Source organism: Candidatus Persebacteraceae bacterium Df01 (assembly GCA_030386295.1).
GTDB lineage: Bacteria > Pseudomonadota > Gammaproteobacteria > Tethybacterales > Persebacteraceae > Doriopsillibacter > Doriopsillibacter californiensis.
Genome location: JANQAO010000005.1, coordinates 1 through 52627 on the forward strand (window position 1 = coordinate 1; position 52627 = coordinate 52627).

Consider the following 52627-nt stretch of genomic DNA (forward strand, 5'->3'; position numbering starts at 1 on the left):
TCACATCGTCAAACGGGATCGGTAGGCTTTGCGTCAATCAGCGGTGGAGAATTAGGATCAAACCAACTGACAGTAGATAGTCCTCTGTTTACGGTAGCTGCAGATGGAGAGATATTGCTGACGATTGCGGTAGCAGGACCAGCGACACTAACGGGAACGATAGAAGTATTCTTACCTTCAGATGTTTTGGGAGATGACAGTGCGTCTTATGAATTTTTGGTAACGGTATTGGATAACGTTGACATTGGTGGAAATTCAGCTGAGTTGACGGTTGGTAACAGTTATGAAGGAGAGTTGACGGTATTGACTGCATCAGGTGGTGCAGGAAATTATTCGGTGTTGCTATCTGATGAAACGAATTTTGCCGGAACGGTAGTCGGTGAAGATGTATTACTAACGATATTGAGTGTAGGAACATCATCGCCGAGTACGTTAGCGTTGACGATTGAGGTTTTAGACGGAGCGATACCGCCAGTGACGGCGACATCAGAGATAACCATTTATGTATTGCCAACAGTAAGTTTTTCTCAACCAATTAATTTAGTGCAATTGCGACACCAATACACGGGTGCAGTACTGACGTTGACAGCGACGGGAGGAAACGAAATATATCAACACACTGTGTTGAATTCATTATTTACTGCCGGGACTGTGCAGATGAGTTTAGTGACTATATCCTTAACGGGAACTGTATCTGGACCAACGACGCTGATAGTGACGGTACAAACGGAAGATACATTTTCGTTTCCGGTAACTGCGGTAGCGGCGGTGACGATAGAAATATTCTCGCAATTGACGCACACAGTGGCTACGGTACCGGTGGTGGAGAACGAGGTCTCAGTGGTAGTGACACTTTCGGCCATTGGTGGCAGTGGTAATTATGAACACGAGGTAGTGTCAACAACGCTCTTTACGGTGATAGATGCTCAAAGTCAATTGGCGAAGGTATCATTAACAGTAGGACAATCGCCACAGACACTGACGGTGACAGTGCAAACTAAAGATACGCAGACTGATGTGACGGTAACAAGTGAAGTATTTATTACCGTGTTGGGACGACCAGACCTGCCAGCACACACTCTGACGGCGACAATATTGGGTGATGTGAATGTGATAGCAGCGTCATTGTCACCGATTGGCGGTAGCGGTAACTACAGCGTGTCGGGTGTACATTCACAATTCACAATAAACGCAACTACCGGCGTGGTAGAAGTAACGGTCGCACAATCGTTGGTGCTTACGCACGATATTGTGCTTACGTTGGCGGATCTGGCTTATTCGAGTGATGCTTTAAAAAGGACAATCACTTTGAAATTGGAGGTGCCGGACAGAGATCGGATGTTAATCATTGGCGGCGATATAGACGGCATAAGAGATAACGTGCGTTGGTCAACGAATGGCAGCGTGTGGTTGTCGTCTAATGTGCTGACTGATAATAAAGCGCGCCCGGCGGCACTTAGCAGTGGCGGGACAGTATTCGTTATTGGCGGCTGGACAAACACTAGGAACTCGGGGTGGCTAGATTATTTTTCAGGCGACAACGACTGGATCCAGCAGGCGACACAATACGATGAAACTGACCCGGTAACGCGGCACGGTCACGAGGGGTGGGTGTTAAATGGGACGATGTACATTGCGGGTGGAGAGGACTCGTCGGATGCAAACGTGGCCTTTTCCACAGACGGTCTGACGTGGACAATACTGACGGCTGCGGCAGATGGAGTGTCGGGTTCATCGTCGGCAGTGTCATTAAGTTTCTTGGAGCGTGAGAACTATGGCGCGGCGACGCACAATGGAACGATGTTCCTTTTTGGTGGCAATGCTAGTACTGGCTCAGCGGCGGTGTATGAGGATATGTGGGCATCAACAAACGGTGCGGTGTGGAGGCAGATAGCAACAAGCATCCCCGCTGGGACAGGGGCGAATTCTCAATTGGTATCTCACAATGGTTTGTTATATCTGATTGGCGGCAGTAGCAGTGATATCGACGAGGCTAACGACATGGTGTGGAGTTCATCTGACGGAGTGAGCTGGACAGAGAGTCCGGCAATGGTTGATAGCTTGTATGCTCACAGTGCGCTGTCATTCAATGGAACACTGTATGCGATGGGGCGTGACAGCAATACAGTGGCAAGAGTGAACGCCATGGCAGCAGATGGCAGTTGGATTAGGGTAACGGCAGTGGCGGGATACGAATTGTCGGATGTTGCTTTTGGCAATGAAGCGGTGTATTTACTAAATGAGCAAGAAGCAACACTGACTTCTCCGTCAGCGGTTACGGTGGCGAATAGCCTGTTTATCGTGCCGCTAAGTGGTGAGGTAGTGTTGACGCTATCAGTGAGTGGTGGCCGTGGTGGCCCGTATGTGCAGACGGGTGCAACTGTGCAGAGTTTGATTGGTAGCGAGGGAGTACTGACAATAGCAGTGACACCGTCTGCGCTTACGCAAACACTAATGCTGACGATAGCGGATGCAAACCATGCAAATACAGAGACGACAGTGGAGGTTAACTTATTGCCTCTAGTGTCACTGATAAGCGATAACGGCATTATGATTTCACTTGAAGGACTAAATAATGTTGCCATATTGACGCTAACGCTCGGCGGCGGCGGCGGCGGTCCTTATAGTGTGTCGGGCGAACATCCGCAATTCGACATTGGCAGCGACGGAGTTATTTCTGTAGTAATGATGCAAACAGGGAGTGAGACTCACAGTATTGTGTTGACACTTGTGGATAATAATTTTGTCACGTCGCCGGCTACGGTGACTTTGATTTTGAATCCGCAACAACTGGCAGTTCTCAATGCAAATGATTTGTTAGTAGCAGTGGAGGCAAATATATTAGGTGAGACGGAAGGTCTTTTTGTAACGGTGTCAGTAATTGGCGGCAGTGGTGATTATGCAATCTCCGAAGATAGTTCGCTTTTTGGTGTTGACAATAACGGTGTGATGTCATTGACGGCGTTGGTAACAATAACGGGAACGCATACGGCAGTGCTAACTGTACAAGATACGAAAATTCCTGGCGATATTATCGTTTCGGTATTTTTTGAGATACCGGATGAGGTGCGGATGATTTTGGTGGGATCTGATATATCTGAAAGCCAAAGAGATGTACGCTGGTCTACCAATGGTAGCATTTGGATAAAGCAGGATGAAGCGTTAGATACCGGTGAGTCAGCTGCCCGAGACGGCGCTGGTTTTGTTCTTAACGACACGTTGTTTATTGCGTCGTATTTGGATGATGTGGGTAAATACCAATATTCTTCTGACAGCGGTGTTTCATGGACGAGCGGCTCACTTCCTGGTGCTCTGGATACAAGCTCTGGATTTGAGGCCGAGGTTATTAATAATGTGGCATACCTGTTTGGTTCTACTTCTAATGACAGTGGAGTATATCGTTCTACCAACGGCACCGATTGGACAAAATTGACTGTAAGTGGCATTACCGATGCAGCATTTGATCGCCAATATCATGCGGTCGCCGTACACAACGGCAGTATTTATATGATTGGGGGAGTAGACAGTGGCAATCGTAATGTATGGCGTTCTAGTGATGGGATCAACTGGGTTCAAGTAGCGACTTCGTTGCCATCTGGTACGGGGATAAACATGGATGTGGTGTCATACGCCGATAGTTTGTATTTGATAGGGGGTGATGACAGTGACCATGAAAATGAAACGTCACAGGTGTGGGTTTCAAATGATGGAGCGTCTTGGTCTTCATATTCGGCACTACCCTCTGATATAACATCGCCGCATGGTTATGTACGCGGCGGTAGTTTGTATGTAGTGGGTACTGATGGGAGTACAAACAGCGGCCATGTATTTGTACTAGAGGCTAATGATGAGTGGAGAGAATTAACAATATCTTCGGTACCATCAGGCACAGATGATTTGGGCGATTTGGGTGATTTGGGTATACCAATAATATACGATCCTTACGTTACCAAATCGGGACCGTTGTTTTCGTCAACGCCGCCAGTGAATTTGGAAAGCTCCAATATTGTTACTGCACACATTTTGGGTGAAGAAGATGGTGCTGCGTTTACACTGGAGTTGAGCGGCGGCAGCACCCGTGGAAATTATCGAGTTTTGGGTTCACACTCGCAATTTGCTATGAGTGGCGTTGTGATTTCGGTTACGGCGTTACAAACCATTACGACAACGCACACGTTAGTGCTGACGTTGCAAGATGCGGGGCATCCGGATACTGTTTTGGATAGTATTGTCACGGTGACAGTAGATGTGCCCGACAGGGCGCGAATGTTATTGCATGGCGGCGCGAAGAGCTCAGGTCGTAATCGTTGGTCAGCCAATGGCAAGGTTTGGGTGGAACGACATCTTGCTTTTTCGGGTATGCGGGCAGGAGTTGGCTTTCATCATGAGGGAAGCGTGATTCTTGTGGGCGGTTTGGTCGAAGGTTCAAGTGATGCTTATATCAACAGCATTGCTCGTTCTCCAGATTCCTTCGGCACGAACTGGATACAAACTCCCGATACTGCTGTGGCATCTCGCGCAGGTATGAAAGGCGCGATACTTAACGGAACACTATATTTTTCTGGTGGTGAATTGAACAGTGATAACAATAATATAAAATCTTCGACTGACGGAGTTAATTGGACGACTCTGACAGTAGAGGCTTATGAGCAAGGTGCAACAACCCCCACAACGGGAATAAATCAAGACTTCCTTGAACGGGGCTACCATGCCATGGTGGAACACAACAACACTTTATTCATTATTGGCGGGGATCAGAACCAAGATGTGTGGTCATCCACTAACGGCACTGTGTGGAATCAAGTTACGACAGCGCTACCGGCAGAAACGGGTTACTACCCGGCTGTGGCATCGCACAACGGCTTTTTGTATATGATGGCAGGGGATCCAAGTAGTAATAGCGGTGCTAGTAATAAGGCATGGCGCTCAGATGACGGAGCGGAATGGGAAGAGCTGGGTGATTTAGGTACTGATGGGGTGAGATGGGCGTCGGCATTTTCACTTGCTGGCTCATTGTACGTGGTTGCGGCGATTAGTGAGAGCAGCCGCGGGATTGTTTTTGTTTTGAATGAAGATGGCACTACGTGGAGAGAACTAACTTCAACAGCGTTTAATTTAGAAACTGGCGTTGCTACTTTTAACAAAATAGGACTTGATATGATACCGGTGTTGTATGATCCCTACTAGCCGGGAGCTCCTTTGGCTGTGGGTACACTATCAATGGTGAAGCTGGATAATATGCTTCTTCAACGATAAGGGAATCTATTTTGGGCAACAGAGACGGTGCCGTGCTGACACTGACTCTGAAAGGTGGTAGCAACGATTCATATTTAGTGCGTGGCTCACACCCGCAATTTGCTGTTGGTAGTGGCGGTGTGATTTCGGTTACGGCGTTACAAACCATTCCGACAACACACACATTGGTGCTGACTTTGGATGATGGGCGTTATCCGAATTCCGGTTCGTACAATGTTGTTACGGTGATGATAGATGTGCCCGACAGGGCGCGAATGTTATTGCTTGGCGGCGCGAGTAGCCCAGGACGTAATCGTTGGTCAACCAATGGCACGATTTGGGTGGAACAAGATAATGCTTTTTCGAGTTTTCGGGCAGGAGCTAGCTTTTATCATGAGGGAAGCGTGGTTGTTGTGGGCGGTTTGTCCGGCAATTCAGGTAATGATTATATCGACAGAATTACTCGTTCTTCAGATGCCTTAGGCACGAACTGGATACAAACTTCCGATACTGCTGTGGCATCTCGCGCAGGTATGGAAGGCGCGGTACTTAACGGAACACTATAATTATGCGTCCAGCGGACGGAATTAATCGGCAAGCGCAGGGCCACTGGCGTGACGGAAACAGCAATGAGTCATGAGTTTTTGCGCCGAGGGAATTTTGGTGCGGTATTTCTTAACGGCACGATGTACATTATGGGCGGGATAAAGTACGCAAGCAATGGAGCTTTCTCCGGTGCTGCGGATAATGATTTTGATATGGTAATCGGTGCTTTGGTAGATGACTTGTGGTGGTCAACTGATGGTAGAACTTGGACACAGGTAGACCAAAGTGAATTGATTGCTGAGCAACCTGACGATTTCGGTCGTGAAAATGGCTTTCGTTTGGGTCCCCCAAGACTTGTAGCAGCCCATGGGGCGGATTGTATTTTATTCAAGGTGTGCAAGGTGGAACGGATATCGTATGGCGTTCAGCGGGCGGGGGAGCAAGCTGGGTAAGTGTGGCCGCTCACATGCCATACATTATTAACCCGCCGATGAATGTCCTATCATTTGGCGGCAATCTGTATATTATGGGAGGAGATGGTTTCGGTTCGACAGATTTTATAGATATTACACAAACAGGTGACAGTTGGAGTAGTTAAATTTATGTAAATACGCAATCGCTTTCTGATTTGCTGGACAGGCAGCGCAGCAGCGAAATTGTGTTTGATATAGACCCTTAAAAAAAGTTGGCCGTGATGTTTCTGTAAAATTTGATTTGAATAGATTATGAGCAATTGGCATTGTGCTTGCTAAACCTTACTAAGACAAAATTTGCTAACTCAGCATTGAAGTATTTTTTCGTCACCAGATGGCAAGGCTATTTTTTATTGACTTCGTTGTGATAGAGGAAAGGTAACGGCGAACATTAGCGCCGCAGCACTCACAATAGAAGGACCCGCGGGAGTGTCAATGTGCAGCGACATGGTTAAACCGCCAATAACTGCTAGCACTCCTACCGCCGCTGCTATCGCAGCCATGCTTGTTGGCGATTTTGCGAATTGTCGTGCCGTTGCCGCTGGAATGATTAACAACGAAGTAATAAGTAAAGCGCCGACAATGCGAATGGAAATTGCCACTACTATCGTCATCAGCAGCATTAATAATAAATTAGCGTGTAGCGGGTTTATTCCTTCGGATGCAGCTAAATCTTCGTGAATAGCGGTCAGAGTAAGCATTTGCCAGTTGGCAATGAGCAATGTAAGAACGGCGATGCCGCCTGCATACACCCACAACAGTTGGTTGTTGCTGACAACAAGAATGTCACCAAAAAGATAGCCGTATAAGCGTACAGGTGGACCGTCAAAAAAACTGAATGCCATGATTCCTGCAGCCAGTGCTGAATGCGCTAGGACGCCAAGTAGCGTGTCGGCGGCTAGTGTGCGCTGTTGGCGCAACCACACCAGTAGCCCAGAAAAAATTGCGCATACTGCTACCACACCGATTGTGCTGCCCACACCGGTTATCAATCCCAGAGCTACACCGAGTAAGGCGCTGTGTGAGAGAGAGTCGCCAAAATATGCCATGCGACGCCAGACCACAAAGCAGCCGAGTACCCCAGCGATTACTGCTACTCCGATACCTGCGGCTAGTGCACGAAGAATGAAAGCTTCTGTCATGTGGACGGATGATTATCGTGGCGATGGTTGTGTGTGTGATGATAAACGGCCATCATGTGTGCCATGTCAGCGCCAAAGAGTGAGACAAATTCTGGGTCTTGAGTTATGGTTTGCGGCTCGCCGCTGCAGCAGACGTGATGATACAAACACAGTACTCGCCGAGTACAAGACATTACCAAATGTAAATCATGCGATACCATGAGAATAGCAATATGCCAGTCGTGATAGATTTTTTCTAACAGTTTGTAAAAAGCCAACTGGCCGGCGACATCCAAGTTTTGTGCTGGTTCATCCAATATTAACAAGTCAGGTGTGTTGAGTAGAGCTCGCGTCATCAGTGCTCGCTGCAGTTCGCCGCTGGACAAAGATTGTAGCGGCTGATTCAAAATATGTTGAATGCCGGTTTCCATCGTTGTGCGCTCAATATCATCTGCTGTTGCGCGTTTGTGTAGAGTGATGAAATGCCGCGTGGTAATCGGCATAGCTCTGTCTACCATCAGCCGTTGTGGTACATAGCCGATTTTGAGCGGTTTTATTCGGTTAACGGTTCCTGAGTTAGGATTAGTGAGACCGGCCAAACATTTTAATAATGTGGATTTTCCGGCGCCGTTGGGTCCTATTATGGTGATGAAATCATGTCGATTAACGGTGACTGATACATGATTGAGAATATTAACGCCGCCGCGACTAAATGAAATATTATCAGCGCAAATAAGTGTATCGGGTGGTGGCAACATCAAAATTATCAGGTACAACGGGCGCAAACGCCTTCAATTTCTATGGTGGTTTGGATTTGTGAAAAATTGTTTTTGTCGGTGACGCGCCTGATTGCACGTGTGAGTGCGGAATCGCAGCATTCGGCATACTGTCCGCATTTAGTGCAGATAAGAAAGTGACAGCAGTGTGGTTTGGTTAATGGGTGTGAGCAACCGACATAGGTTTTTTGGCTGTTGAGTTTGTGAGCGAGTCCAGCAGTTTGCAAAAAATTCAGCGCCCTATAGACGGTTGGCGGTTTGGCATTGCCGCTGATTTTTTTTAGAATGTCATAAGCTTTTTGTGGGCGGTGGCTTTCCCACACAATTTTGAGCACTTGTCGCCGTAGAGCGGTGAATTGTAGCGCTTGACGATGGCATAGCGTTTCCGCTTCTTGTAACGCTCGATTGATGCATTGTTTGTGATTATGACGAGGATTCATTAAGGACGTAATTAAATTCACAATAGTTACATTATAACATATTAATAATAACCAGTTATAGATGATGGCGCTTTTGTTTTTGAGTATAATTGATACTTTATAACATAACATAAACAATAAATATGATGAATAGTTTTTTATATTTCTTTACTAACAGCAGGCGAATATTGGCGTTGTTTGCTTTTCGAATTGTGTTTGTCTGCGCGGTATTATTTTTTGTCGGTAAGACTTGGGCATCACCGCCAATCAAAGCCGTAGCTTCCATTGCGCCGTTGCATTCGTTGTTGCAGGGAGTCATGGGTGATGTGGGTAAGGCGAGCCTTCTGCTACCGGCATCGGCATCACCACATCATGCATCATTACGGCCGTCGGATTTGTCCATTATGCGTGAGGCGACAGTTGTATTTTATATAGATGCGGAAAACTTTGAAACTTTTCTGCCAGCGATACTCAACGTAATGCCGAAGTCTATGCGCACGGTTGCAGTGGTTCAAGAGGCCGAAATTTCTTTATTGTCTATGCGTAAAACGAGTAATAACGAGCATGAACACAATACCCATGATAAACATGATCACGAGGTAGATGAACATGATGCCCATGATGAACATAGTGAAAATATGCATGATGATCATGGTAAATATGATTGGCACATTTGGTTAGATACAGAAAACGCGAAGCAGATTGTTCGCTTGATGGCACGAGAGCTGTCAATTATTGACTCACCTAACGCTACCGTTTATGCAGCTAATGCACGCCGTTTGGAAGCGCGATTGACGTCGTTAGACTCACTGTTGGCGGATATGCTTGTGGGGGCGCAAGGACGGCCTTTTGTGGTGTTTCACGATGCTTATCAATACTTTGAGCGGCGCTATGGATTGCACAATATCGGTGCTATTACCGCTGAAGGACAGACGCCTTCAGTTAAACAGATGAGTAAATTGCGACACAGTATTCAAAAAAATGAGGTAGTGTGTGTGTTTGGTGAGGCTCAATTTTCCAATGCTTTGATAAGTGTAGCTGGCGAGGGGGAGAGGATGAAATTTGGCGTATTAGATCCGTTGGGAGCGCAATTGGAAATTGGTAAGGCACTATATTTTGAATTGTTATTACAAATGGGAAAAACGTTTGTTGATTGTCTACATCACGCTAAAAACTAGCTGTCTTATTCATGCTATGTCGTAGGTCGTAGTTGTCCGATGATAAGTAACTTAGAAACAGTTCTAAAAATTGCAATTTTGGATTATGCTCATAGCAAGTATGGCAAGGACAATATTAGATAATTTTATAAATGATGAGTTGACACACAAATATTTTCTTCTTACAATTCGAACATTGTGGTTGAGCAAAAAGTTGTCGTTTCAAATATTTGGCGTTATCCAATCAAAGGATTAGCTGGAGAATCACTGACAACAACGATACTATCGTCGGGGCGAGGTATCGTATATGATCGTCGCTGGCTGTTAGCAACTGCGGATACGGCGCCGTTGTTGAATGGCAACGACAAGTGGCGACCTTGGAATTATGGGTTGACGCTCAAAAAAGCTGAACGCATGGCGTTACTACGCTGCAGTGTGGTTGATGATAATGGTGCGCCGCTGCTGTCCATTTATGAAAAGAATGAAATGCGAGTGTGCGGGCATCCGCAAGTGCCAGATGAACGCGCCAATATTGATGGTTTTTTGCAGGACTTCTTATTTGAGCCTGCATTGCAATTAACGGATTACCAAAATTGGTCGATATGGGATAAAAAAGATGTTGTCTTAACCCTGCTCAACGAATCCAGCGTTGCAGATTTTTCTACTAAACAGGGTGTGCCAGTGTCATGTCAGCGTTTTCGTGCCAATATTGAAGTGCGTGGCATGACGGCATGGAAAGAAATGGGAGGTGGTGTCATGCATGTTGGTGATGTGCAGCTACAGTTAGGAGACGGTGTGGAGCGGTGTGCGGCAACACGGGTTAACCCGCAAACGGCGGAACGTGACATGAATGTTCCGGCACAATTATTACAAGAATACGGACGCAATGAAATGGGAGTGGAGGCGGCGGTGCTCACCGGCGGCGAAATCGCTACTAGTATGGAAGTGGTACGATCGCAAACCAGCTAGCCAGCGCCCTCAGTCCATATTTGCGGCAGCATGCGGATAATCCGGTGCATTGGCAGCCTTGGAATAATGAGGCACTGGTATTGGCGCGGAATGAGGATAAGCCAATTTTGTTGTCGGTAGGTTATGCAGCCTGCCACTGGTGTCACGTGATGGCGCACGAGTCTTTTGAAGATGAGGAAACGGCGGCATTGATGAACAGGTATTTCATCAATATTAAAGTGGACCGAGAGGAGCGTCCCGATATTGATCGCATTTATCAAGCAGCGCATTATGTGTTTACCCGTCGTGCCGGTGGCTGGCCGCTTACGATATTTTTGGCGCCTACTGGCGAGCCATTTTTTGGTGGTACTTATTTTCCGAAAAACAGTGGGCGTGGTCTACCATCATTTACCGAGGTTATGCAAAAAGTGAGCGTGGCTTGGCGTGATAGGCGTGATGATATTAATAAACAAAATGCACAAGTTCTGCCTTTATTGCGAAATATAGACTCGCATCCACCGGTGGATGGTGAAATGAGTGCGCGACCGTTGGCTGCGGCTGCCGCGGCATTTTCCGATATGTTTGACCGTGACAATGGTGGGTTTAAAGGTGCACCAAAGTTTCCGCATCCAGTTGAGTTGGCATTTTGTTTAGAGGAGGGTATCAGAACCGGAGACGAGTTTGTGCTGTCCGGTGTTCGATTGTCATTGGAGAAAATTGCAGCAGGCGGTATGTGCGATCATCTTGGCGGTGGTTTTTTTCGGTATAGTGTAGACGATTGCTGGGCGATACCGCATTTTGAAAAAATGCTATACGACAACGGATTGCTGTTGGCATTGTTTGCTGATGGCGCCCGTGCTTTTTCTTTACCCGCATTGGCCACAGCGGCGACGGGAGTGGCGCAGTGGGTGTTACGTGAAATGCAACACCGTGGTGGCGGGTTTTATTCATCACTGGATGCGGACTCGGAAGGTGGTGAGGGAACGTTTTATGCTTGGGAACTAACGGATATTGAAAAGCGTTTGACCGCGGCGGAATATGCTGCTTTTTCATCACACTTTGGTTTGGCAGCAGGAGCGAATTTTGAAGGACTGTGGCACTTGGCGCGGCGGCAGACGGTGGCGCAAACGGCAGCGGCGTTGAAAATAGCATCCATTGCCTGTGACATGCAAATTGAATCGGCGATGCGTAAATTATTTGAAGCGCGCACTTTGCGAGTGCGCCCAGCGACGGATGACAAAATTCTGGCAGCATGGAATGGGTTGCTTATTCGCGGGCTGGCACGTGCCGGACGGTTAATGCAGCGACCAGATTGGATTTTGGCGGCAAGTGAGGCGTTGGCGTTTATCCACCGAGAAATGATGGTAAATGGACGGCTGCGAGCAGTCTGGCGGGAAGGGCAGTGTGGCGACTCTGTATTTTTGGACGACTGTGTGTTTTTGTTGGATGCGGCATTGGAGTTGTTGCGGGCGGAATTTTCTCCGGCGGTGTTGACGTTTGCCTGCGATATGGCGGCAGAATTGCAAACGCATTTTGAAGATGTGGATGTGGGCGGTTTTTTCTTTACGCCGGTAGATGGTGAAATACTAATTCGTCGCCTCAAGCCAGTGGATGACAACGCCATTCCCTGCGGCAATGGCGTGGCAGTACGTGCACTGTCAATATTGTCATGGTTGACTGGCGAGCCGCAATGGGCAACAATGGGAGAGCGCGCACTGTTGGCATTTTATGGTGCTATGGAACGACAACCTGCGGGATGTGCTTCTTTGTTAACGGCTTTGCGAATGTATTTAACGCCACCTACAGTGGTGTTTTTAACTGGCGAAGCCGCCGTTTGTGCGCGTTGGCGTAACGAATTAGAAAATGAATACAATCCCGACTTGATTATTTTTATTTTGCCGCTATCAACAGACGGCTTGCCGAAATGCTTGCATAAGCCAGTACCGGAAATCGGCGTGCGTGCTTATGTGTGCGAACAATTTGCCTGTCGTCTGCCAGTTGATGATTGGGATGAATTAAAGACTCTGTTGAACGAGTGAATTAAATTTAATAAAGAGCGTAATAAAACCCAATAAAATCGTATTTAATTGACGCGCGATAGTTGGAAATTAACAATGCCGACCCCCAAATGAGCAAAACCGTCGCCGGCATTGTATTTAGATGGATTGAACGGTGTTTGTACCCCGATGGAAAAAGAATTAAGTGTATTGGCGTTGAGCAATCGGCCGGGAATGCGAACACCAATGTCGTTATATTTTTTTTCGTTATATGTCTGTTGTCCTAGCCGCTTTTGATTGACAAAAAATGTTAGTGTTTGAGAATCTAAAATAGGCGGGTTGACATATGGCGAAAATTTGATACGCATCTCGTATTCGGCATCGGTATCCACGTCGCCAAGTTTGACAACTAATGCCGGCTTTTCGCCATTTGACCAAATGCCCCACGGCTCCGGATACAGCCAATCGGTGGCGAGGGCGAGTCGGTGATGCCAAGGACCATTGTTGGAAAAGTCCAGCTGCTCACCAAAATAATATTTTGGCGCGATAAAGGAGTCACCCTTGGTGCTGCTTTGATGTGTGGCAATAAGATACGGATTAGTGGAGTTGGCGTTGCTGGAAACAGTGTTTTTGGAAAAAATATCTCGTCCTTTGTCATCCTCTTGTTTCTTATGAGACCACAAAGAAAAGTGCGATACGTCAAACGATTCATTATTTGATGGTAACGATTGCACTTTAATTTGGCGCAGATTAGCTTGAGTTTTCTTTTTGTGAGGCAGTCCGATTAATCCCAATAATATATTACGCGCGTTGGCGTTATAAAAACTGTAATTAAGTGAAATGCCGGATGCGGCGGGTACAGGTGGTAATCGTACGTCCGGCATTTTTATCGGGATGTTGCCGTTTTCTAGCCAGAACGTATAAAAATGCGCGGGTGCACTACCGGTATTTTCAACTTCCAACGCAACATTCACTCGCGTTTTGGCAGGTAACTGTAATTGCCATGTTTGATTTTGTTGCTTGACGAGAGGTAAATTAATATTTTCCTCAAACACTAAGACAGAATTTTCTCCACGTCCGTAAAATAATCCTGCCCTCGCAAACAGAGCTCGCTTTTTGGCTACAAACGGATCAGCGGCGGTACTTGACAGTGCGGATAATTGATAACTACTTGCAAAGAGGTTATCGCCGGATGATTGATAGCGGTCACAATAATCGGCGGCACAGAAATATATTCGTCGTGACGAATCGGAAAAAAACTTGCCAAACAACATTGGGCGTGGTGTTGGGTTTTCTCTGAACACGCTACGTCCTAAAAAAACGAATTCGGTTTTTGTCAATTGTAAATAATCCAGAACCGACAACGCAATATCAACCTGGCCAAAAACGCCGCTTTGCGTATGACCAGAAATTCCAGCGCCTAATGCTGCAAAAAGCCCCCAATTACCACCAAAGGGATGGCCTGGAACGCCGTGCGATTCGTCTGAAGTAAAAATGACCAAGGTGTCATCTAATACGCCACGGGTTTGCAATTCAGCGACAAACGACGCGATAATATCATCAAGATATTGGATGGAGGCAGCTTTGCGGTCGCCATTAGCAGCAGTTATATAAGAATCTGGCGCAATATAGGGATGGTGTGTGCCAACAGTGAGCATAGACATAAACCACGGTCGTTTGCCAGCGTGCAACCGGTTAATTTCATCCAGTGCGGCGGCAAACAGGCCGCCATCATCGGATCCCCAAAAATTGCCATCACCATCGGGAAAATCGCCCTTGCCGGCAACGTGCTCAAAACCGGTCAGAGGCAAGAAAGTGTTTTTTTTCATGTAAAGCAAATCGGCAGCTTGCAAATATGATGTTGCGTAACCTGCTTGCTTCAAAATTTCTGGTAGACAAACAGGGCGTGCCTCCTGTGTCATTTCTTGAAAGAGAAACGGCTTGATGCTTTCTGTATTGCCGGGTGTTTGGCTGTAGTCGCCGCAATAAATAGCATACAGTCCGCCAATAGTGCCGGCGCCGTGTGTAACAAAATTAGGTACGGTAATGGCATCATCGGCAATATTGCTAAATTGAGACATTAAATGTGGTGAGGTGAACTCCGTGCTTTTGCGGCTTTGTGCTAGATAAGCGCCAGTCAAGCCTTCCATAATTATTAGTAAGACGTTGCGCGGTTTGCTGGCAGTAGTGACCAGTGATTTGCCGGATAAATCACGACGAAAAAAATCTTCTATATTGGTGTCAGTGTTGGGCGCTGTAGCTGTGGGCTGCTGCCAGCCGGCGGCAGTATTGGCAAGCATAAACGCCATTGGACTACTGTGTCGCCACTCGGTGGCGCGTAGTGCCAATGGTGTGCTTATTGCCGCTGAAGAGAAAGCTACCAGTACACACAATACTAATGTTAATGGTCGAAATGACGCTTGCCGTAAACTCCACCACAGCCACCAGCCACCGCATCCGGAAATAATAATGAATGGCCACGTTTGCGGTGCCAGCAGTGAACCGCGGACAAAATTGGCATCTAGCGCCAAACGGAAGTTTCCCAGCCTTAGGGCATCATTTAATGCATAAATATGTTCCACATTGGCCACGGACAAAAGTAGCCACAGCAATAACCAGGTAGCTGCTATCGGAGGCGATACGGCGCGCAATAGGCATAACACGGCAGCTGCAAACGCCGCTGCTAATAAATCGGCAGTAACACCCGATACCGACAGCATCCAGTCTGGAAACAACATTTTGATTACCAACAACCGTCCGGCCAGTGCCACCAGAAAAAAAATTATTGTTAAATTCGCTAATGGTGCCAATGCTCGCAATTGACGGGCGCCACCCGCAATTATTGAAGAAAGAAACGACATAAAAGTGTATTATAAGCACCCACTGAAATGATGTTGATATGTCCCATGAGGTGTTTATTTCTTGGTGGAGCATGGTGTAGCGGTTACGAGAAGAAACGTCAGTTAGGTTTTTCCGACATCGTGCGATACAGAAATGATGTTTCGTAGTTATGCAATAAAAATGACGGTAGCAGTAATGCCGTCAGGATAGTTTCTCCCCCAGCGGTACCTTGCATTCCGGTATGGCAAGCACAATATTGCCGTCGGCATCATAAAAGCCGGTGAGCAAAAATTCCGACATGAAATCAGCAATTTGTTTGGGCGGGAAATTCACCACGCCAATTATTTGTTTGCCGATTAACGATTCTTTGTTGTAAATGCCGGTAATCTGGGCGCTGGATTTTTTAATGCCGATAGTGTCACCAAAATCAGCCCATACTTTGCACGCTGGTTTTTGTGCCTTTGGAAAATCTTCTGCTCGCACGATGCACTCGACGCGTAATTCTATTGCAGTAAACTCATTCCATGAGATTTGCTACATTACCGCGTGTCCGGTGGCGAGCTTTGTGGATATTTAGGCAGGTCGTCCTCAATATTATAATAAGCTCCTTTGTCCGCCGTGAAAATATGTTGTCGCGCAGTCAGTGTGCCGGTGTCATCCATTGTTCCCGCCATGACTGATGGAGAGCCGCCGCCATCCCAAAATAAGGAAGAGCCACATTGCCCGCAAAATCCACGTTTTGCTGTTGGAGACGATTGATACCATTTCAACATGCCCTGCGGATCATTAATGTCAATTCCTTCGGCGGGGCGGGTGGCGGAGACATAGTGTCCGCTCCATTGCCGGCATTGCTTGCAATGGCAGTTACTGATAGGGCGTAGCGCGCCATTGAGTGTATAACGGACTGCACCGCAGAGACAACCTCCATAATGAATATTATTATTTGAGTCGGACATAGTATTCTCCAATTGATAATGTTAGTTATTGTATGTTGTGTGCTTATTGTTGCCAAATTTTTTGTCGCAATCGTAAAGTACTTGGAGTAACGGTTGCTACATTGATGATGTTAGTGTGCGAGTTTTCGCCAAATTGCTGCGGCAAGCCATCCTAATATTAATAATAGTACCGGCCAATCGCCAAATTGTACATAAGGTGTGGTGCCAGTTCTTTGCATTATTGTCGCATTGAGCGTTCCTTGTTTTTGTAGTGGTAGTGTGGCGGCAATATGTCCGTTGTGGTCAATAACGGCGGTAGAGCCGGTGTTAGTTGCGCGTGCCAACCAGCGACCAAATTCCACCGCACGCGCCTGCGACAACTGTCGGTGTTGAGCGAGCATTGCCGAACCATCAAACCAGCCGTCGTTTGTAATATTAATTAAAAATCGCGCCTCCGGCAGTTGGTGGCGCCATTCATCACCAAAGGCGTCTTCGTAACAAATGGAAATGCCAGCGTGAGTATTAAGAAAAGATAAGGAGGATTTTTGGTTGCCTGCCTGTAAAGACATGTAAGGAATATCGGCGGCTAGTAATATGGGTGCTAACAAAGAAGCAAACGGTAAATATTCACCGTATGGTGTGAGGTGGCGTTTACGATAGTCATTGCCGATTCCGGTAGGTTCAATCGCTACGGCGGCGTTGTGCAGCCCACCGTCGTCTACAAACATGCCGGACAGCACCACGCCGTTTCGCGTTGCCGCGATTTGCCGTAACGCTTCCAAATAATCTACTGGAATATCGCGTTGCCGCATCGGAATGGCGGTTTCTGGAAGTATAACGAGTTGTCCATCCGATTCCTTAGCCAAACGCAAATAATCCATCATGGCACGCTTTATTTCACCGTCCCGCCATTTCAATGTTTGCGCTACATTACCCTGCAATAAAGAAATGCGTATTTCGCCTGCCGGTTGTGTCCATTTTATGGATCTGGAAAATTGCCCGCCACCAAAGATGACGATAATAATAAATATTGTTGCTATTTGATGGCGGCGTAATAGCGTCGGTAGTGTTGCTAGCAATGCGGCGGTGAGCGTTAGTAGTACGTTGACGCCATTTATGCCTATGACAGGCAACCAGCCGGTTAGCGGGCTAATCGGAACTTGGGAATAACCGATTGCCAGCCACGGGAAACCGGTGAATAGCTGTCCGCGTAGCCACTCACCTAGTCCCCAGCAGGTAGACAATGTAAGCGCGCCTATCATGCCACCTGTACCGATGCGTCGCGCCGCATAAACCGCCGTTGCCGGATACAGCGCGAGTGCCAGACAGAGCAATATCATTATTGCCGTCGCTGCTGGTAGTGGCAGCTGGATATAGCCGTTGAGCGCTTCAAAAATCCACGATAAGCCGGTGGCAAAAAAAGCAAAACCAAATGCTAATCCACTAACAGCGGCGGCATATGCAGAGTTACTTTTTTTTACTAGATAAAACAATGTACCCAGCGCTGGCGGCATTAGCCACCAATGCATGTTTGGTGCAAAAGAAAACGCACCAGCAATGCCGGCGGTAGCGGCTGTTGCTATTTTGACCAGCAAGGCTTATTCGTTGCGCACGTCGGCGGAGATGACTTTGAGTGTATAAATACGGCGGTCGTCAGCTTCTATTACTTCAAACAGCCAGCCGTGTGTGGTATGGCGATATCCTGCTGCTGGTAAGTGTCCTAACTCGGCGGCTAGCCAGCCGGCGATTGTGTCGGCACCGTCTTCGGGAAAATCTGCATTTAGTTGCGCATTAAATTCTTCTACTGACATGGCGCCTTTAATAATTATGGCGCCGTCGGGAGTGGAAGTTGCCGGCTCGTCATCTTCATCATCAAATTCGTCTTGAATTTCACCGACAATTTTTTCTAATACATCTTCAATGGTGACAATACCCGCCGGCAATTCATGTTCGTCAATGGCTACCACCATGTGTAATTGTCGTTTCAAAAATACTTCTAAGAGTGTGTCTAGACGTCGGCTGACAGACTCAAATACCGGTTTGCGCATGGTACGACGCAAAGAAAAATTTTCAGGTGCGCCGATATAACGAATTAAATCTTTGGCTAGAAAAATGCCGCATACATGATCGCCGTCATTTTCAAATACTGGGTAGCGTGAGTGTGCGTTTTTGCGCACTACATCTACCGCCCGTTCGTAAGTGTCATTAACCGACAGACCAACGATATCGTTTTTGGCAATCATTACGTCGCGAATTTCCCATTTGTCCATGGAGAGTACGCCCTCTATCATTTCCATTTCGCGTTCGTCAAAAAAATTGTTGGTGTGTTGCAAATTACGCAGATGTTCCAATAGTGCCTGCTTACTTTCGAGATTGGTACCAAACAGCCGTAGTAGCTGCTTTCGCCAAACTGGGGCGTTTTCGTTCATGGCAATAGATAGGGGTCGGCGATGTTAAAGCGTTGTAAAATCGTTCGTTCAGCCGCTTCCATTTTTGCCGCTGTTGTCGCCGTGTCATGGCGGTAACCGGCTAAATGTAAAACACCGTGTACGATAAGGTGGGCTAAATGATGCGCCGGCGGTTTTTGATATTGAACAGCATCACGCGTGGCGATTTGCGGACAAATCACAATGTCACCACGCACAATGTTGTCGGCAACGCTTGGATAGGCAAAAGATAGAATATTGGTAGCTCCCGTTTTGCCGCGTGTTTGATGATTGAGGGTAGCCATTTCTGTTTGTCTGACAAAGCGCACCACCACTTCGCCACCGTCGGGTAATGCGGCGCGTACGAGTGAACGCACGCGCGAGCGAGGTTGAGGCTCGCTGTCGTCGGCATACTGTACCGACACTGACAGGCTAGTTCCTTTCTTCATAAGCGCGTAGAATTTTTCGCACTAACGGATGTCGCACTACATCTGATTCTTCAAAACGGTGCATGGCGATACCCGAAATATTATTTAATCGCTTCATGGCATCGGCTAACCCGCTACCGCAGCCCGTTGGCAAATCACTTTGGGAAATGTCGCCGGTAATCACCATGCGACCGTTATTTCCTAAACGGGTGAGTGCCATTTTGAGCTGGGCTGCAGTGGTATTTTGTGCTTCGTCTAAAATAATGATAGCGTTGTCAATAGTGAGACCGCGCATAAATGCCAGCGGGATAATTTCAATGCGCCCACGCGCTATGTGTCGTTCGGTTTCCTGATAGCCTAGTAAGCAGTGCAAAATATCAATGAGCGGGCGCAGATAAGGATTAACTTTTTGTTCCATGTCACCGGGTAAAAAGCCGATGCGCTCGCCCCCGGCTTCAACCGCTGGGCGGGTGAGCACCAGTTTGGTGTCTGGGGTGTCAGATAGCCGCTGCAATGCCGCTGCAACGGCGACATGCGTTTTTCCTGTACCGGCAGGACCAGCGCATAGTGTCACGTTGTGATTCAATATTTTGTCCATAAATACGGCTTGGCTCGCCGTTTTTGGTGCTAGTCGCCGAGTACTTTTTTTGAAAGTAGGAGTAGTGGGCACAAGTCCGTTTTCTTGCGCCATATGAATCTGTACGTCAACTAAGTCAAGATGGCGTTCGGCTTGTGTGTACAACTGTTGCAGGGTATCGGCAGCTTGCTGCGCTGATTTTCCACGAACGTTAAATTGTTCACCACGTCGCCGAATTGCCACTTCAAAGGCGCGCGCGATGTGTTCTATGTTGCCGTCCATGACGCCGCATAAGTTGGTTAGCCGTCTATTATCGGCGGGCGAAAAAGAAATATTAACTGTTTCGCTCATTAATTAGTTGTGGCAAGTTCTCCGCGCAGGGCGTGTGGCGTAGCTGCGGTAATGCGTACTGGTACAAACTGACCAACGCAGTCGGCGTCGGAAGTGAAATTAACCGTGCGATTATTGGCAGTGCGGCCTTGCATATCACCGTGGTGTTTTTTAGCAGAGCCTTCCACTAGTACAGTTTCTACGTTACCGACCATGGCGTCACTGATGCGCCGTCCGCTGGCTTCTAAAATCTCTTGCAGACGATGCAAGCGCGCTTTCTTTTCACTCATAGGAGTGTCATCGGTCATATTTGCCGCCAGCGTTCCTGGACGTGAGCTAAATATAAAACTGAAACTAAAATCAAAACCGATGTCTTCAACCAGCGCTATCGTTTTTTCAAAATCGGCGGCGGTTTCACCCGGGAAACCGACAATAAAATCGCTAGAGATGGCGATGTTGGGTCGTACCTGACGTACCTTGCGGATGATGCTTTTATATTCTAGAGCCGTGTAGCCGCGTTTCATCGCTGCCAGTATGCGATCAGAACCGGATTGCACGGGTAAATGTAAATAATTGGGAAGCTTGTCTAAGTGAGCAAAGGCGTCAATCAGGCGGTCGGAAAATTCTACTGGGTGCGAGGTGGTAAAGCGCACCCGTTCAATGCCATCAATTGCAGCAACGCACTCCAGCAAAGCAGCAAAATCCACTATGCTGCCATCTTCGTCTGCTGCTCGGTAGGCGTTAACATTTTGCCCTAGTAGGGTAACTTCTCGGACACCGGCAAGAGCCAACAGAGATACTTCTTCTAATACCGAATCCAGCGGGCGGGAGACTTCTTCGCCGCGAGTGTATGGCACCACACAAAAAGTGCAATATTTACTACAACCTTCCATGACAGAAACAAAGGCGGTTGGGCCATGGGCTTCCGGTGCTGGCAGGTTGTCAAATTTTTCAATTTCAGGGAAAGACACATCCACCTGCGCTTTACCACTACGGCGACGTTCAGCGATGAGATGCGGTAGCCGATGAATGGTCTGTGGGCCAAATACCATGTCCACAAACGGTGCGCGCCGTACGATATTGTCACCTTCTTGGCTGGCGACACAACCGCCAACGCCGATGAGTAAATTCGGGTTTTTCTTTTTAAGTGCGGACACGCGTCCCAAGTCGGAAAACACCTTTTCTTGTGCTTTATCACGTACCGAGCAAGTATTAAACAAAATAATATCGGCTTCTTCTGCCGTTGCTACCGTTGCCTCTTTACCGCCTAGGGCGTCGGTCATGCGACTGGAATCGTATGCGTTCATCTGGCAGCCAAAAGTTCGGACAAAGATTTTTCCTGTTGACATAGTTATAAATATACCAAATTCCGGCGACAATTGTGGTGTCGGTGTTTAGTCATTGTGTGTGGCGGAAGAAATTAAGCAAAAAATTCTGGTACGACAATCGTGGCAGAACCATAATGAGCATGGTCAAAATAATCACTGCCGGCAGAGCGCTCCAAGTTTAGCTCTACGCATTCCGCGCCCGCCCGCCGTGCTAATTGCACAAATCCTGCCGCCGGATACACGTTTCCAGAGGTGCCGATGGAAACAAACAGTGCGCATTCCGCGAGTGCTGATTCTATGCGCGCCATATGATAAGGCATTTCACCAAACCATACGATGTCGGGGCGCAATCCGGAGCTGCGTTGACAGTTGAGACAAATGCTCGTTACATTTAAATCATCGGTAATTTCAAAGTGACTATCACAATGAAGGCAAAACATTTTGAGCAGTTCTCCGTGCATGTGTACCAGTTGACGACTTCCGGCACGTTCATGCAGGTCGTCTATATTTTGTGTGACCAACAGAAAATTGCCTTTGCAACGAGCTTCAAATTCAGCCAAAGCCGTATGGGCGGCGTTGGGTTTTACTTCAGTTAGTTTGCGTCGTCTATCGTTGTAAAACTGGTGCACTAAATTTGGCCCGCGTACAAAACCTTCGGGTGTGGCGATGTCCTCAATGTGGCACTCCTCCCACAAGCCGTCGCTGGCGCTAAAAGTACGCAAGCCAGACTCCGCCGAAATGCCAGCACCAGTGAGGACTACAGTGTTACGATTCATTGTATGCCGAATATTAATATCATTTTATTATGAAAAAAAGTAATAGTTAAAAATAATTAATTTGAACAAAAAATTAAAGGAATAAATAAGAAATCGCTAACATAAAAAACAAGAAAAAACAAAGGAAAACTTAACAAAAATAATTGAGTATTTGTGAAAGGTAAAAAAACGGTTGTTTATTAATTTGTGAAGGTTGCTACAATAAAAAAATCGGAACGATTGATAGTGCTAATAATAGGCCCATCACGCCATTGAAAATAGCAAGTGCTTTTGCTGTTTTGAGTAAGCGGCCAATGCCAGCACCGAATAACGTCCACGTTAGGGTGGCACTTATGCTAACGAGAGTGGTGATAAACATTAAATAGGTAATGTCCGCAAACAATGCCGGTGCAGGGCGGGTGTAAGTGGCAATAAGGCTGAAGGCAATGGCTATCGCTTTGGGATTAATCCATTGAAAAAAGAAGGCCTGCCAAAAGCCCAGTAGTTGAGGTGCTGTTTTTTTAATTGGAGCACGGGCACGGGCGATTTTCCACGCTAGATGTAACAAAAATAATGCTCCGATGATTTTAATAACCAAATGCAAGGAAGGATGTGCAATTAGCACTCCGCCGAGACCAAATCCTACTGCCGCTAGCATGAATGGGAACCCGACAGTTACTCCCCAAGCAAACGGTAAGGTGCGAAAGACGCCCACCGAGGCACTAGAAACCATGCAGATTGTATTGTTTGGACCAGGAGTGAAGCCGGCGACAGATGCAGCAATGAAAGCAAAAGTGAGTAAATTCCAATCTGGCGGCACCAATATCGGCACTTTAATATCCCGCTATACCGTTTTTGCGGCAGTCGGAAGCAACGACCAGCAAGCTGCCGGCTTGACGTACCTGTTGTAATGATAATCGGTGCGGTGTCCAGTTGCTGCCGTTTAGTGCTACGGAGGTGGGTTTTGGTGTTTTGGCCAAGGAAAAGCAATCGCCGTTAATGCCGGTCATGTATGGCTCAACTACGCATTGCACAGCACCGACTGTAATAGCGGCATCAGCTGCGCTCCTGCCGCTTTGTAAAATATTGATGGCTTCCATTGTTGCCAGCGGATGGGATGTTGCACAGGCATCGTTACGGGCGTGCACGGGTGAGAAAAATGGTCGTTCCCCACCGATGTTAATAGCGGTGCTCATTTCGCTTTGTCAGTTGCTTTGAGTGTGGCGATAAAGTGCGCAAGTAGTACAGCGATAATAAAGACTCCGGCTGTTGTAGTAGTTGCTGGTGGTTTTTCTCCGAGAGCCAGCCATACCCATAACGGAGCCAGCGCGGTTTCTAATAAAAATAATAAATTGATTTCCGGTGGTGATAAGCGGCGTGATGCAGCAATGATGAGCATAAAAGATACGGGTATAGTAAAACCTCCGTCCACTGCCAAAATAATAAAATCACGGGAAGATAGCTCCCAGTTAGCAAAAGGAGCGGTAATAATAGCCGAAAGGATGGCGCCGAAAAACAGTCCGGGAAACATCATGGTGTGTGGATGGCGGCGGATGACAATGGCACAACCAGCCAATGACAATGCAACTCCCAGTGCTAGGATATCGCCGAGTAATCCGCCGCTTTTTGTTTGTGGAATAAAAATAACGGCGATGCCAACAGTGGTGGCAATGCACGCCAACCAAGTACGCCGTGCTACTGGCTCATGTAAAAAAATGCGGGCGCCGATAGCTGCAAAAAGTGGTGCGATTGTCATAATAACGAGTGTATTGGCCACGTGTGTATGGCGGATGGACATCGGAAAAGCAAACATGCCGATAGCATAAATGACGCTGTACAGTAGCACGGGGCTCCACTGAAATCCTGCACGCAAAGAGGGAAAAAAAAGCAGTAACGCACCGATACTGATTGCCATAAAAGCAGAACGACCGGTAGTGAGAGTTAAATCTTCACCATCAAATAGCCGTAGCAAAAGTGCATCTGGTGACAATATTAATATGCCAGCAACGCCTATAAATAACCCGATGCGAGTATCGGATGTTTGTTTTTTCATGGTGATACTTTAATGGAAATGGTGCAGCGGGTTAAGTTGCCGCTTATTAGCTTTAACTAGAAAAATCGTACATTCGTCCGCGATTTAAAATATCATGTGGGTCAAATGCCTTTTTGAGATTGCGGTGAATTTTGGCAATAGGTGGAGCTAACGGTGGAAAACGTTCGGTTGTCTCTGATTGGGTGGTGCGAAATAATGTTGCCGAACCGCCGGCCTTTGCTGCCGCTTCCTGCGCTGATTTTGCGCTTCCTCGTTGCCAACGCACTGCACCGTGCCACTCAATTAATTCATCGCCTGCTGCAACCGGCATCGTTGCGGGCACCATGGTTCGCCACAAATTGTTATTGCCAACAAAAAATGGATGTGTCTGTTCGCGTACTGATTGCCAAAATGCGGTTGCTTTATCTTCTATATCACCGCCAACCTCGGACACTGCACGCTGTACCGCCTCAGTGCCGCCGGCAAAGCGGCGCCACAACAAGTTATCGTGCCAGACACTGGCGGTAATAGGTGAACCCTGCGCAAGTAGACGGTTGGTACTGTCAATGGCTATCATTTCATCGCATTCCATCACCGTGGTTAATTCTGCTTCCGGTTTCGGCGTTACTCTAAAAGTCACATCGGTGATGATGCCGAGCGTCCCTAAGGAGCCTGCCATCAATCGTGAAACGTCAAATCCGGCGACATTTTTTAGAACGGTACCACCAAATCGCAAAACTTCTCCCGCACCATTAATCATACCGACACCCAGTACATGGTCGCGTAATGCTCCGGCAGCTGGGCGTCGAGGGCCAGAAAAACCGCACGCCAACGTGCCTCCTATTGTTGCCGTTTCACCAAAATGCGGTGGTTCAAAAGCCAGCATCTGCTGATTTTCGGCGAGTAACGTTTCTATTTCTGCCAGCGGCGTTGCAGCACCAGCGGTGATATATAGCTCGCTAGCTTCGTAGGAACTTACGCCCGATAGCGACGATATGTCCAGCGTTTCACCCATTGCGGGGTTGCCATAAAAATCTTTGCTACCGCCGCAGCGCAAAGACAATGGTTGCTTTGTAGAGGCAGCGGCGGTAACGCGTTCGGCAATGTGTGAAATGGTTTCTTTCATGGGTAAATTAAAATCTTGGCAAAGTAGAAAACTTTTCCTCACCGCTTTTAACATGCATGTGACCGAATTCAGCGCATCGGTTGAGTGTGGGAACCGTTTTGCCCGGATTGAGAAAAGCAAGTGGGTCAAAAGCGTGCTTGATGTCGTGAAAGGTTTGCAATTCTGGTGGCGTAAACTGTGTACACATGCCGTCTATTTTTTCCACACCCACGCCGTGTTCGCCGGTGATTGTGCCGCCGACATCTAAACACAAATTCATAATGTCGGTGCCAAATTGGCAAGCTTTTTCGGCCTCGCCGCTGACATCGTCATCATACATAATAAGCGGATGCAGATTGCCGTCGCCGGCGTGAAAAACATTAGCGCACGGTAATCCATACTGTGTCGACAAGGCAGCAATATTATTTAACACATCTCCGAGTCGCTTACGCGGAATAGTGCCGTCCATGCAATAGTAGTTGGGGCGAATGCTTCCCATTGCAGGAAATGCCGATTTTCTACCTTTCCAAAATAATTGGCGTTCGGTTTCGTCGCGTGCTGCTCGAATGGGAGTGGCACCATGCGTAGTTAACACCTTGCGCAAATTTTCCATGTCACGCTCGGCATCTTCTCGCCGACCGTCGGTTTCTGCGATGAGTAAAGCGGCGCAGTCGGTGGGATATCCAGCTGCGGCAAAATCTTCCGCCGCACGGGTGGCCAGTTGGTCCATCATTTCCAGACCAGATGGCGTGATGCCGGAGGAGATAATGCCAGCAACGGCATCTCCTGCCGCCTTGACCGACGGGAAACCCGCTAACACGGTACAAGTCGTTTCCGGCAATGGTGATAGTCGCAGCCACACTTCGGTGACAACTGCGAGCAAGCCTTCACTACCGTGTAGTAACGCCAACAAATCAAATCCTTGTTCGGTGTTGTCAATTTCCACCGCTTCTCCGTCAGCGGTAACCACTCGAACTTTGATTACACAATGAACGGTGAGTCCATATTTGAGACAACGCACGCCACCGGAGTTTTCGCTGACGTTGCCGCCGATTGAACACGCCAACTGTGATGAGGGGTCGGGGGCATAAAACAATCCGAATGGGTAAGTAGCCTCGCTGACGGCCAAATTGCGTACTCCAGGTTGCACCCGCGCCACTCGTGCCAATGGGTCTATTGACAAAATACGGTTAAGTCGCGAAAGCACTAATAACACGCCATCGGCATGCGGTAGCGCACCGCCTGATAGCCCCGTTCCAGCACCGCGCGTCACCAGTGGGACACCGGCTTCACGGCAGCAATTCACAACGCGGATAACCTCTGCTTCATTACTAGGCAATGCCACTGCCGCCGGTAGACAGCGAAACATTAATAATCCATCGGCTTCAAAAGGCTTACAATCTTCGGGGTTTAGCAATACTTGTCCGGCTGGCAGACAGTGTTGCAATTTTTTAGAAAATCCGGCGGGTAGCGCCATAGGGACTAGGTGAGAATATGAGTAGGAAATTCTGGTGATTGAATCATCGCGTACGCGGAATGATTGTGAATGGATTCAAAATTTTCTGCTGCCACACGATAATTGCTTACTTCTGGCAGCCGTGCTACCGCTACCGCTAAGTCGCGCACCATGTCTTCTACGAATTTAGGATTATCATAAGCGCGTTCGGTCACGTGCCGTTCATCTGGGCGCTTTAATATTGAATACAACTCGCATGATGCGGCTTCTTCGATTAGTGATACCACATCCGACAAACGAGTCGTATCAGGTGCTTCCAATACACATTCTACCCGTGAGCGCTGATTGTGGGCTCCATATTGCGAAATGGCCTTGGAGCAGGGGCACAAGCTGGTAACCGGCACAGCGGCTGATAATAGCCGCCGCAAGCGACCATTGCGTTGCCATACATAAAATGCGGCTTCAAAATCTAAATAACCATGTTCTTTAGAGATTGGTGCCGCTTTGTTGATGAAGCCTTGAAATTTTAATGACAAAAAACAATCATCAGCATCTGGTAAAGCTTCCAGTATGGCTTCTGGAATCGCACAAAAACGGGAAAAATTCATCGTTGCGCCGGCATCGTGAATGACGCGTACCAACCTCGACATGTGGGTGCCACGTACTGCCGCCGGCAAATTGGTATAGCATGCCCAGCGACCGACAGTAGGCGTTTGAGAGCCGCCGTCCGCTAGCACCATTGGCAGGCGAATGTCGCAAATGCCTACATGGTTAATGGAAATAGCGCGCGAGTCGTCGCTACCTTGAATGTCTTTAATGACAGGTTTAGTATTAGCTGTTTTTGTATTCATCGGAAAAAAATCACTTAATCGTAAAGCAATGTACGCAAGCTACAACTATATCAGGTTCGCAAGTTTTTTACATGAGAACGACTGAAAAACGCCGCTAACCAGTTGGCAAAGAGCGCATTATCATTAGCTACTATTTTGCTTTCTGCGATCTGTTGCCACAAGTGAGGCGGTAATAAGTCGGGTTCATGAGCGCGTTTTATGTCCCATAGCGCACACAAAAAGTCTGCTGAAAATTCAGGATGTCCCTGTGTGCAAAAAATATGTTCATCAATGCAAAACAATGCTTCAGGGCAAAAATCACTGCCGGCCAGCCGCCGCGCTATGGGCGGTAAAGTGACAATTTGGTCTTGATGGCTACATAATAGGTTAATGGTTGGCGGTAGAGGGCGCATCCATGGTGCATCGGCGTGGATTTGCCAAGTATGTAAGCCTACTCCCCAGCCCTTGTTCGATGGCGATACTTTGCCGCCTAGCGCTTGTGCCACTGCCTGATGACCAAAACATATTCCTACTAACGGTTGGCGTGCGTTGTGCAAGCGGCGGATAAATTCTAATAACGGCGCCACCCACGGTAAATTATCACCAACCCCGTGACGACTGCCGGTAATAAAATAACCATCACATTGACCCACTGTTGCCGGATATTCTCCGGCGCGCACATCAAATACTTGCCAATCGTAATCGTTACCGTGCAGCATTTCTTGAAACATAGGAGAATAGCCGCCAAAACGGGGAACCAGTGTGTCACGTAAATCATCCGCTAGCAAAATGCCGATTTTCATTGTTGTGCAGGTATTGTCATTAAATATCTCATATTTCTATTTTATAGCAAAGCCAAACCGTGCTGCCTAGTATAATTTAATTTTATGCTAGCCGAACAACACAAAGCTCTTTTGCAAGACGCACTTAATGGTGCTTGTGCTATCGTTGCTGGTAAACCGGTTACTGTTGCTTGGCAAAAGCCTCGTGACACCGCCCACGGTGATTATGCTACTCCTATAGCCATGCAATTGGCGCGCCAACTCAAGCGCCCACCACGCGATATTGCTGACGAGATTTTGCGTGAACTATCCTTGCCTGACTGTATTGAATCTGCCAATGTTGCTGGGAGCGGTTATATCAACATATGCCTGAAAAAAAGCGCTAAAACTGCCGTTATTGGTGAGATCTTTCGGTTAGGCGCGGCATATGGGCGTAGTTCCGCCCAAAATGAAACAATCATTTTAGAATTTGTTTCGGCCAATCCTACTGGACCCTTGCATGTTGGTCATGGTCGTGCCGCTGCTTTTGGCGATTCGCTGGCAAATATTTTAACCTTTGCAGGTTATGAAGTGCGGCGGGAATATTATTTAAATGACACAGGACGGCAAGCCGCTATTTTAGCTGCTTCTGTGTGGTTGCGTTTTTGGCTACAACACGAAAAAAACGATTCGGAAATGCCTCAAGGGAGCTATCGGGGAGATTATTTGCAAATTATTGTTACCGATGTAGCAGAACACTTGACAGCGCAAACGCCACCAGAATTGTCCAAATTATTAAAATCACTAGCGGATGCTGCCGATGCCGATGCCGCGGCGGATAAGTTGGTTGCCGCGATGCACGACTCGGTTTCTTGTGCAGAAGTGGATACATTTACCAGTGCTGTGGTGCAAGCCGTCACCACAAAAAATATTCGTAAAGATTTGGAAGCACTCGGAGTAAAACCGTTTGACCGCTGGTTTAGCGAAAAATCTTTGCACACAGATGACAAACTGCGTGTTGGCATTGAGGCACTGCGCAATGCTAGTGCCGACAATTTATACGAACAAGACGGCGCGTTGTGGTTTCGTGCTACGGCTTTTGGCGATGACAAAGATCGCGTGCTGCGTCGTGCCAACGGTCAATTCACCTATTTTGCCGCGGATATTGCTTATCATCACGACAAACTTACGCGTTCAGTTACTGCTGGCCATCGGTTACAGCTTATTAATGTGTTGGGTGCTGATCACCATGGTTATGTGCCGCGTTTGTGTGCTGCTGTTACCGCTTTGGGGCACGCAGCCAATGCGATAGAAACTCGTCTGATTCAATTTGTTGCGTTGATGGAAGAAGGTAAGCGTCTTAAAATGTCCACTCGTGCTGGTGAATTTATTCCGCTAACGACATTGGTAGATAAAGTCGGTTGTGACGCAGCACGTTATTTTTATGTCAGTCGCAAAAACGATCAGCATTTAGATTTTGATTTGCAGTTGGCAGTAGAAAAAAGCGGTAGCAATCCAGTGTATTATGCCCAGTATGCCCATGCTCGTGCCGATAGTATTTTGCGTAAATGGGGTGGGACACCAACGGTGCTGACAAGTGCCGATGCTTCTTTGTTGGCAGACGATGCGGCAGCGGTAATGTTGTGTGAACAGTTAGCGGCTTTTCCCGGTGTGGTGGCACACGCTGCCCGCGAACGTGTAACGCATTTGTTGACGGTATTTATTCAAGATCTCGCTACTGCTATGCACAATTATTATGAAAAAACGCGTATTTTATCCGGTACTGAAGATGACCTCATGCGGTCGCGATTGGCACTGGTTGATGCCGCGCGGCAAGTGTTGGCAAGTGCGCTTGGTCTACTCGGCGTTTCGGCGCCGACACGCATGTAATGGCACCGCGTACTGCCGGCGCGCGACGCGCGCGCAATAATGCCCCTAAAGGTTATTTTTGGCGCGGGTTGTTTTTGCTAATTTTTGGGTTTACCTGTGGCGTTGGCTCGGCGGCGTACTTAGCTGCTTATGTTAATAAGTTACCGTTGCCGTTTATCACTCCGCCGACGCGTGATACCTTGCCAGAAAACGGGCAGAGCGGTACTAAACGGGAGACGCTAGAATTTCATGATGTTTTGCGGCAGCAACAACAAGTTGCGCCAATCGTTGAAGAAGAAACACCTACTACCGTCCCGCGAAAATTTGTATACTATTTACAAATGGGCGCTTTTGATAATAAAAATACAGCAGAACAGTTGCGCGGTGAAATTGCATTATTGGGGCGGCAAACTTCTATTAATCCTGGCCGAACCGCCGCTGGCGGCACGATTTTTCGCGTTTGGATAGGCCCTTATGATTCTGAAAACACAGCCGAAGAAACACGTGCGCAGCTTGTCTTGCAAGGTTATAATTCGGTGCAATTACTAAAACTGGTGAACAATGAAAACTAATTTTCTCAAATCTTTTTTTATTCTGCCGGCACTTTTTTTGTTGGTGTCATTCTCAATCGCCCATGCTGAAGAAGATGACGGGCTTGTCGCTGGACGAGACTATATTGTCATTGATCCACCATTGCCTACGCGCAGTGGTGATGATATTGAAGTGTTGGAATTTTTTAATTTTTCTTGCCCGCACTGTTTTCGCTTTCAAGGTGTACTCAATCAGTGGCAAGATCAAAATGACTTATCAGATGTCCAGCTGATTCACCAGCCGGTTGTTTTTCAGCGTTATAACGGTCATTTTGCACGCGTTTTTCACACGATTGAAGCGATGCAATTGGTAGACGAATATTACGGCAAAGTGTTTGAGGCTATCCATAGTGATAAAAAGTTAATCAATAGTAAGGGGCGTTTTTTCGACTGGCTTGAAGACAACGGTATTGACGAAGAAAAAGCTGCTGCCATTTACGATTCATTTTCCGTCAATGCAAAAATTAAGCGTGATGCTATTATCGCTCAAGAGTACGGTATTAGTAGCACACCACAAATTGCCGTCGCTGGTAAATATGTTTTAACCCCGGGGCAGAGTGCCTCTCAGAGCGATATGATGCGCGTTGTCTCTTTGCTCATTGAGCGTGAACGGAGTGCCATTAAAAAAGAAGAATAAATGTCGCAGAAAAAAATTCAATTTTCCGGCTCCCAAGGACAGCTCGCCGCTGTTTTAGAATTTCCCAGCGATGCAGCACCACGTGGTTACGCGCTTTTTGCTCATTGCTTCACATGTACTAAAGATATTTTTTCTGCTCGCTATTTGACAACTGGTTTGGTAGCGCGCGGCTTTGCTGTATTGCGGTTTGATTTTACTGGGTTGGGTGCTTCTGAAGGCGACTTTGCTAACACCAATTTTTCTTCTAATGTGCAAGACCTCATTTGTGCCGCCGATTATCTACGCAATGAACATCAGGCGCCAACGTTGATTGTTGGTCATAGCTTGGGCGGAGCTGCGGTATTGGCCGCTGCTGGTGATATTCCTGAAACGCGCGCTGTAGCGACTGTTGGCGCACCGGCAGAACCAGCACATGTACAACATTTGTTTTCTGATGTTAGAGAGTCTATTGAACGCGACGGTGAAGCTCAGGTGCAATTGGGTGGGTATCCGTTTCGCATCAAAAAACAGTTTTTGGAAGATATAGAAGGTGTTCGCTTGGCTGAACGCATTAGTACGCTCAACAAAGCGCTATTAATTTTGCATTCAGTGGTAGATACAACGGTAGATATTGATAATGCACGAAAAATATACGCTGCGGCCAAACATCCTAAAAGTTTTGTTAGTTTAGACACGGCCGATCATTTGTTGTCAGATAAGCGGGATGCCACATACGCTGCTGATGTTCTTGCCACTTGGGCAGAACGTTATCTGCCGGCGCCAATAACGGCAGCGACGGACGAAGTAACCGAGGATGCGCAAACGGTTATTGTCACCGAATCCGGTGCTGGATTAGCGCAGCGCATATACAACGGTAAGCACGAGTTGGTTGCTGATGAGCCGTCTTCACTGGGTGGAGCTAACACCGGTCCAACGCCGTATGGTTATTTGTTGGGTGCTTTGGGTGCTTGTTCCACGATAACGTTGCGTATGTATGCACAACGCAAAAATATACCGCTGGCAAAAGTAACGGTTACATTACAGCACCAAAAAATTCACGCGAGCGATTGTGAGCATTGCGATAGCAAGGAAAAAATTGATTCTATCGAACGGGTGTTTACTTTAGAGGGGCAATTAACTGACGAACAGCGTGCGACGTTGTTGGCTATCGCCGATAAATGCCCGGTACACAAAACATTGCAAGGCACAATCAACATCAACACCACTTTGAAAAAATGAAATATTTTGGTGTAGATGGAGTTTTGTCTGCTATCAGCATTGTTTTGATGGATGTTTTTGGGGTTAGAACAAACCAAATAAATAATGGAAGGGTTTCAGTTTCCTGCTGAGGTCGTGCGGTCTAATCGTAAAAAGTCAGTATCCCTTCATATTCAAGCCAATCGCGTAAAAAACTCAGAAATTACGTTATAGATTTGACATCAAACTTTGACCTTTTAACCACTCCCTGCAATCTCTCCAATCTGGAACATGATATTCAACATGTCTCCAATATCGAGGTGAGTGATTATGTTCTAATAAATGACAGAGTTCATGCACCACCACATAATCTACGATGCGATGTGGTGCGAGGACAATGCGCCAGTTATATGTCAGTGCGCCAGTGCTTGAACATGATCCCCAACGAGACTTATAACTTTTTACGGAAACAGATGTTGGACTGATGCCAACTATTTTAGAGAGACGCTCTGTCTTCTCCTTTAACCGCCGTTTTGCCTGTCTTTGATACCAGTCCTCTAACAGATACCTTACTGCATCTTGTCTATTCTTTTCACAATTAAGAACAGTCGCAACCAGATACCCACTAACCATTTTAATGGATGGGATTTCTCCTTCGATAACCTTCAAACGATAGTTTTTACCCAAATAAGGTACAGTCTCACCGCTAACAAATTCCTTTGGTTTAGATGACGGTCTTAAGGATTGTTCCTTTAGTTTGGTTTTAATCCATGGAGATCGCTTGTTGATTAAATCCCTAATACGATTATTTGAGAGAGACCTTGGGACAGTGACTTTCACAAGATCCCCATCAAGAGAGAGCGATGCAGACTTCTTACGATCTGTTCTTTTCACCTCAACCTGAAACTCAAAACCTTCCATCAACCAAACTTCACCTTTGCCAGTTCCATGAAACGCTCACTCACAGGTTTCACCATAGACTCATCGAAGTTCGCAATGATAATCCGTTTAATGTCTCGCCTCACTCGTTTTTGTTCATCCCACTTATTGAAGAAATCAACTATCTGTGTTGCCTCATCCAACATATGAACGAGGGACTGAACGACATCTTTTACTTTCGCCTCATCGATGGTTTTCTCACCTTCTAATTCCGCTAAAAGAATATTAAAGAATGCATATTCTGTCTCAGTCAGACCTGCTTCTTTTGCACCCTGCTTACGTTCTTTTTCTATATCGTTTCTGAAATCCAAAAGAAGTTGAACTAACTCATCCCACTTCTCTCCATGTTTTCGGATGATATCCTTCAAACGCTCTGATAGTTTTTTGTAATATTCAGGGTCTTCATCGATATTGATCTTAATATGTTGCTTAATTGCATTTTCAATTTCAGATGCTTTTGACCGAGAGGACTTATGCTGATTTAGAACTTCTTCATAGTTACCTGCTAACAGGTCAGCTGGAGGGATCTTAGGATCTACACCCGTTGAGTAGACATGCTCTTCAATCAGTTCCCTGACCTTTTCGCCTGCGCCTGCGATATCCAGTTGTTCGTCCCTGAATAGGTTCCTTGCGCCCACTGAAATCCTACCTAGTCTTCTGAGGTCTTTGATGAAAGGAGTTGCCGCTGGGTCTGGAAGAATAATATCCATCTGCTTTGAGAAGATTTGAAAGTCAGTTTGGAATGTCTGTCGTTTAACCTCTTCCTCAAGGGATAAAATACACGCATCTAAATCATTCAAATCCAAACCATCAAAGTGTTTAAGAACACGGGTATGTGCGTTCTTTAGTTTAGGTAACTCATCGATCAACTTAACCAATGCACCTTTGATATCATCAGAAGAGAACATCTCTAACGCTTCGGTTAGGTAATCTGACAATCCAAAGTAATCGACAATATATCCTCTGAACTTGTTCTTATTGGTTCGGTTAACTCTCGCAATTGCCTGAAGAAGGGTGTGGTCGGTGAGTTTTCTGTCTAGATACATCACCTGTGCAACAGGTGCATCAAACCCTGTTAATAGCATGTCTTTAACCACAAGAATAGATAACTCAGACTGTCCTTCACCAACGCCTAGAGGTTTCTTGAAATCCTCAATTTGTTTTTTATGTTTGGTGCCGTCCGTATAGTCCCAAAACCGCTTCTCATCATTGTGGTCGCTAGAAATGATTGCCGCTGATTGAGGTGCGCCTAATTTATCCAGTTGTTCTTTATAGATAATCGCTGCATTTCTTGATGAGGTAACAATCATCGCCTTGAATCCATTGGGTTGGATGTGTTCTCGATAATGTTTAATGATATCAATACACACTCTACGGATACGTTGCGGCGCTTCTAGAACTGCCTTTTGTGTTCCATATTTCTTCTTGATTGCCGCCTTCTCGTCCTCGCTGCGGTCTGCAAAGTATTCGTCAAACAGACCGTCTAAAGAGTCACCCGTAACCCTAAGCATTGCCTCTCGACCTTCATAGAGTATTTGCACCGTTGCGCCGTCTTTAACCGCCTGTTCAATGGTATAGGTATCGATATAGGTACCAAAGGTGTTGGTCGTCTTCTGTGACTTGATTAAGGGAGTTCCTGTAAACGCAATACGAGGTGCATTGGGAAGTGCGGTGTTTATCGCCGCCCCAAGGGTTCCGTATTGGGTGCGATGCGCCTCATCTGCCAGAACAATGATTTTGTCTGATTCGTTCAAAACAGGAAATTCCAAATCATCTGCGTTTTCCTGAAACTTCTGCACCATTGCGGTAACGATGTCAGACGAGTCTTTTGCAAGGAATTCTTTTAAGTCTTTAACAGAGTTTGCATGATGAATTGTCTCACCCTGCGTATTGGTGAATGTGCTGGTTAATTGGTTATCCAACTGTGTGCGGTCAGTCAGGAATACCAGTTTATAATCTCTTAGATTTGCATCCCTGCGCATCTTGATACTCAGAAACACCATCGTCAGGGACTTACCCGAACCTTGTGTGTGCCAGATGACACCTGACTTATCTTTTGCAGTAGTTCCTGTCCTCAGACGTTCAATCGTTTTATGCACTGCACGGAACTGTTGGTAACGCGGTATCTTTTTAATCACACGCCCATCAACAGGTTCAAACACAGTAAAGTTTTGCAAGATGTCGAGGAAGTTTGCCTTGGTGAATAATCCCGCAATCAAAACATCCTGACTTCCCTCTGCTGAACCCACCTGTTCAACCGTCAGAGGATAAGGGTCTTTCCATTCCAGATAATGTTCCATGCGGGAAGTGATGGTGCCAACACGTGCCTTATCACGGTGGGTTGATACCATCATCAAGTTGTAGTGAAAGAGTTTTTCAGCGCCCTCATCATTTTCAGGTGCTCTACGGTTTGCATATCGCAGCAGTTGATTAATCCCCGCTTCCATTGGATTGGTAATGTAAGGGGATTTACACTCAAGCACCGCAAGGGGAAGTCCATTCACAAACAGGATGATGTCGGGAATGATATTTTGGTTAACCCCTGACACTTTGAACTGATTGGTACAAAGAAACTCATTGTTCTCAGGATGCTCGAAATCAATGATATGAACAGTCTGACCTTTGTTACCTTTGCCCAAGTCCTGCATCACTGAGATGCACTGATTGATGTGAGTCCATATTCCTTGGTTTGCTTCAACGAGGTTTGAGTAAAGGGTCTTGGTTAATTCACGAATGACTTTACGAAGGTTCTCATCGTTAATCCAAGGATTGATGCGTTTGAGACTTGTCGTTAGTCGCTTCTCAAGAACCACATCCTTTAGAGAACTGCGTTCATCTGATTCATCAGGTGAGAGTTTTGAACCCTCAATATAAGTCCACCTCAACGACTGGAGTTGTTCCAGTGCGGGGAGTTCTACCTTATCGAGTTCGTCAGATGCCATCAGTTCACCGTCACTCGGACTTTGCCTGTTAGGAGGTCTTGCATGAGGGATTTCTTGAGGGATTTAAGTTTATTATTATTTTTTTGTTTTTTATCAATCGCTTCATCGAAAGAAATAAAAATAGATGCAATTTTCTTTTGTTCAATTAGTGAGGAGGTAGAAATCTTAAGTCTTCGTAACTCAACTAGACCTATTCGTTTTCTTGTTGAACCAGTGCTGCTTATTTCTGCCTGATTTCTGAAAGTATGATGGTTTATAGAGTCTAATATGAATTTTGAGTCATATTTTTCATCATCTACGGATAATCGAATACCATCAGATGCCATTAAATATCGAGCGTTAAAATCTGGTATCAACGTTGCTCTTGCTACAGGGTCACCCATTTTAGATAGAATGATATCGCCCGGGTAAATATTGCATGAAAGCAACTCATCTGCTTTCTCCCCTGAAGTATAAATCTTGTACTTATTAAAAAATTGTCCATCGCCAATATTTTGCAACTGAATTATGCGAATCCCTTTTTCAGTATAATTTTCTCTCTTCAGATTGGAACCGAATGGGCCCCCAGTAAAACTATATTTATCTGTAATATCCCTAATATCTGATAATTTTATTATATTCCAACTCTTCGGAATCCGCCCCAACTCACTGTCCTTGAACTCTGTGTGACCGATGCCGTTGGTCAACAACTCGTTCATGGTTGCCTTCTTGAGGTCTTGGAGTTTGTTGATTTGTTTCTGGGTGTTCTCAATCACCTCATCCACAGAAGTGAGGATGGATGCGATTTTCTTTTGTTCGGGGAGGGAGGGAAGTGAGAATGTAAATCTTTGAATGAACCCCTTATCGAGATGCTTAATCCCGGAACCCTGGAATCCAGCATAGTTTATTTGTTTCAGGTTTTTTTCAAGGACACGAAAAGCATATTCATTACAAATTTCACCTGTAAATTCAGTTGCCCAAACATCAGTAGAATAAGAGTAATTTCCAGCAGCAAAATGGACTGATGCCTCACCACCAGTAGAAAAAAGCACTGCTGGTGAAGACATTTCTCTATGAAAATACTTTAGGACTTTTTTACTACAGACATAAAAGTCATAATAACCTAACTTATCGGCAACACCTGATGGAAGTGTCGATTTTGGAAGTGAGATTAGAAAGTCTCCGAAACTTTTTATTTTCCACCCTTCAGGAACTCTCTCATTCATAACCAAGTTCCTTCAGATATCCCCACATCACCTCTTCAGACTCTTTTACCTGTGCATCTATATCATGCAGTGACACTTGATACTTATCCCACCATCGTTCGAACTGGGTAATCACTGCTTGTTCTGCATTACCAAGGTGTTCTCGTATCTGTTCCTTCGTCTCTATCTCAGGTTTGAAGTCGTAGTACTCATTGTCTCTGCGTACAAACACACAGGACACATCCATGCCATCCAAAGTCTCTTGAATATATTCGTCTTCCACCTCGGAAACTGGAACGCCACCTCTTAGGATTGCCTTTACATCAAACGGTTCAGGTGGTGGTGAAGTGTCTGCGTATCTGCGGATATTGAGGTTGTAGTCGTTCTCACGAATCTCATCCATCTCAACAACTTTGGAGTACCGTCTTTCATCCTCATAGGCATCGTAGACATCAATAATGTGCTGAATGTCGGTGTCTCTAAGTTTGTTTTGGTTCTTACCCTCCTGATACTCCAGCTCACTATTGATGAAGAGAACCTTACCCTTACGCGGGGCAGGTTTGTTCTTATTGATAATCAACAGTGCCGCAGGAATACCTGTGCCATAGAATAATGCGGATGGAAGACCAATCACTGCTTCTAATAGGTCATCCTCAAGGATGCCTTTACGAATATCTTTCTCGCTTGAACCTCTAAACAACACACCATGTGGGACAACGACACCCATCTTGCCCTCTGCATTAAGAGACGCAATCATGTGCTGAATAAACGCAAGGTCTCCTGCATCCTTGGGAGGTGTGCCATAGGGATAACGGCCATAGGGGTCACTATCTGCAACATCCTTACCCCACTTCTTTAGTGAGAACGGAGGATTGGCAATCACTCGGTCAAAGGACATCAACTCACCGCCACGGGTATGCTGAGGGTCTCCTAACGTGTCGCCTTTGCGGATGTCTGCGTTAAACACACCGTGCAAGAACATACTCATCTTGCAGATTGCCCATGTGTTCAGATTCATCTCCTGACCATACAAAGACAGGTTTTGTGCATTGTCGCCTTTTTCAATGAGATAGTTGCGGGTTTGTATCAACATACCGCCTGACCCTGCGGTGGGGTCATATATCTTCATACCTGCTGTGGGTTTCAACAGAGACACCAGTAACCAAACCACTTCGCTAGGCGTATAGAACTCTCCGCCTTTCTTACCTGCAGAGTCCGCAAACTGCTTGATTAGGTACTCGTAGGCATCACCCAGTAAGTCAGGAGACTCAAAGTCTTCAGTGCGAAGACGATGCTTTGAGAAGTGAGATAGGAGGTCTTGGAGTTTCTTATCCGAGAGTTTATTCTTGATATTGAAGTCGATGGAGACCAATACACCTTCAAGAGAAGAGTTGTGCTCCTCTATTGATTCGGTTGCCTTGTTGAGTTCAGAACCGATGTCATGTTTCAAATCTTTAAGGTTTGACCATCTGGAACGCTCAGGAACAAAGAAGGTTTTGTCATACTCATCCTCATCAGATGCCAGCCTCTCCGCATCAGCCTGAGACTTTCCTGATGATAGATAATGCTGAACAACTTGTTCCTGCGCTTCCTCAAATGCATCAGACAGACGCTTAAGGAACAACATGCCAAAGATGTAGTCTTTGAATTCTGATGCATCCATATTTCCTCTGAGGATGTCTGCGGTATCCCAGAGGAAAGATTCTAACTGTTGTAAGGTTATTTTTTTTGGCATTCTGAATTCCAAGAAAAAAAACAATATAATCATTACCTTAATGAGAAATCATTTTCTTTCAACTAAAAGTCGTCTGATTAAGTTTCTTAATGATTATTCGCCTGCATCGTATCCAACTAAGCCTCTCCGTCTCTCAATCAAACCAATTCCATTTTACTATACTCAATTTCTGATCCTTGCTTTTCAACATCCAATCTGTTCAACCATTCCTTATTTCTTTTCAGAACAGAATAAACATTGTTACTATCCCATTCGTTTCCACGAATGGTTCTGATTCCTAATGCGTTGAGATATTTTGCAATTCGTCTGTATTCCATTCCAGAATCTTGGAGGGATTTAATTTGGTCATGAACCTCTTGTTGGGATTCTGTTCAAACGTGACGGTTGCGAGAATAGATCAGACTATTTGTAGAGAATTGTACTGAAAAACAGAGATACTGTTGCCAATTCTCAGAAAAATAATCACCGTTCGAAATTATTCAACCGTCACTGATTTAGCGAGATTGCGCGGTTTGTCAATATCGGTGCCCTTTTGTAGGGCGGTATGGTAGGCGAGCAGTTGTAGCGGAACGGCATATATCAAGGGCGACAGAAAATTACCACCATCTTGTAAGCGCAATGTATCGGTTGCTGGCATGTCAAACTTTTCACCAGCCAACACAAACAGTCGTCCGTCTCGTGCCGCAACTTCAGCTAAATTAGAAGTGATTTTGGGTAACAATTCATTATCTGGTGCCAGCCCAACTATTGGTACGCGTTTGTCAACTAATGCCAGTGTGCCGTGTTTGAGCTCACCAGCAGCGCACCCTTCGGCGTGAATGTAGGAAATTTCTTTTAACTTGAGAGCTCCCTCCAGTGCCAGCGGATAGTGGGTGTGGCGACCAATAAATAAAGCGCTATCGGCGCCGGCAAAAACACGTGCCCAGCGGCGAATATCGTCTTCTATGAGTAACGCCCGTCGCATTAGATAAGGCAACTGGCGCAATTGCATAAGAGTATCTTCTTCTTGTGCTGGTGCTAAAACATTGCGCGCTTTGGTCAGTGCCAGCGTTAATATTAAAAGTTGTGTCAATTGGGCAGTAAAACTTTTGGTGGCGGCGACACCGATTTCGGTACCAGCGCAAGCGAGCATAAGTAAGTCGGCTTCGCGTGCCATAGCGCTGTGTGGAACGTTGACCAAAGCAACTGTGGTGGCCCCGGCGGATTTTGCGGTGCGCATGGCTGACAGTGTATCTGCGGTTTCTCCTGATTGGGAGACGCCTACCGCCAGCACGCCGGCTGCTAGTTTATCGGGGCAATAACGGTACTCGCTGGCAATGGCTGCGCGGCAGGGTATGCCAAAGTTGCGTAGCCAATAAGTTGCAATGAGTGCAGCATGATAGCTGGTGCCACAAGCGATGATAACGACTTGTCGCGTGCGCTTGAATAATGAAGTTGCACCGTTGCCAAAATGGCGCAACGACAGCTGGTGTTTGGGAAGATGATGTTGCAAGGCAGCGGCAATGGCGTCTGGCTGTTCAAAAATTTCTTTTTCCATAAAGTGGCGATGTTCACCCAGCAAAACCGTTTCGGAGCCTGATGGCAATGGCTGCCAGTTTTGTGCGGCGGTTTCTCCATCAGTGGTAACTAGCGTTATTCCTGCGGTAGAAATCAAACCACAATGGCGATCTTCTACATACAGAGCACGGTGGGCAATACCATTTAGTGCTTGCGCATCGGAAGCCACAAAAAATCCGTTTTTGTTATCCGTTCCCGCCATGAGTGGCGAACCGTCCCGCGCAAAAGCGATGCTGTTGTTTCCTGCTGCCACTGCTACTAACGCATAGGCACCGTGCAATTTTGCCGCTGTGCGTCTCATGGCAGTGAGAAAATCATCGCCATCAGCTAATGCCATATCTAGTAGATGTGCCGCTACTTCACTATCGGTGTCGGTGTGAAAAACGCGTCCGGCATCGGTAAGCTCACGCCGCAATTCAGCATGATTTTCAATAATACCGTTGTGTGCCAATGCAACTTGTCCAACAGCAATAGGGTGTGCATTATGCTCATCTGGTGCGCCATGAGTTGCCCAGCGGGTGTGACCGATGCCAGTGCTGCCATCGGTGATTTTGGTGATCTGTCGTAGTTTTGCCACGCGTCCGGCAACCGCTAATCGTTGCACATTCTTGTCACCGACAAAAGCGAGACCGGCGGAATCATAACCGCGATATTCCAGCGTAGTTAATCCGCGCAACAATATCTGCCGTACTCCGTTATCCGCTCTGCAGGCGCCGACAATGCCGCACATTAGTTGTGTCCCTCAGTGAATTGTTTTTTCTTCTTTGACTTTTTTACGGTCTGTGTTTTTCTCAAAGGACGACTTTGCTGTGGAAGGCGAGCCATGGTGAGATGATTGGTCGGCGCATCTTTGGTAACTGTGGTGCCAGCGGCAACAAAAGCCCCTTTGCCAATCCGTACTGGTGCAATTAATTGCGTATCTGAACCAATAAAAGCATTGTTGCCGATAACAGTGCGGTGTTTACGTTTACCGTCATAGTTGCAGGTAATCACGCCAGCACCAATATTTACCTCATTTCCAATATCGCTGTCACCCAAATAGGATAGGTGACCAGCTTTGGTGCCAGCGGCCAGATGGCTGTTCTTTATTTCAACAAAATTGCCAACGTGAACTTTTGTTGCTAGTGCAGTGTTGGGACGAATGCGGGCATAAGGACCGATAGTACAATTGGTGCCGATGCGGGCGCCATGAAGGTGGCAAAAAGGTTCAATAACAGTGCCAGCCCCGATAGCGCAATCGGTAAGTACACTGTGAGCGCCGATATAACAACCGTGACCGAGTGTGATTTTTCCTATCAACACCACATTGACATCTATGATGGTGCCAGCAGCAGCACGTACTTGACCACGCACGTCCACACGCAAAGGATCAATTAAAAGTGCGCCACGCGTTAGTAATGCCGTTGTGCGTCGTTGCCGTAACATGGTTTCTGCTGCTGCCAAATCCATTGCTGTATTTACCCCTGCTGCTTCATATTCATTAGTCGGCACAGCGGTAATCGGTAGCGTTTGTTTGGCTGCCAACGCTGCTAGATCAGTTAAATAGCGTTCTCCGGCGGCATTGTTATCCCTTACACGGCGCAATGTTTGTTTTAGCCAGATAGTTGGCGCAGCCAGCGCACCGGCAAATACTTCCGTAATTTTGCGCACTGTCGGTGAAGCATCTTTTTCTTCAACAATGCCGATAATGTTGCCGTTTTTCCTCAAAACCCTTCCATACCCTTGCGGATTGTGTGCATGAAAAGCCATTAACGCCAGTCCCGATGCTTTAGTATGCAGTTTACGTAATGTCGCTGCTTCTAGTAGCGGTGTGTCGGCACACAAGATTAGCGTTGCACCATCATCATCTAGCGTGTTAATGCCGCAACGAGCGGCATCGGCAGTACCGTGTGGCGGATGTTGAGTAACAAATTCTGCTTGTGGGCAGACGGTTTGAGCAAAAGCTTTGAGCGCATCGGATTTTGCCGCAGTAACTATTACTGTACGGCGTGGTCTGAGTGTGGCGGCGGCGCGAAGCACATGACCGATAAGAGGTTCTCCTGCCAATGGAAGCAGTGGTTTGGGAACGTCACCCGGTAGGCGGCTGCCGCGTCCGGCGGCAAGAATAACAATGTCACAAGGCAGCGACATATGTGCATTTTACCCGTGTTATAAAATACGGCAATGAAAACTGACAATGTAATTTCCTCAACCGATTTTGAATCGCTTCCACCACGGCAAGATAGCGACAGTCATAAATGGCGGAGATACGAAGGTCAAGATATTATTCCAGCTTGGGTGGCCGATATGGATTATCCTGCTGCGCCGGCTATTTTGGAAGCATTAGCTGTGCGCTTACGGCACGGAGTCTTTGGTTATGCTGATGTTCTTCCTCAATTGAGGCGTACTGCTGCAGATTATTTTGCTTTTCGCTGGCAGTGGGAGGTGCGTCCTGAATGGTTGGTGTGTTTACCTGGTTTGGGTGCGGCAATTCACGCTGTTTGCCGTTTGGCAGCAGATGAAGGACCGGCTGATATTTTGACGCCTTCACCGATTTATCATGTATTTCGCCGCGCACCGGCTATGGCTGGTGCCACACGAGTGGACGTGGCGATGGAATGGGATGGCACTGCTTGGCGCCTGCCGGTAGCTAAACTAGAAGCGGCACTTACACCGCAGACAAAATTGGTGCAATTGTGCAATCCACACAACCCCAACGGTAAAGTCTATGAGACCAGTGAATTGGAGGCATTAGGTGAGTTTTGTTTGCGCCGTAACCTGTTGTTGTGCGCGGATGAAGTGCATGCCGATTTAATTTTGGATGAAGATAAAAAGCATGTGTGTGTGGCGTCTCTTTCTCCTGACATTGCTCGCATGGCCATCACGTTACAAAGTCCGAGTAAAGCATTTAACATAGCGGGTCTGAATTTTGCTGTGGCGGTTATTCCTGATGATAATTTGCGAGCGAGATTTTGCCACGCACTGGCGGGGAAGGTTATCGGGCATTTAAATCCTTTTGGATTGGCTGCGGCGGAGGCAGCGTGGAGTGAATGCGGTGATTGGCTGTCTGCCGTTATCAAACAGTTACGCACCAACCGAGATCAATTAGCTAATGCTATTGCTGATATGCCAAATATTCACATGAAACATTTAGCGTCTACTTATTTAGCATGGCTAAATGTAAGCGAGTTGGGCTCAAGCAATCCGCCTACCCATTTTGAATCGGCAGGGATCGGCATGTCAGCCGGCGCCGACTTTGGTGATAGCGATTATATGCGGCTTAATTTTGGTTGTTCGCAGGCATTGCTGGAGAAAATGATACACCGCCTAACAGTAGCGCAACGGTAAAAAAACATCTCTCTGAATGCGATATGAAACGATAGCGGTTATAGTTGGTTTTCTGCTAGGTTATTTCCCCACGCAAAAGCGAGAAAAAATTTCTCCTAACAAATCTTCATCATCAAAAGCACCAGTGAGTGATTCAAGCGTTCGCTGGGCACTTGCCAACCATGCGGCGGCGACTTCCATTTGTGCGGCATTGGCATGTGATTGTCGTAAATGAGCGACCGATTGCCGTAAGGCATCAACGTGGCGAATGCGTGCTGAAAAAGGCGCTGAAACTTCAGTTATGCTGCCAATGCGAGCAATTTCGGTGCGCAATGCCTCAATACCGGTGCCGGTTTTTGCTGACAGATAAACAACACCGTCACGCACACCGGGAAGCATTTCATCCAAATCAATTTTGTTGCGTACCCTCAGCAATGTGCCTGAAACAGTGATTTCTGGCACGCCCTTGCCGTCATCTATCAGTAGCACTAAATCGGCTTTTTCCGCTTCTGCATGGGCGCGGGTAATACCTTCTCGTTCAATAACGTTAGTGCTATCGCGCAATCCAGCAGTATCTACTATACGTAACGTCAGGCCGTTGGCCTCAATGTCACGAAAAACAGGATCGCGTGTGGTGCCAGGTATAGAAGTAACAATCGCCGCGTTTTCTCTGCATAGCTGGTTGAGCAAGGATGACTTACCTGCATTCGGATGTCCGATAATCGCTGCCGTCATACCTGTAGATAAGCGTGTGCCTTGCTCGCACTGCTCAAGAAAATTGCTTGCATCTTCCAATAATTCAGCTAAACGATGTGTAGGCGCTTCGTTTGTACTGATTTCTTCATCAGCAAAATCCATTAGTGCCTCCATGTCAGCGCGTAATTTTGCCAATTTTTCAGATAGTCCCTGTGCTCGCTTTGAAAAGTCGCCACTCAATGAGTGAACTGCGGCACGAGCGGCAGCGGCGCTGTTAGCGTTGATTAAATCGGCCAGTGCTTCTGCTTGTGCCAAATCAAGCTTGCCGTTTAAATGTGCGCGCAAAGTAAATTCACCGGGTTCAGCTAATCGCGCGCCCAACTCTAGGCAGCGCGTTAACACACTGCGTACCACCGCTGATCCACCGTGTCCGTGTAGTTCTAATACATCTTGACCCGTGAAAGAGTGCGGTGCTTGGAAATATAGGCAAATACCGTCATCCAATGGCTGATGGTTGCTGTTAACAAATGCCGTCCGCGTTGCGACTCTGGGTGGTGGTAGGGTACTAATAGAGAGAATTTTTTTTGCGAAAGCGGCCATGTCGCTACCACTGATTCGAATCACGCTTACTCCACCAATACCCGGCGGAGTGGCTGTTGCCGCGATTAATTCATTTGTTGCCTGCACCGCCGGTAGTAGAGCGGGTAATGTGCCACTGCTGGGCAATGGACAGCAGATTGTTGACCAGCCAGTACAGCACTAACCCAGACGGAAAGAATAAACTAAATATAGTAAAGAAAATCGGCATGACTTTAATTATCATGGCCTGTGTTGGATCGGGAGGTGTCGGTGACATGCGCATTTGCAGAAACATTGAGCCGCCCATCAGCAGCGGAAAAATGAAATAAGGGTCGGCCTTTGATAGGTCATCAATCCACAAAATAAACGGAGCTTGACGCAGTTCTACACTGCCAAGAATCACCCAGTATAGCGCGATAAAAACTGGGATTTGCATCAAAATAGGAAGGCAACCACCGAAGGGATTGATTTTTTTCTCTCGGTAAAGCGCCATCATCGCTTGTTGTTGCTGTTGTTTGTCGTCTTTATAACGTTCTTGTAAATTTTTAATGCGCGGCGATAGTTCCTTCATCCGTGCAATGGAGCGATAAGATACTGAGGACAGTGGATAAAACATCAGCTTGATAAAAAATGTGAGTAAAATAATTGCCACTCCCCAATTGCCGACAAAATTCTCAATTAACGTTAATAATTTAAATAACAATACGGCAATAAAAGTAAGCCAGCCATAATCTACTACCAAATGTAGCCCCGGTGCAGAACTGTTTTCGTCCAGTGCGTTCAGTATGTCTTGCTCCTGTGCGCCGGCAAATAGACGCGCTCCAACTGTTTTACTTTCTCCTGCTGCTAGGGCACCAAAGGGAGCGATGACGCCCACACGGCGTACACCGTTATCAGTATTGGCACTCATAAAGTACTCGCGCTCACCAGCGTCAGGCAGCCAGACGGCGGCAAAATAATGTTGTATTATGCCAATCCAACCGTCGGTACTTTTCTTTGGAAAGGTGTCTGAACCAATATCTTCAAAGGAAATTTTGTCAAACTTGGTGGCGTCGGTATAGATGGCAGCACCAAAAAATGTCGGTAGCAATGATGACTGTTTGGTATTGAGTTGACCGTTGTGAGCAATTTGAAAATAGCCGTATGGAGATACAGTTTCTGCGCCTGTGTTGTGCGCCTCTAAAGCGACACTGATTAAGTAGTCGCTACGACTGAATATGTATTTTTTAATCAATTGTAAATTACCGCTTTGTGCGACTAAGCTTACGGTTAGTTTCTCGGCGCCGTCGGCTAGCGTGAAGTTGTCACCGCCGATAACCGTGTAGGTGGAATAGTGATTGGGGGCGTTTTCAACACCGATTAATCCATTTTGCGCAATTTGTCGGCGGGTGCCGTCTTCTAGTAACGGATAAAAGCCACCATTGTCGTTCAAATGTTTTTTGAGGTGGAGGCTTACAAGGGCACCGCCATTTTCGCTGATGTCGGCTTCTAACCAGTCGGTTTGCACACGAATGATATTGCCGGTTTGCGCTTTTACTACCACCTCTGGTAAAGATTCATTATCGTTGTTGGTCAGCGATTGGGTTGGAGTTGGTAATGCGTTATCAGCACCTGTTGAATTGCTGGGAACGTCGGTTTGCTGTAGCGGTGCGGAAGATGTTTGAAGTGATCCGTCAGTAGCGTTTTGTGGCCATTCTTGCCACCGCTGAAAGAGTACGAATATAGAAAAAAAGAGTAGCCCGATGCAAGCCAGGCGAAAGGCATCATTCATGTTTTTGTGTTATCTTGGCAAGTAATTGAAAAAACTCATCGCGTGCTAGTGTGTCATCGGTGAGAGAAAGTGTTGCGGGTTTGTGTTTGGAGATTAATTGAGCAAAAATATCTATTGATGGTAGGGTTGATTGCCAACGTTGGCGAAACCCTTCTCGTACAGTACGGCGTAGACGATTACGGCGGGTGGCAAGATTGATATGGCGTTTGCCGATGACAACTCCAAGGCGTGCTGCAGGGGCATTATTGACGATAAAACGGAGAAGCCAGAAATTTCCGGTGATTTTTTTGCCTCTATACGCGGTTCGCTTAAACTGCGCCCGATGCGAAAGAAAAGCGCCGCTAGCGGGCAAGGTCAAGCTGCCAGTCGTTTGCGCCCTTTGCTGCGGCGGGCGTTTATGATGGCGCGACCACTACGGGTTGCCATACGGGCGCGAAAGCCATGGGTGCGCTTGCGGCGAATAATAGACGGCTGAAAAGTTCGTTTCATGAGGAATTAATCGAAAAGTCGGATTCTAGCATAATTTATTTAAGTGGGTACATAAGGGAGTGTCTATTGGTAGGAGAGAGGATTGCTATTTGGAGTTAGAGCTAGAAAGCTGAATTAATAAAATTTATCAAGTATTTTAAACTTAAAGTAGTGTGGGCGGTTCTTCGTCTGTCGTCCAAAGCAGTTGCTCAAAATCTGTTTCAGTTAATATTGTTACTTGAAATTTTTCTGCCGCTGCTCGTTTGCTTCCCGCATTGTCTCCTGCCAACAAATAAGTTGTTCGCGCCGATACGCTACCAGTAACAACGCCGCCTAATTTTTCTATACGTTGTTTGACCACTGACCGCGGTTGTGACAAGGTTCCGGTCAGCACAAACGTTTTGCCAGAGAGTCGTAGCTTTGGCGTTTCTTTGTGTCCCCAGACAAAGCCTAAGTCATTCAAAAAATCCAATAATTGTCGATAATGCGGCACAGTAAAAAACATTCGAACTCGCTGTGCCAGGGCAGCATTGCCGTCTAGTGCTATCGTTAATGCGGCTTCATCTGCTGTCGCTAGCGCTGGCAAATCGGCAAAAGTCTGAACCAGTTTTTTTGTGCCATTTTTTCCCAAACCGTGCAAAGGCAGGTTGTTGTCAATTAGATGCAATGTATTTTCTGGCATTACCGTTTTGAGAGAACGCATGGTGGTTAAAAATGCCATTAAAGTGCGTTTTTGCTCACTGCCTGGCGAATTGCGTTCAGGCCAGACGACTCCCACTGCCTGTAGTTGTTTTATTTCCTCAATATTCGCTGACTCGGTAAAAAAATCACGAATGCCTGCTGCTGTTTCGGTACCAATATCGGTTACAAAAGCAAACGCCTCTAACGGTGCGCGCCGCAGTGCTTGCAAAGAACCGAAAAAGTCAGCCAGCCGTACCGCTGCTGCCTCACCCACTGCTGGAATACCTAGCGCAATTAACAATCGTGGTAGCGTTGTTTGCTTACCGCGCTCAATGGCGGCTAAAATGTTAGTTGCCGACTGTTCTGCAATTAATTCTAGAGTTAGCAAATCTTTTTTTTCAAGCGCAAATAAATCAGATGGCATCTGTACCAAACCGGCGGCAAATAATTTTTCCAATAGCACGCCGCCTACTCCTTCTATATCTAGCGCGTTCCGCGAAACAAAATGTATCAATTGTCCGCGCCGTCGTTCCGGACACGCCACATTAACACAACGCAAAAATTTTCCATTTGTATGCACTGCTTGTTCACAGGATGGGCATACTAGTGGCGGCTGCCATGCTGCTGTGCCACCAGATTTTTTCACGCACACAATTTCTGGAATTACATCGCCAGCACGGCGCACTTCAACCGTATCACCAACACGAACATTTTTTTCTCGCACTATATCCATGTTGTGTAATGTCGCGTTGGCAACCACTACGCCGCCCACTGTTACCGGCGCCAGCCGTGCCACTGGCGTTAATACACCGCTTCTGCCCACCTGTATTTCAATAGCCTGAACGTGAGTGAGCGCTAATTCTGCGGAAAATTTGTGTGCTACGGCGAACCGTGGTGCCCGTGATACATAGCCAATCTTTTTCTGTAAGGAAAAATCGTCTACTTTATAAACTACTCCGTCTACACTAAAGGGTAGTTTGGCACGAAGCGCCTGGACTTTTTCATGGTAATTCAATAGACCATCTACGTCTTTTGTTCGCAGGCGTGGTTCAGCAACGGAAAAACCTCTTACTTTCAGCCAGTCCAATGCGGCACTGTGGGCAGTGGGAAAAAGTGGCGAATTTTCCGCCACTACGCCGTGAGCATAAAAACGTAAGGGGCGTGCCGCCGTAATGCCGCTGTCTAGCTGCCGCAAGCTACCCGCTGCAGCATTACGCGGATTAGCAAATATCTTACTATCTGTTTTACTTTGGTGCATATTTAATGTAGCAAAGTCATCGTAAGTCATTACTACTTCTCCACGCACCTGCAAGTGCGCCGGAGCATCATCTAAAAAATGCGGTAAATTAGTGATGGTTTTGGCGTTGCTCAATACGTCTTCGCCAGTTTCTCCGTCTCCGCGTGTTGCCGCCGCTTTTAGCGTGCCGCCAACATACACGGCATTCAAAGCGACTCCGTCTAGTTTTAATTCTGCTGCATATGTCACGCGAGCGTCGCTCCATTCCATCATACGGCTGAAAAAATGATGTGCTTCTTCGTGACTAAATGCATTGGCGAGTGATCGCATCGGTGTTGGATGAGAATACGGTGCAAAACGTGCCGCCCGCTTACCACCTACCGTTTGCGTTGGCGAATTTACCGATGCAAACAGTGGAGGATTGATGGTGGCTAATTCTGGGTGCATTGCTTCTATTTCGTGCAATTCCGATACCAGTGAATCGTATGCCGAGTCGGTTAGAGAGGGAGCATCGTTTTCGTAATATTCGTGGTTGGCGGATTCAATGCGCTGCCGCAACGCCATAATCCGCTGCTTGGCGTCTGTTGTCATTGTTTTTATGAGAAAATTAGTCGCGCCAGAGAGCCGCCCGGCTCAACGCCAAATTCACGCATTTGTGACGTTAACAATGCCAGTTGCCGATTCATCGTGTGTATGCGCGTGTCATCCACATCAATACCTTTAGGATCAGTCAAGCGCATATTGATTACTTGTGCAACACGCCGAATGCGACGCAACATTTCCTCATAAGCACGCGACGGATCGCAAACATTCGGTGCGTCTAATTCAAAAATTAGCGTTTGCCGCCCACCACCACCTGCTGGTGTCGGCATCAGTTTAGCGCGAAATAAATTTTCGCTTTCCACACGGCACAGATAGTCGCGATCGCTCTCTTTTACCATGCCATTAATGCGCATGACTTCATCAATGCGTGCGTGTTGCTGTGGTTCGCCTACGAGTCGTAGTTCAATAAACATGTCTACGGTGGTACAAAAATTGTCTATCAGTGCGGCATTTTTAATAGCGGCGGCAGCGGGTGGGAATACCGGATGTAAATTAATTTTTTGTGCAAACGGGCGTGCTATCGATTCGATAAGGCGAATTGTTGCTTGATTAATAGCGCCACCGCGGTCAGCTAACGGCAAAGCGACAATCCAATGTGGACACGGCATGTCGGGTGTGTGTCGCCATCCATCCGCCGCTACATCAAAGCCTAACAATCGTCCTACATTAATACCATTTTTTTTCAACTGCTCTAGTAACGGTGAAAAAACAGAGGCGGTAAGTGGCTTTTTGCCGAAAAACCGAATGTCGTAGCACATGTCTGCCGGCAACATGTCTTCGGTTGGTTCCGGCAATGTGGGTATTTCAAAAGGCTCTATTGGCAGGGTGCCTTGTTCACTCGGTGTTTGAGTTGGTGAAGGTGGCGGTTTTTTATCAGTATCCTGATTTTTGAGTTTGTTGTCTCGCTCGGCAAAAGTTGGTTCTTTTGCGGTGTCGTGACGCACTGGTGGTCGCCGTCGTGCGTTTTGACTCAGCGTGAAAAAAAATATTGCGCCTAAAGCCGCAGCAGCAATCACTAAAAATAACCAATATTCCCAAGTCACATTGCGTGCCTCAGCGCTTCATCCAATTGAACTGACACAACTTTGGAAACGCCTTTTTCTTCTTGTGTTACGCCGATAAGCGCATCCATCGCTTCAATGGTATTTTTGTTGTGAGTAATGACTATGCATTGAAAATCGGCGGATAATTCACGCAACAGTGACACAAATGATTCTACGCGCGAGTCATCCAATGCTGCGTCTACTTCATCCATAATACAAAACGGAGGTAGCGTTTTTTGCATCAACGCAAATACGAATGCGAGTGCCGTTGCCGATTTTTCGCCGCCAGATAGCATGCGTACTGGAAATAAACGTTTGCCGGGAAGACGAGCGCGAATTTCAAAACCGGCGTCCAGAATAGAATCTCCCTCCATCGCTAGCATTGCTTCGCCGCCGCCAATTAAATTTTGAAACAGTGCCGCAAAACGCTGATTAACTGAATCATACATGTCGCGCAGGCGAGTGCGCGTTTCAGAATCCAAGCGGCGAATGATGGTTTGTAATTCGGTCATGGCGGTTTCCACATCTTCTCGTTCGTGCTGTAGTTTATCTAATTGTTCAGAGGTTTCTGATAATTCGTTGTCAGCCGCGAAATTAATTGCCCCTAAGCGTTTGCGTTTATTAAGCAGTTGCTCAATTTCAGCACGATGCTCAGCGGCATCAACTTTTTTCTCACGTAATGCTTCTAACCGTTCTTCGTTTACCGAAAATTCTTCCAATGCATTATTTAGTCCTTCCATCTGTATGGCGGCTTCTTTTTCTGCTACCTGCAAAGCGGCGTGATTTTCTTGTAATTTTTGTAAATCAGTAAAGTGTTGTTCGCGCTTGTTCGTGGCAGTGGTGATACGTTGCTCCCACTCTGCGACTTCTGTGTTTACCTGTTGCCTTGCTTTTTCTGCCGCTACCGCTTGTGCTTCCCGCTGCTGTGCTGTTGAAGCTAGCGTTGTTTCATCCATGCCAGCAATGTCATTCTCATTTTGTCGTCCCCGAACTTGCAATGTATCGCGGCGGCGACGCCATTCCTCTTCTCGTAGTTCCAATGCCGTTCCTCGTTGTTTAAGATTTTCTTCGCGCACGTGTAGTTCGCGTCGTGCTACGGCAAGATGATGAAAATCACTGCGGCATTTTTCTAATGCTG

43 protein-coding genes are annotated in these 52627 nt (G+C 46.8%); 11 read left to right on the plus strand and 32 right to left on the minus strand.

Annotation, left to right across the window (positions count from 1 at the left end):
* The 3 genes from NQX30_07460 to NQX30_07470 all read left to right on the plus strand — a co-directional run.
* On the plus strand, positions 1-5187 hold a 5187-nt coding region (locus NQX30_07460; GenBank protein ID MDM5148192.1), incomplete at its 5' end, for a hypothetical protein.
* Between the two features lie 101 nt (positions 5188-5288).
* Entirely contained in the window at positions 5289-5801 is a 513-nt protein-coding gene (locus tag NQX30_07465; protein ID MDM5148193.1) for a hypothetical protein, read from the plus strand.
* A 63-nt stretch (positions 5802-5864) separates the two neighbouring features.
* The gene (locus NQX30_07470; GenBank protein ID MDM5148194.1) at positions 5865-6233 is read left to right on the plus strand and encodes a hypothetical protein; all 369 of its coding nucleotides are present in this window, start codon (positions 5865-5867) and stop codon (positions 6231-6233) included.
* A gap of 371 nt (positions 6234-6604) precedes the next feature.
* Here the strand turns inward: NQX30_07470 and NQX30_07475 are convergent, their stop codons facing one another.
* Genes NQX30_07475 through NQX30_07485 form a run of 3 tightly spaced genes read right to left on the minus strand, consistent with a single transcriptional unit; the run spans position 6605 to position 8591 of the window.
* A complete protein-coding gene (locus NQX30_07475; protein ID MDM5148195.1) occupies positions 6605-7396 on the minus strand; it encodes a metal ABC transporter permease in 792 nt (263 codons plus the stop codon).
* Positions 7393-8133: an ATP-binding cassette domain-containing protein gene (locus NQX30_07480; protein MDM5148196.1), complete on the minus strand. Its 741-nt coding sequence runs from the start codon at positions 8131-8133 to the stop codon at positions 7393-7395. The genes NQX30_07475 and NQX30_07480 overlap by 4 nt, the downstream gene beginning before the upstream one ends.
* Before the next feature lie 8 nt (positions 8134-8141).
* The gene (locus NQX30_07485; GenBank protein ID MDM5148197.1) at positions 8142-8591 is read right to left on the minus strand and encodes a transcriptional repressor; all 450 of its coding nucleotides are present in this window, start codon (positions 8589-8591) and stop codon (positions 8142-8144) included.
* Positions 8592-8716: 125 nt separating this feature from the next.
* On the opposite strand from NQX30_07485, the gene NQX30_07490 reads away from it, so the two are divergent.
* The 3 genes from NQX30_07490 (at position 8717) to NQX30_07500 (ending at position 12714) form a co-directional block, all read left to right on the plus strand.
* Complete coding sequence (locus NQX30_07490; GenBank protein MDM5148198.1) at positions 8717-9748, plus strand: zinc ABC transporter substrate-binding protein; 1032 nt, start codon at positions 8717-8719, stop codon at positions 9746-9748.
* A 177-nt stretch (positions 9749-9925) separates the two neighbouring features.
* Entirely contained in the window at positions 9926-10696 is a 771-nt protein-coding gene (locus NQX30_07495) for an MOSC domain-containing protein (GenBank protein ID MDM5148199.1), read from the plus strand.
* A gap of 44 nt (positions 10697-10740) precedes the next feature.
* On the plus strand, positions 10741-12714 hold the full coding sequence (locus NQX30_07500; protein ID MDM5148200.1) for a thioredoxin domain-containing protein: 1974 nt from the start codon (positions 10741-10743) through the stop codon (positions 12712-12714).
* A 44-nt stretch (positions 12715-12758) separates the two neighbouring features.
* Here NQX30_07500 and NQX30_07505 read toward each other — a convergent pair whose 3' ends face one another.
* From NQX30_07505 to NQX30_07580, 16 genes are all read right to left on the minus strand, one after another.
* On the minus strand, positions 12759-15533 hold the full coding sequence (locus NQX30_07505; protein MDM5148201.1) for an LTA synthase family protein: 2775 nt from the start codon (positions 15531-15533) through the stop codon (positions 12759-12761).
* 181 nt (positions 15534-15714) lie between these two features.
* Positions 15715-16044, minus strand: coding sequence for a tRNA-binding protein (locus NQX30_07510; GenBank protein ID MDM5148202.1), 330 nt, complete (start codon positions 16042-16044; stop codon positions 15715-15717).
* 8 nt (positions 16045-16052) lie between these two features.
* Positions 16053-16469 (minus strand): GFA family protein, encoded by a 417-nt coding sequence (locus NQX30_07515; protein MDM5148203.1) that lies wholly within the window; start codon positions 16467-16469, stop codon positions 16053-16055.
* A 110-nt stretch (positions 16470-16579) separates the two neighbouring features.
* A complete protein-coding gene (lnt, locus tag NQX30_07520; protein MDM5148204.1) occupies positions 16580-18043 on the minus strand; it encodes an apolipoprotein N-acyltransferase in 1464 nt (487 codons plus the stop codon).
* A gap of 3 nt (positions 18044-18046) precedes the next feature.
* A complete protein-coding gene (locus NQX30_07525) occupies positions 18047-18877 on the minus strand; it encodes a CBS domain-containing protein (protein ID MDM5148205.1) in 831 nt (276 codons plus the stop codon).
* On the minus strand, positions 18874-19323 hold the full coding sequence (gene ybeY, locus NQX30_07530) for an rRNA maturation RNase YbeY (protein MDM5148206.1): 450 nt from the start codon (positions 19321-19323) through the stop codon (positions 18874-18876). Before ybeY ends, NQX30_07525 begins: the two co-directional genes overlap by 4 nt.
* Entirely contained in the window at positions 19307-20230 is a 924-nt protein-coding gene (locus NQX30_07535) for a PhoH family protein (GenBank protein ID MDM5148207.1), read from the minus strand. Before NQX30_07535 ends, ybeY begins: the two co-directional genes overlap by 17 nt.
* A complete protein-coding gene (miaB, locus tag NQX30_07540; protein ID MDM5148208.1) occupies positions 20230-21558 on the minus strand; it encodes a tRNA (N6-isopentenyl adenosine(37)-C2)-methylthiotransferase MiaB in 1329 nt (442 codons plus the stop codon). The genes NQX30_07535 and miaB overlap by 1 nt, the downstream gene beginning before the upstream one ends.
* A gap of 71 nt (positions 21559-21629) precedes the next feature.
* Complete coding sequence (locus NQX30_07545; protein MDM5148209.1) at positions 21630-22313, minus strand: NAD-dependent deacylase; 684 nt, start codon at positions 22311-22313, stop codon at positions 21630-21632.
* Between the two features lie 196 nt (positions 22314-22509).
* A complete protein-coding gene (locus tag NQX30_07550) occupies positions 22510-23124 on the minus strand; it encodes a LysE family translocator (protein ID MDM5148210.1) in 615 nt (204 codons plus the stop codon).
* 1 nt (position 23125) lies between these two features.
* Positions 23126-23488: a gamma-glutamyltransferase gene (locus NQX30_07555; protein MDM5148211.1), complete on the minus strand. Its 363-nt coding sequence runs from the start codon at positions 23486-23488 to the stop codon at positions 23126-23128.
* Complete coding sequence (locus NQX30_07560; GenBank protein ID MDM5148212.1) at positions 23485-24345, minus strand: DMT family transporter; 861 nt, start codon at positions 24343-24345, stop codon at positions 23485-23487. The genes NQX30_07555 and NQX30_07560 overlap by 4 nt, the downstream gene beginning before the upstream one ends.
* A 52-nt stretch (positions 24346-24397) precedes the next feature.
* Positions 24398-25450, minus strand: coding sequence for a glycolate oxidase subunit GlcE (gene glcE, locus NQX30_07565; GenBank protein MDM5148213.1), 1053 nt, complete (start codon positions 25448-25450; stop codon positions 24398-24400).
* A 7-nt stretch (positions 25451-25457) separates the two neighbouring features.
* Positions 25458-26906, minus strand: coding sequence for an FAD-binding protein (locus NQX30_07570; protein ID MDM5148214.1), 1449 nt, complete (start codon positions 26904-26906; stop codon positions 25458-25460).
* Between the two features lie 5 nt (positions 26907-26911).
* Positions 26912-27736 (minus strand): GTP cyclohydrolase FolE2, encoded by an 825-nt coding sequence (folE2, locus tag NQX30_07575; GenBank protein MDM5148215.1) that lies wholly within the window; start codon positions 27734-27736, stop codon positions 26912-26914.
* Between the two features lie 50 nt (positions 27737-27786).
* Entirely contained in the window at positions 27787-28518 is a 732-nt protein-coding gene (locus NQX30_07580) for a hypothetical protein (GenBank protein ID MDM5148216.1), read from the minus strand.
* Between the two features lie 84 nt (positions 28519-28602).
* Here NQX30_07580 and argS point away from each other — a divergent pair, with 84 nt between their 5' ends.
* From argS to NQX30_07600, 4 genes are read left to right on the plus strand one after another with little or no spacing between them, the layout of a single operon-like run.
* Complete coding sequence (gene argS, locus NQX30_07585) at positions 28603-30366, plus strand: arginine--tRNA ligase (protein ID MDM5148217.1); 1764 nt, start codon at positions 28603-28605, stop codon at positions 30364-30366.
* On the plus strand, positions 30366-30917 hold the full coding sequence (locus NQX30_07590) for an SPOR domain-containing protein (GenBank protein MDM5148218.1): 552 nt from the start codon (positions 30366-30368) through the stop codon (positions 30915-30917). Before argS ends, NQX30_07590 begins: the two co-directional genes overlap by 1 nt.
* Complete coding sequence (locus NQX30_07595; GenBank protein MDM5148219.1) at positions 30907-31572, plus strand: thiol:disulfide interchange protein DsbA/DsbL; 666 nt, start codon at positions 30907-30909, stop codon at positions 31570-31572. The genes NQX30_07590 and NQX30_07595 overlap by 11 nt, the downstream gene beginning before the upstream one ends.
* A complete protein-coding gene (locus NQX30_07600) occupies positions 31573-32790 on the plus strand; it encodes a bifunctional alpha/beta hydrolase/OsmC family protein (protein ID MDM5148220.1) in 1218 nt (405 codons plus the stop codon).
* 186 nt (positions 32791-32976) lie between these two features.
* Here the strand turns inward: NQX30_07600 and NQX30_07605 are convergent, their stop codons facing one another.
* The 6 genes from NQX30_07605 to glmU form a co-directional block, all read right to left on the minus strand.
* Positions 32977-33669: a M48 family metallopeptidase gene (locus tag NQX30_07605; GenBank protein MDM5148221.1), complete on the minus strand. Its 693-nt coding sequence runs from the start codon at positions 33667-33669 to the stop codon at positions 32977-32979.
* Positions 33669-36629, minus strand: coding sequence for a type I restriction endonuclease subunit R (locus tag NQX30_07610; GenBank protein ID MDM5148222.1), 2961 nt, complete (start codon positions 36627-36629; stop codon positions 33669-33671). The genes NQX30_07605 and NQX30_07610 overlap by 1 nt, the downstream gene beginning before the upstream one ends.
* Positions 36629-37834 (minus strand): restriction endonuclease subunit S, encoded by a 1206-nt coding sequence (locus NQX30_07615; protein ID MDM5148223.1) that lies wholly within the window; start codon positions 37832-37834, stop codon positions 36629-36631. The genes NQX30_07610 and NQX30_07615 overlap by 1 nt, the downstream gene beginning before the upstream one ends.
* Positions 37827-39548 (minus strand): type I restriction-modification system subunit M, encoded by a 1722-nt coding sequence (locus NQX30_07620; GenBank protein ID MDM5148224.1) that lies wholly within the window; start codon positions 39546-39548, stop codon positions 37827-37829. Before NQX30_07620 ends, NQX30_07615 begins: the two co-directional genes overlap by 8 nt.
* A 475-nt stretch (positions 39549-40023) precedes the next feature.
* Positions 40024-41835 (minus strand): glutamine--fructose-6-phosphate transaminase (isomerizing), encoded by a 1812-nt coding sequence (gene glmS / locus NQX30_07625; protein ID MDM5148225.1) that lies wholly within the window; start codon positions 41833-41835, stop codon positions 40024-40026.
* Entirely contained in the window at positions 41835-43235 is a 1401-nt protein-coding gene (gene glmU, locus NQX30_07630) for a bifunctional UDP-N-acetylglucosamine diphosphorylase/glucosamine-1-phosphate N-acetyltransferase GlmU (protein MDM5148226.1), read from the minus strand. The genes glmS and glmU overlap by 1 nt, the downstream gene beginning before the upstream one ends.
* A gap of 33 nt (positions 43236-43268) precedes the next feature.
* On the opposite strand from glmU, the gene NQX30_07635 reads away from it, so the two are divergent.
* On the plus strand, positions 43269-44432 hold the full coding sequence (locus tag NQX30_07635; protein ID MDM5148227.1) for a PatB family C-S lyase: 1164 nt from the start codon (positions 43269-43271) through the stop codon (positions 44430-44432).
* A gap of 60 nt (positions 44433-44492) precedes the next feature.
* Here the strand turns inward: NQX30_07635 and mnmE are convergent, their stop codons facing one another.
* The 7 genes from mnmE to NQX30_07670 form a co-directional block, all read right to left on the minus strand.
* The gene (gene mnmE / locus NQX30_07640; GenBank protein ID MDM5148228.1) at positions 44493-45833 is read right to left on the minus strand and encodes a tRNA uridine-5-carboxymethylaminomethyl(34) synthesis GTPase MnmE; all 1341 of its coding nucleotides are present in this window, start codon (positions 45831-45833) and stop codon (positions 44493-44495) included.
* Positions 45778-47457, minus strand: a complete 1680-nt coding sequence (gene yidC, locus NQX30_07645; GenBank protein MDM5148229.1) for a membrane protein insertase YidC — start codon at positions 47455-47457, stop codon at positions 45778-45780. Before yidC ends, mnmE begins: the two co-directional genes overlap by 56 nt.
* Entirely contained in the window at positions 47450-47815 is a 366-nt protein-coding gene (gene rnpA / locus NQX30_07650; GenBank protein MDM5148230.1) for a ribonuclease P protein component, read from the minus strand. Before rnpA ends, yidC begins: the two co-directional genes overlap by 8 nt.
* Positions 47812-47946 (minus strand): 50S ribosomal protein L34, encoded by a 135-nt coding sequence (rpmH, locus tag NQX30_07655; GenBank protein ID MDM5148231.1) that lies wholly within the window; start codon positions 47944-47946, stop codon positions 47812-47814. The genes rnpA and rpmH overlap by 4 nt, the downstream gene beginning before the upstream one ends.
* 142 nt (positions 47947-48088) lie before the next feature.
* Positions 48089-50434: an NAD-dependent DNA ligase LigA gene (gene ligA, locus NQX30_07660; GenBank protein ID MDM5148232.1), complete on the minus strand. Its 2346-nt coding sequence runs from the start codon at positions 50432-50434 to the stop codon at positions 48089-48091.
* 5 nt (positions 50435-50439) lie between these two features.
* Positions 50440-51489, minus strand: coding sequence for a hypothetical protein (locus tag NQX30_07665; protein MDM5148233.1), 1050 nt, complete (start codon positions 51487-51489; stop codon positions 50440-50442).
* Positions 51486-52627, minus strand: a 1142-nt coding sequence (locus NQX30_07670) for an AAA family ATPase (protein ID MDM5148234.1), incomplete at its 5' end; no start/stop codon positions are given. The genes NQX30_07665 and NQX30_07670, both read right to left, overlap by 4 nt.

What these genes read in the sequence shown, in the direction of transcription:
- NQX30_07475 (MDM5148195.1), bottom strand. Translation starts at nt 7,396, where the DNA reads ATGACAGAAGCTTTCATTCTTCGTGCACTAGCCGCAGGTATCGGAGTA.
- NQX30_07560 (MDM5148212.1), bottom strand. Translation starts at nt 24,345, where the DNA reads ATGAAAAAACAAACATCCGATACTCGCATCGGGTTATTTATAGGCGTT.
- NQX30_07515 (MDM5148203.1), bottom strand. Translation starts at nt 16,469, where the DNA reads ATGTCCGACTCAAATAATAATATTCATTATGGAGGTTGTCTCTGCGGT.
- yidC (MDM5148229.1), bottom strand. Translation starts at nt 47,457, where the DNA reads ATGAATGATGCCTTTCGCCTGGCTTGCATCGGGCTACTCTTTTTTTCT.
- glmU (MDM5148226.1), bottom strand. Translation starts at nt 43,235, where the DNA reads ATGTCGCTGCCTTGTGACATTGTTATTCTTGCCGCCGGACGCGGCAGC.
- NQX30_07545 (MDM5148209.1), bottom strand. Translation starts at nt 22,313, where the DNA reads ATGAATCGTAACACTGTAGTCCTCACTGGTGCTGGCATTTCGGCGGAG.
- NQX30_07525 (MDM5148205.1), bottom strand. Translation starts at nt 18,877, where the DNA reads ATGAACGAAAACGCCCCAGTTTGGCGAAAGCAGCTACTACGGCTGTTT.
- ybeY (MDM5148206.1), bottom strand. Translation starts at nt 19,323, where the DNA reads ATGAAGAAAGGAACTAGCCTGTCAGTGTCGGTACAGTATGCCGACGAC.
- argS (MDM5148217.1), top strand. Translation starts at nt 28,603, where the DNA reads ATGCTAGCCGAACAACACAAAGCTCTTTTGCAAGACGCACTTAATGGT.
- NQX30_07485 (MDM5148197.1), bottom strand. Translation starts at nt 8,591, where the DNA reads ATGAATCCTCGTCATAATCACAAACAATGCATCAATCGAGCGTTACAA.
- NQX30_07470 (MDM5148194.1), top strand. Translation starts at nt 5,865, where the DNA reads ATGAGTCATGAGTTTTTGCGCCGAGGGAATTTTGGTGCGGTATTTCTT.
- NQX30_07535 (MDM5148207.1), bottom strand. Translation starts at nt 20,230, where the DNA reads ATGAGCGAAACAGTTAATATTTCTTTTTCGCCCGCCGATAATAGACGG.
- glmS (MDM5148225.1), bottom strand. Translation starts at nt 41,835, where the DNA reads ATGTGCGGCATTGTCGGCGCCTGCAGAGCGGATAACGGAGTACGGCAG.
- NQX30_07590 (MDM5148218.1), top strand. Translation starts at nt 30,366, where the DNA reads ATGGCACCGCGTACTGCCGGCGCGCGACGCGCGCGCAATAATGCCCCT.
- NQX30_07635 (MDM5148227.1), top strand. Translation starts at nt 43,269, where the DNA reads ATGAAAACTGACAATGTAATTTCCTCAACCGATTTTGAATCGCTTCCA.
- NQX30_07555 (MDM5148211.1), bottom strand. Translation starts at nt 23,488, where the DNA reads ATGAGCACCGCTATTAACATCGGTGGGGAACGACCATTTTTCTCACCC.
- NQX30_07605 (MDM5148221.1), bottom strand. Translation starts at nt 33,669, where the DNA reads ATGGAAGGTTTTGAGTTTCAGGTTGAGGTGAAAAGAACAGATCGTAAG.
- NQX30_07505 (MDM5148201.1), bottom strand. Translation starts at nt 15,533, where the DNA reads ATGTCGTTTCTTTCTTCAATAATTGCGGGTGGCGCCCGTCAATTGCGA.
- rpmH (MDM5148231.1), bottom strand. Translation starts at nt 47,946, where the DNA reads ATGAAACGAACTTTTCAGCCGTCTATTATTCGCCGCAAGCGCACCCAT.
- NQX30_07490 (MDM5148198.1), top strand. Translation starts at nt 8,717, where the DNA reads ATGAATAGTTTTTTATATTTCTTTACTAACAGCAGGCGAATATTGGCG.
- folE2 (MDM5148215.1), bottom strand. Translation starts at nt 27,736, where the DNA reads ATGAATACAAAAACAGCTAATACTAAACCTGTCATTAAAGACATTCAA.
- ligA (MDM5148232.1), bottom strand. Translation starts at nt 50,434, where the DNA reads ATGACAACAGACGCCAAGCAGCGGATTATGGCGTTGCGGCAGCGCATT.
- NQX30_07480 (MDM5148196.1), bottom strand. Translation starts at nt 8,133, where the DNA reads ATGTTGCCACCACCCGATACACTTATTTGCGCTGATAATATTTCATTT.
- glcE (MDM5148213.1), bottom strand. Translation starts at nt 25,450, where the DNA reads ATGAAAGAAACCATTTCACACATTGCCGAACGCGTTACCGCCGCTGCC.
- NQX30_07610 (MDM5148222.1), bottom strand. Translation starts at nt 36,629, where the DNA reads ATGGCATCTGACGAACTCGATAAGGTAGAACTCCCCGCACTGGAACAA.
- NQX30_07620 (MDM5148224.1), bottom strand. Translation starts at nt 39,548, where the DNA reads ATGCCAAAAAAAATAACCTTACAACAGTTAGAATCTTTCCTCTGGGAT.
- NQX30_07600 (MDM5148220.1), top strand. Translation starts at nt 31,573, where the DNA reads ATGTCGCAGAAAAAAATTCAATTTTCCGGCTCCCAAGGACAGCTCGCC.
- NQX30_07595 (MDM5148219.1), top strand. Translation starts at nt 30,907, where the DNA reads ATGAAAACTAATTTTCTCAAATCTTTTTTTATTCTGCCGGCACTTTTT.
- NQX30_07570 (MDM5148214.1), bottom strand. Translation starts at nt 26,906, where the DNA reads ATGGCGCTACCCGCCGGATTTTCTAAAAAATTGCAACACTGTCTGCCA.
- NQX30_07615 (MDM5148223.1), bottom strand. Translation starts at nt 37,834, where the DNA reads ATGAATGAGAGAGTTCCTGAAGGGTGGAAAATAAAAAGTTTCGGAGAC.
- NQX30_07580 (MDM5148216.1), bottom strand. Translation starts at nt 28,518, where the DNA reads ATGAAAATCGGCATTTTGCTAGCGGATGATTTACGTGACACACTGGTT.
- miaB (MDM5148208.1), bottom strand. Translation starts at nt 21,558, where the DNA reads ATGTCAACAGGAAAAATCTTTGTCCGAACTTTTGGCTGCCAGATGAAC.